Genomic DNA, 57671 nt, shown 5'->3' on the forward strand with positions numbered 1-57671 from the left:
AAACTGCCACTGTCAACGCAGGCAGGCTGGTCCGTGCCCCGGGAGCCGGAAGCCCGGAGGTTGGTGTGATCGCAATCGGAAGCAGGGCGGACCTACTGGTCGCCGAAGGCGATCCGCGGAGCGATCTCGAGGCGCTACGGCGTCCTGCGCAGGTGATCGCCAACGGGCGACTGGTCGACCTGGACTGGGCGGACAAGACCATCGGCGAGCTCGCCGGAATGTTGGAATAACGGAGGAATCACAATGATCATCGACATGCACATGCACATTGACAATGTGCCTTCACTCGGTTGGGAAATGTCGGCAGAACAATGTATCCAGGCGATGGACGATGCCGGCGTGGATAAGGCGGCGGTCATGACCATCACCGACCTGCCAGGCCTCAATTCCCGGTCGTTGGAACTCATCGCCGAGGCCTGTAACAGCTACCCGGGCCGTCTGTACGGTTTCATTCGGTTGAATCCCGCATATCTGGAGGAGTCGAAAACCTTGCTCACGCAAGCGGTCACCAAACTGGGGTTCCGCGGCCTCAAACTTCATCCGGTCTCCAGCAATCAGCATCCAGGCGGAGCGGCGACGATCGAGCTGATCCGACTCGCCGGTAAACTCGGAATCCCGACACTGTTCCATTGCGGGGACGAGCCGATGACGACGCCGCTCTCGATTGCACCTGCCGCGGCGGCGTGCCCGGAGTCGCGCATTATTCTCGGGCACATGGGCGGCTACTTCCACGTCGAGGAGGCGATCGAGGTTGCCGAACGGTATCCGAACATCATCCTGGAGACGTCGGCGATGCCCTACCCGGAGAAAATCCGCGCTGCTGTGGAGCGGATCGGAGCAGGGCGGGTGATCTTCGGTAGCGATGGTCCGGTGAGCTCGCCGTCGCTTGAGGTGCAGAAAGTCACACTCGCCGACCTCGGGGCCGAAGCGACCAGACTAGTGCTGGGCGGCAATGCCGCGAAATTGTTGGCGGTGGCAGCATGATGATCGATGCCCTGGTCTTTCTGGGGAAGTCCCGCTTCGGCTATCAACTCGATGCGGCACAAGCCGTGGACGCCATTGAGCGCAACGGTGCCTCGGCCGCGATCGTCGCGCCGATGCATCCACGCGGGTGCGATTTTGCTGCGGTCAACGACGAGGTGGCTAAAGCCGCGCAGGATTCGGATGGCAGGCTGGTCGCGCTCGCGCGCGTCGACCCATGGGACGGAAAGCTCGCGGTCTCCGAATTGAGGCGTGCGGTCGCCGAGCGCGGTGCGCGTGGGGTGTTCCTGCACCCGGCGGAGGAGCACTTCAGGATCAACGACTCTCGCGTACGTCCCATCGTTGAGTGCGCCGCGGAATTGGGAGTCCCCGTCATGGTCGCGACCGGCTACTACCTCTATTCCGAGCCTGTGCAGATTACGCAGGTCGCTCAGTGGTGCCCCGAGAATCCTCTCGTGCTCACGAACGGCGGGCAGTTCAACATCTCCGGTATGGCGCAGTTCGACGCCGAGCTCGCTCTGCGGAATGACAACGTTTTCGTGCAGACGACTGGCATGTACCGTGAGGACTTTCTGGAGCGCGTTGTTGCTACATTCGGCGCCGAACGTCTGATGTTCGCCACCGCAGCGCCGCAGTTCAACATGGCGTACGAGCGAAAGAGGGTCGAAATGGCGCACTTCAGCGGCGCGGAACGCGGTCTCATTTTTGGCGGCAATGCCAAACGCCTCTTCGGACCGATCGGAGGTATTTGATGTCGAAGCGGGGAGTTCTTACAGGTCGCACTGCGCTTGTCACGGGAGCTGCGAGCGGGATCGGTGCGGCCATCGCGGAGGCATACGCCGAAGCAGGCTCGCGGTTGTGCCTCGTCGACCGGGCACCAGGGGACGCGATCGCTGAGGTACGGGAACGTTGCGCATCGTTCGGAAACGAGGTCGTTGTTCTCCAGGCTGACGTCGCCGACGAGGGCGACGTCGATCTCATGTTTCGCGACGCGCGTGACGAGCTCGGAGTGATCGACGTGCTCGTGAACAACGCGGGAATCCTGACCGAAGCCCCCATCGCGGAGATGTCGACGGAACTCTTCGACGAGATGATCTCGATCAACCTCCGGAGCGTGTTCCTGTGCTCGCGAGCCGCGCTGCCCTCGATGCTTGAGCTCGGATTCGGTCGGGTGATCAATATCGCGTCGCAAGTTGGTCAAAGAGGGGGAGCTCGATTGGCTCACTATGCCGCCGCCAAAGCCGGCGTCATCGGGTTCACCCGCTCACTCGCCCGCGAGGTCGGAGGGACCGGAATTACCGCCAACTGCATCGCGCCGGGCCCGATCAAGACTCCGCTCGGCGGTCAACTCTCCGAGGAGTGGACGATGTCACTCATGGCCGGGCTTCCGCTGAAGCGAATCGGTGAACCCTTCGAGGTGGCCCCGACTGCGGTGCTGCTCGCCAGCGATCCGGGCGGCAACCTGTACACCGGGCAGAGTCTGGGACCAAACAGCGGGGACGTGATGCTGTGAGCCAGCGGGCAGTGTCTCGTGACGGGAGCGGCGAGCGGCATCGCTGCGCTATCGCGCTCGGCGCGGCCGCATCCGGATGGAGCGTCGCCGTGGGGACTTTCGACGGTGACGGCGGTTTCAGCCGGTCATCGCGCTGAAGGCAGAACTGTTGATATCTGTTCATGCGGATCAGCACTCGCTACGCGCCATATCGATGACAACGAAATCTGATGACCGTGGCTGACCATCCCCTTACTAATGACATCGCCGGGGACACAGCATGCTGATACAGGCGGCTCTAGTCGCAGCCGCTGGACTCTTGGCCGGGGCGGCCAACGCCATAGCAGGAGGGGGGACCCTAATCACCTTTCCAGTCCTTCTGGCAGCCGGCCTTCCACCCATAACCGCCAATATCACTTCATCGATCGGTTTGGTTCCTGGATACGCCGGGGGCGCGGTTGCGTACAGACGTGAACTCGGACTTCAAAAGAATCGACTCAAATTCTTGGCGTTACCGACGGTAATCGGAGGGATACTTGGTGCCCTCCTGCTGCTAACAACTCCGTCAGCTACCTTCCAGGCTGTAGTTCCCTACTTGATACTCATGTCATGTGTGCTCCTGTCAATACAGCCTCAGCTGGCTGTGCTGGTCAAGAAAGCACGAGCTCAATCAGGAAAGCGAGAAAGCGAACTCGGACCGGCTGTCTATCTTGCGGTATTTGTCGCATCGATTTATGGGTCCTTTTTTGGAGCCGGCCTGGGCATTCTGCTGCTTGCAGTGCTTGGCATCTATATCAGTGACCATCTCCAGCACCTGAATGGACTCAAGAGTCTACTATCACTAATAGTAGTGATAGTGGGGGTAATCATCTACCTCGTCTCCGGGCAGGCACGCCTGGACCTGGTCGTAATTCTCCTGGTCACGTCCTACGTTGGAGGGACGATTGGAGGGGCACTCGCCCGTCGGATCCCGCAAACCGCCCTACGTTGGATCATCTGTGCGCTTGGAATCATCGTCGCCCTTGTAATGCTGACACGCCGGTAGGAAAAACTTGGCGGAGATCACAGGCTAGGAATTCGCATGAGCGGCCCGAATGGATCCAAGGCGAGCCCGGAGGCCAGGGAGAAGCCGTGGCGGCGCTACGACCAATGATCATTCGGGCTCGGCACCTTGATCACGTTGGGTCAAAACCGATACCCCCGGTCACGCCCAGTCGAACTGCCGCGCAGCGGGCACCCGCTATGGCTGAGTCCGGCCTGTACACCGGAACATGCGGGGGCGTTGTGGTCTGGTCGGGAAGCAGGGGGCGCCGGTCCGTCAGCCGGTTCGGCTGACGGTGAGTTTAAAGTCGTATCTGTCGGCGCGATAGAAGCTTTTGGCGTACTCTGCGATCCGTCCTTTCTCGTCGAAGCCCCTCCGGACGACAACAAGTGCGGCTGACCCGGGCGGTACATTCAACAGATCGGCGATCTGGCCCTTGAGGATCTGGGCGCTGATCTGTTGCTCAGCGCGGTCGATGCGCAAGTTGTAGCTGGCAGCGAAGACGCCATACAGGGGGCGCTCGAGATCCTGGTGCAGGAGGCCTGGGTACATGTGTGCGGGGAGCCAGATCTCCTCAAAGCACATGGGGAACCCGTCGGCGAGTCGAAGACGCTCGAGGTGGAGGATGGCGCTTCCGGATTCCAATTCGAGTTTGGCGGCGATTTCGGGCGCGGCCGGTACCTGTTCCACCTGCAGCAGTCGGGTTCCGGGCCGCTGACCCCTTGCAAGCATGTCCTCCGTGAACGAGGTCAGACGGTTGTCCTTCGAGATGCGTTGGGAGGCGACAAAGGTCCCGCGGCCGCGGACCGCGTAGATGCGCCCATCGTTCGCCAGACTCTTGAGCGCCTGACGCACGGTGGAACGGCTGACCTGATAGCGCTCGGCCAGCTCGCGCTCTTGGGGCAGCGGAGCATCAGGCTCGAGCCCCGACATGTTCTGGAGGATCTCCTCACGTACCCACTCGTGCTTGACCCGCATCGGCATCGTCATGGTCGCATACTCCCTTCCTGCTGACGCCCGGCACCGGCAACGACCGGCGGTCCAAGCTTCGAGCGGATTCATCTTCTCAGAATCCATTGACCTACTGAAAAAGCTACTGTTACGATAACACGCAGGTCCAGACCTAGGACTATTTGGTACGAACCAATTGTGCCGCTGATGAGGAGAAGTTAATGACTCGAAAATCACTCCCACGCCACGCCACTGTCGCATCCATTGCCATAGTCGCTGTGGGCATCGCATTGTCCGGATGTGGAGCCTCAGGCTCTTCATCCACCAACGCCAACGGCGTAACCAACCTGAAGATGATCATGGAGCCGGGACCCGAGGCAGACTCGATGTCAAAGCTGGTCGACGCTTTCAACTCCGGGCAGGGCGCCAAGGACAAGATCCACGTAGAGATCGACCAGCTCAGCCGCACAGACACCTTCGCAAAGGAAGCGGCCCTGATGTCCACCCAGTCCTCGGACTACGACATCTACCGCACCACGAGCTACCTGATTGCTCAGCACGCGCCCTATCTGGAACCGCTGACACTGAACGGGGACAATTACTTCAAGGCCCCCCTTGAGTCGCTGCAGGTTGGCGGGAAGCAATACGGGATCCCGCTGGATCCGAGCGTGCACCTTCTTTACTACCGGACCGACCTGATCGACCAGATGCTCAAAGACGCGTCGACATACGAGAAGGTCAGCCAAGACGTGCTCGGCAAGAAGCTCGAGCCGAAGAGCCCGGATCAGTGGACATGGGATGACTACATCGCCTCCGCGGCCTACTTCACGAAGAAGTACAACCCGAACTCGCCCACGGCTTATGGTACGCAGCTGCAGGCCAAGAACCTGCTTTACAACGCGATGGTGTGGGACGACGTCCTCTGGGGCTTGGGCGGGAACTGGCTGAACTCTGCCGGCCAGCCGGACCTGACCAGTACTGCGGCTCAGAATGCGGTCAATGTCTACCGGACCGTGTACACCAAGGGACTTACCGCGGCCGATTCCGACCAGGCTGAATTCCCCGAGACCGAGGCAGCGCTCGGCAGCGGGAACGCCGCGTTCGCCGTCCAGTGGAATGCCGGCTATGACCAGCTCAACGATGCTTCCAAGTCGCCAAAGACCGCGGGAAAGATCGGCATCGCCCCGGTTCCGGGCGGCAAGACCCATGTTCACGCGCTGTCCCTGGGCGTCAATAAGTACGGAAAGCACACGTCCCAGGCGGAAGAGTTCATCAAGTACCTTGACGACCCGGCAACCATGGGCAGCTATGTCGGGGACGGTGGCATCGCCTCCATGCCCAAGGCGCTCTCGACCAAGTCCGATCCGAACACCACCGCACTGAACAAGGCACTCTCAGGCGGGAGCTTCTCGGAGCCTGCACTGCCCAAGGCATTCGACGTCTACACCGCTCTCGCCAACGACCTCTCTGCCGCGTGGGTCGGCCAGGGAGATGTCTCCTCGGCGTTGCAGAAGGCCAACGCGGATCTGGCCAAGCTGGCAGGGAAGTAGATTCGACGATGACGGCTCCTTCTTCCTTGAGCGCCCGCCCGACCATCGAGGGGAGGAAGGGGAGCCGTCGTCGGCGCCCCGCAAACCGGGGTCCGGCGCGGTGGATCCTGAGCGCTCCGCTGCTGGTCTTCCTCGCTGTGCTCGTTGCCTTCCCGATTGTCTACGGGGTCCAGTCCGCCCTGACATCCAAGACGCTGTTGGACCCGACGCCGACATGGGTCGGGCTAGGAAACTTCGGCGCGGTCCTCACCGACGCCGGATTCTGGCACTCCGCACTGTTCACCCTTCTCTACACAGTGGTCGTGACCGGCTTCGAGCTGGCCTTCGGCTTCGGCCTTGCACTGCTGTTCGACAAGGATTTCCCGGGCAAGAAATTCCTGCTCAGCGCGGTCATCCTCCCGATCATGATCGCCCCCGCCTTGATGGGCATCATGTTCCGGCTTCTACTGAACTCCAACATCGGCCTTTTGCCCGGTTTCCTGCATTCGATCGGGGTCGACGTGCCGCTCCTTGGGGCCGGTACGGTGGTACCAATGCTCATGGGCTTGGACGTCCTGCAGTGGACTCCATTCACCTTCCTTCTGTTCCACGCCGCGCTCCAGTCAGTCCCGGGGGAGCTGCACGAGGCTGCACAGCTGGACCGGGCAAACTACCCCAGGTTCGTGATCTCCATCCTTCTTCCCTTCATGGTCCCTACCATCTTCATCGCCGGGTTTCTCCGGGCCATCGACGCCTTCAGGACCTTTGACACCATCAATGTTCTGACCTCCGGCGGCCCTGGCGACAACACTACGACGTTGAGCATTTACATCTACAAGATCCTCTCTGCCGGAAACTTCGGAACCGCTTCCGCCGCCGCCCTGATCGTCGCGTTGATCATGCTTCCGCTGGTGCCTGTCGTGGTCCGGCGCATTACCCGAGGAGCCGTCTCATGAGCCACCCACCTGCCACACCGAAGCGCCGGAACCAGAATGTGTGGTGGCGCAGCGTTGTCATCGGGCTGATCGCTCTCGTGATCAATCTGCCCTTGATCAACGCCCTGATCACGTCATTGAAGACCGACGCTGCCATCGGCCTGTCGCCGTTCTCCTTCGACGGCGGCCTCACTCTGGAGCACTTCACGACGATCCTCGGCGGCTCCGGCTACAACTTCCTTGGGTTCCTGGCCAACTCGGCCCAGATCTCCCTCGGATCGGTGGCCTTGATCATGGTGATTGCGGTGCCCGCGAGCTACGCCATCGTGCGGCTCGGGTTCGGGGGGTCCTGGCTTCTGCAGATCATCACCAGCCTGCGCCTGGTCCCGGCAATGTTCTTCGCCATCCCGTTCTTCCTGATCTTCTCGTCTCTTGGGGCCTACGACACAATCGTCGGCCTGGTCCTTGCGAACGCCTTCATCAACCTCCCTTTGGCATTGCTCATCATCTGCGGCACGCTCAGGGAGCTCCCTGTGGAGATCGAAGAGGCATCCACGATCGACGGTGCGGGTCCCTTCCGAAGCCTGTTCTCGATCGTGCTGCCCCTGCTCGCGCCCGGACTGGTTGCCGTAGGCATCCTGGTGTTCGTCTTCTCCTGGTCTGACTACCTCTTCGCCGTCATTCTCTCGGCCTCGAACGCGGTGCCGGTCACGGTGGGGGCGGCCTTTTTCGTCACCAGCGCCGGGATCGCCTGGGGTAACCTCGCCGCGGTGACGGTCGTGTCCGTGATCATCCCTCTGAGCTTCGCGTTCTTTGCCCAGCGCTACCTGGTGCGAGGTCTCTCGGCCGGGGCCATCAAATAGAAGAGAAGGCAGTGACACCACCGGCTACAGATCATCCAGGACAGCGCAACGGGCCAAACCGGAGAACGATGGCTTTCGACCTCGGGCAAGGAGGGGTCCGCGTGCGGGTGCGCTCAGGTTCAGCACTGGAATGTGAACTCACCGCCCCCGGGTACCGTCCCGGCCAGCCCCTGCACCGGTTCCTGCTCGACCTCGCCGACCAAGCAGCCCGGAGATCCGGCAACTCCCGCTTCGACATCATCGTCGGCGGCCTGACCGGCCTGCACGGGCGTTCGCCCGATCCTTCCCCGTCCGTGCGGCTTCTGGGGGAGCGGTTTGGCACGCAACGGCTGGTCCTGGCCGACGACGCCCTCACCTCCTACCTCGGCGCCCGGGGCGACAAGGAAGGGGCCATCGCCGCCGTCGGTACCGGACTCGTGGCCCTCGGCTTCGGCCCCGAGCGCCGAACAGCCCGAGTCGACGGCGCCGGGGCAATGATCGGAGACGACGGCGCTGGCTGGTGGATCGGCCGCCAAGGGCTCATCGCTGCCTTCAGCGCAGCAGACGGGCGGCGCCCCAGCTCACAAGCCCTGCTCGACGCCGCCATCGAGCAGTTCGGTCCGATCGAGAACCTTCCAGGCGTCGTCGCAGCTGCCGAGTCCCCCATTGCCCTTGTCGCCGGTTTCGCCCCTGCGGTAGCAGAGGCCGCGCGCTTAGGCGATCCCGCCGCACAAGGGATCTGGAACCAAGCCGCGGAGCACATCGCAAGAGCCGTCTCAGCGGCCGCAACACGGGCAGGCCTCGGGCCAAACTGCGAGTACACGCTGCTCGGAGGAATCACGGCCGCAATCGACCTGCTCGAGCCAACGCTTACGCGGCGGTTGCGGGAGGACTTCCCCGAATGCAGCCGCACCTCCCCGGCAGGCACATCCCTGGACGGCGCCGAACAGCTCGCCGAACTCGACTCCCTCGACTCCCTGTTCCCCCTCGCCAGCGAGGCAAGGACACCATGAAAGGAAACCACTTGGACAACGCACACGGACTCCGCGGAGGAGTCATCATCTCCTGCCAAGCCCCCGAAGGCAGCCCCCTCCGCGACCCCCATGTCATGGCCCGCATGGCGCAGGCCGCCGAGAAAGCAGGTGCCGTTGCCATCCGCGCCGAAGGCGCACTCGACATCGCCGCCATCAAGGCCGCCTGCGCACTGCCCATCATCGGCATCCGCAAACACCACTACCCCGACAGCGACGTCTACATCACCGCAACCACCCACGATGTGGACATCGTCGCCGACGCCGGAGCGCAAATTGTAGCGCTCGATGGTACCGGCCGCCCCCGACCCGGCGGCCAGACCCTCGCCGAAGTCATCGCACACGCAAAGCAACGAGGCCTCATTGTCATGGCAGACCTCAGCGACCCGGCTCAAGGGCCGGCGGCCATCGCCTCCGGCGCCGACTTTCTCGCCACCACACTCGTGCCAGAGACCCGCCAAGACGTCCGGGCTCACGGCCCCAACCTGACAGCGCTGGAAATTCTCGCCAAAGCCCATCCCGACCGCCTCGTCATCGGAGAAGGACGCTACGCGACCCCCACCGACGTCGCTGCAGGATTACGAACGGGGGCTGGCGCAATCGTCGTCGGCAGGGCTGCCACTGACACCTACGCCCTCGCCGGCGACCTCGTACGCGCCGCCCAAGCCACCCACGTCCCGAACTGACCTCACTCTAGGAGCTGGCCCACGATGGAGATCATCATCCTCCCCAACGCCGACGCGGTTGCCCGCACGGCCGCCGACATCATCCAAGCCCGCCTCGAAAAGGGCCGCACCGTTCTAGGACTCGCCACAGGATCGACACCCCTCGCCACTTATGAAGAACTGATCCGTCGCCATCGCGACGCCGGCCTCTCGTTCGCCGATGCAGAAGCGTTCACCCTCGACGAGTATCTGGGTCTCCCGCCCAACCACCCCGAGTCATACCGCTCGGTGATACGGCGCGAGTTCACAGACAACGTGGACTTCCACGACACGGCTGTCCACAGCATCGACGGCCAAGCGAGGGACCCCGAGGCCGAAGCCGCCCGCTTCGACACGGCGATCCAGGCTGCGGGCGGCGTCGACATCCAAATCCTGGGCATCGGAACGGACGGCCACATCGGATTCAACGAGCCAATGTCCTCGCTCGCCTCGCGAACCCGGATTAAGACCCTGACCAAGCAGACGCGCCTGGACAACGCGCGCTTTTTCCCGAGCCTCGACGACGTCCCCTACCACGTCCTAACCCAAGGGCTCGCGACAATCTGCGAGGCCCGTCATCTCCTGCTCATCGGCCTTGGCCAAGCGAAGGCCCGCGCCGTCGCCGCAGCCGCCGAGGGCCCCGTCACGGCCGCGTGCCCGGCATCGGCGCTCCAACTCCACCCCCACGCGACCGTCCTCGTCGACACGTCTGCGGCCTCACAGCTCGAGCACACGGACTATTACCAGTACGCCCACGCAAATAAACCTGCCTGGCAGGCCTATTGAGCGACTGAAGCGCAGAACTGAGAATAGGGGCAACCAAGATTGGGCGCTCTCCCAACTCGACAGGTTAGTCGTTGAATAAAGTGGACTGGAAATTACGCACAGCTCTTCCTGCCAGAAGGATGATTGCCGAGGGCATCATCTACCCTTCGGGGCCGGGGTCCCCGGCGGTGATGTCCTTTACCCCGGGCTGGCCAGGCAGGGGAAGCGGGGCCTTGGGCCGAAGCCTGCCACCGGTGAAATCTGGGCTCACACGATGGCTGCTGATCCGGCCCGACGCAGGGAGACCTCCTCCGTTACTGATCCGTCGTGTGGACGGTTGTTCTCGGTGGGTCGTGCTGACCTGTGCCTGATTAGTCGCCGCCGCGCACGAGCGTCGACAGGGTATCCGCATGACTGCGGACCATGGCCGCGACCGCCTGGGTATTTTCAAGGGACGGGTCGGCCTTGAGTCCCGTGACACTCACCGCGGCGTAGGGCTTTCCTGCGGCATCGAGGACGGGAGCTGCGATGCAGGTGATGCCGTCGGCGTCCTCCTCGTCATCCACGGCGTAGCCTCGTTCACGTGTAATTGCCAATTCCTCCACGAACTGGTCGATGTCTGTGATTGTTCGTCTCGTATGTTTCGGCATACCGAGGCGGCTGACGATCTGCCTTGCCTCCGAGTCGCTGAGCATAGACATCAGCGCCTTCCCGACGGCGGAGCAGTGAGGCCACTCGCGCTCACCGAGTCGCAGATCGAGACGGATAGCACCCGGGGCGTACACGCATGCGACGACGAGTCCCCAATCGCCGTCGAGGACGGCAGCCCGAGAGGTCAGACCAGTCGCCTTCATGAGCGACGACAGGACAGGCGTGCTCACGTCAGCGACCGTCGATTGCCGAGTCGCGCTCTGTCCCAGCCGAAAGAGGCCGAGTCCGAGCCGATACATCCGGGAGGCTCCCTCACCGCGGTCGGAAATCAAGCCGTACGCAAGGAGAGTCTGCAACGTCGAATAGACGCTCCCCTTCGACATGCCGACGGTCTGCGCGAGTCTTGTGACTGTGCTGTCTTCGCCGGTTGGGTCTTTTTCAATCGCCTTGAGAAGTTCAATAGATCTAGCAACGCTACGCACGGCGTAGCGGGGGTCGAGACCATCCACTTGCCCTCCTTCGCGCTCTCAGCGGCGCAGTACAACATCTCGCAAATTCTTGTTCAGTCTAGGTGAACAATACCATGGCGCTCATTGCTCAAAACATTCCGACCTGCGGTTGGTCTCGCGCATCCAAAAAAGCTCCGTCACCGACCGGTCAGGGCTCGTCTTCTCTTGAATAATCGTCCTCAAACAGCGCTTATCAAAATGAAACATGCCTGAAATTTTAGGAAGTCTGGTTGACATCTACCACTACTGCCGCGACGATGAGACGCAGAATTACAGAATCGCGTTCAGTAGTACCGAACAACTTCAATGAAGTGCTGAAGGCACAATCCGGCGCACGATGTGTGCTCGGACAGCCATCGGCAGATCGTCAACCGTCAATTCAACGTTTGGAGTGGGTATGAAATCGTCAAAGCGCATTGCACATCTGGTCGCTGCCGCGGCCATCATTGCGAGCTTATCTGCATGCGGCACGGCGGGAGGTGCGGCCGAGGCGCCGTCGGCTAGTGCTACGTTGCCGGCCGGCACGGTCGTGCGAGTCGGTGCCGCTGCCGGGCCGCCCTTCATGATCCTGGACAGCAGCACTGGAGAGTGGACGTCATTCTCGGCCGACCTGGCAAGGAAGTTCGGTGAATACGCCAAGGTCAAGATCGAATTCGTGCCCACCTCCTTCACGACGATGATCGCCGGCCTGCAATCGGACAAATACGACATGGTGCAGCCCATCAACGCTACGGACGCCCGCAAACAAGCTGTCGACTTCTCCGACGGGGTGAGCGCAGCGGGAGCGATGTTCTTCGTCCCGGCAGACTCCAAGTACAAGCAGGTGGCGGACATGAACAATTCGTCGGTGACCATCGCCACGATCACCGGTTCGGCGGAGGAAGCGGCGACGAAGAAGCTCCTGCCAAACGCGACTCTTCGATCGCTGCCAAACGCTTCCGTTGCCACTCTGGCGACAGAGGTGACCTCAGGTCGGGCAAATGTCATGGTGGATTCCAGCTACCTGGCACCAGCCATCAAGAACGAGTTCTCCCTTTCGTCAATTCCGAACTACGGCTCCGCACCGGATGGTATCGATCCGGTGCAGATCGGGTTCGCCGTGCGGAAAGGCGACACGACTCTTCTCAACCTACTCAACAGGTTCATAGCAGCCGAGAAGGCGAACGGTGACCTTACAAACCTGACGAAATCGACACTGACGGTCGCGAATTCGCTGAAGGGTTGATCACGTGATGTACGCGAGTTTCAGTACAGGGAGCGCCGCATGTTGATGACTCAAGTCGGGATGCTGGCCTCATACACATGGGACTGGGCTACTGTCCTGAGCCCACAGTCCCTCGAAATCATGGGGCGGGGTCTTCTCTACACGTTGTTGGTGTCCGTACTCGCACTCGTGTTCGGCAACGTCATCGGGCTTGTTGTCGCATCGGTGCGCATGTCGAATCAGAAGCTGCTATCTGGCCTCGCGTACACCTATATCGAGTTCTTCAGAACGACGCCTGCGCTCGTTCAACTGATCTGGGTCTTCTATGTCGTGCCGATACTTTTCAACATCTCGTTCGGACCGATCGTGGCCGGCGTGATTACCCTGTCGCTGAATGCGGGCGCGTTCCTCGCCGAGATCTTCCGCGGAGGAATCCAATCGGTGCCGAGCGGGCAACGCGACGCCTCATTCGTTCTCGGGCTCTCTCGTCCGACGACGTTCTGGAGCATCGTCTTTCCGCAGGCTGTTCGTTCGATGCTCCCAGCAACAGGAAACGTGTTCGTCAGCCTCGTCAAGGACTCGTCCCTGCTGTCGGTCATCGCTGTTCCTGAACTCACCTATCAAGCGCAGCAGTTGGCGACCTCGACGTTTCGGCCGCTTGAGGTATACACGCTGCTTGCGGTGACCTACTTCATCGTCGCTTTCCCCCTCACACGCGGCATAGGCAGGCTAGAAAAGCAATTGAGAAAGTCGAGTGTTCGATGAGCGGGACGGAAGCGAGAACAGTGATCAACGAATCCGACGCAATCGAGCTGCGACAGGTCACCATGGCGTACGGCAGTCGAACGGTGCTTCAGGACACCACCCTCGAGGTGGCCACAGGAAGTGTCGTCGTACTGATCGGCGCGAGCGGGAGCGGAAAAAGCACCCTGTTGCGCTGCGTTGCGGGCCTCGAACAGATTCAACACGGCGAGATCCTGGTCGAAGGAACAGTGACCCAACGTGGAGGCAGCGGGAAACGTGAAAAGCGCGCGCTTACTCGGTTATCGGCCCACCTTCGCCAAGAAGTGGGAATGGTGTTTCAGCACTTCAACCTGTTTCCTCACATGACGGCACTTCAGAACGTGGTCTTCCCTCAGGTCAAGGCGAAGAACCTCAGCCGGTCCGAAGCCACCGAGAAAGCGAAAGCGCTGCTGAAGACCGTTGGTCTCGGCGACCACGAGAGCGCGTACCCGGCGAACCTGTCCGGTGGACAGCAACAGCGGGTCGCTATTGCACGCGCACTTGCGCTCAATCCACGGATCATGCTTTTCGACGAGGCGACCTCGGCTCTAGACCCCGAGCTAGTCGGTGAGGTGCTGACGGTCATGCGCTCGCTCGCGAAGGAGGGCATGACCATGCTCGTGGTAACTCACGAAATGGGATTCGCTCGAGAAGTCGCCGATCGAGTGATCTTCATGGACGGCGGACGCATCCTGGAAGAGGGCGCGCCGGACGTGATCTTCAACAATCCGACCCAGACTCGCACCAGGGAGTTCTTGGCGCGGCTGCTGGATCACTGAAGCTCAGGTCACTGCAGATTGGACACGAAGATGACGAGCAATACCAGCAGATTCCCCCCGAAGGCCTACCCGTTCGAACCGGCCAGCGCGGGCGACGAACTCCGCCTGAAAGCGTTCTCTACCCCTGTCGCGACGATCACGGGGGGCCTCATGGCGCACAATATCCGTGCGATGGCACAGTGGTGCGCCACCCGGGGCCTCGCCATGTCGCCACACGGCAAGACCACGATGGCGCCAAGCATCTGGAACCAGCAGCTAGCTGCCGGGGCGTGGGCGATCACTGTGGCCAACCCGGCCCAACTCCGTGTAGCGCGGCAAGCCGGGATCCGCCGAGTGATTGTGGCGAACGAGATCATCGATCCCGCTGCGCTGCGCTGGGTGTATGCGCAGCGTACAGCAGACCCGGATTGGCGGGTCATTTGCTGGGTGGACTCAGTGGCGGGAGTGGATGCGATGTCTGCGCAGCACGACGGAAGCGCCCCGCCGATCGATGTCTGCATCGAAGTCGGATCTGTTGGCGGCCGAGGCGGCGTCCGCTCACAGGCCCGGGCCCGCGACGTTGCCGAGGCGGTCATCGCCACACCAGCTGCGCGGCTCGTGGGCGTAGCCGGCTACGAAGGGGTGATCGCTCACGGGGCCGACTCGCACGAACTCGCTGAGGTAAGCCGTTACCTTCGCGAGTTGGTGGAGATCCACCACAGTCTCGTTGACCTTTACGAGAGCACTGAGGTTGTGATCTCCGCCGGCGGAAGTGCCTATTTCGACCGCGTGGCTGCCGAGCTTGCGCCGGAAGCCCTCACCCGCGGAGGGTCCACGACTGTGGTCGTGCTGCGACCGGGGGTATATGTCGTGCACGACGACGGGATATATAAGGAGATCGCACCGCAAACCAGAGGCGAGGGTCCGGACCTCGTCGCCGCCATGCACGTCTGGGGGCGCGTGCTCAGCAGGCCGCAGCCCGATCTGGCCCTACTCGATGTAGGCAGGCGAGACATCTCGTTCGATGAGGGGATGCCCGTTCCTCAGCGCGTGCAGCACGACGGAATTTGGCGACCCGACAGCGCGCTCGTCGGAGCGCACATCTTCGATCTCAACGACCAGCACGCGTATCTGCGGATCGCCCCAGACAGCCCGATCGTCATCGGCGACGTGGTGCGACTTGGGCTATCGCACCCCTGCACCACGTTCGACAAATGGTCGACCATCCCAGTCATCGACGACCCCGACGTCCCGAACCCTCGAGTGACGGAATTCATCGAAACGTGCTTCTGAGCCAGCCCGGCACAGCAGCGATAAGCAACGAGAAACAAGGAGAACGAGTGAGAACTGAAGTCCTTACCAGTGACGCCGCGACGCCGAGTGGAGTATATTCCCAGGGCATCGTGGCCGGGGAATTCCTCTTCGTATCAGGACAAGGCCCCTTCGACTCAACCGGTGCGCTCGTCGGCACAACGTTCGAAGAGCAAGCCACGGCAACCCTCGCGAACATCAGCGCCATCGCGCAAGCCGCTGGTGGTCGAATCGAAGACGCCGTGAAGATCGGCGCCTATCTACGCGACCAGCGAGACTTTCCCATCTGGGATGACGTTTGCTCCCGAACCTTCGCTCGACCGTTTCCCGCTCGCACCACTACCGAATGCAACCTGATCGGATTCGACATCGAGATCGATGCCGTCATCTGGCTGCCTACTTCTAAGGCCGAAGGAATGGATCGATGAGCTCACTCTCGGGCGTACTGCCGGTTATCTCCACACCCTTCACCGAAGCTCTCGAGCTCGATAGGAACGGGCTCAATCGGGAGATCGACTGGCTGCTTGACAACGGCGCCGACGGAGTTGTGGTGGCTATGGTCTCTGAACTGCCGAGGCTGACGCATCGGGAGCGGCTGGAGCTTGGCGAGGCGGTGGTCGGGCGAGTTTCTGGCGGCAAACACACTGTGCTGTCGGTCGGTGCCGAATCTACAGATCAGGCTGTGCGCTACACCCAGCACGCCGTGCGGAGTGGCGCGAGCGCTGTTATGGCGAATCCTCCGCTGACGGTCTCCGCGGGAACCGATCAATTGCGGAACTATTACAAGTCCATCATCGAAGCAGCTGACCAGCTGCCGACCGTGATCCAGGATGCGAGCGGCTACCTCGGGACGCCTATCAGTCTCGACCTGCTGGCCGAACTCTTGGCGGAATACGGGCCCGAACGCGTCATGTTCAAGCCCGAGGCGCAGCCCCTCGGGCCCCGCCTGTCGAAACTTCTCGAGATCACGGGCGGCGAGGCAAGAGTGTTCGAGGGCAGCGGCGGAGTCGCCCTGTTGGAGAGCTTCCGACGCGGAATCGTCGGCACAATGCCTGGCCCCGACCTGATCTGGGCGATCTCGGCATTGTGGCGGGCGCTGAACGTTGGAGATTTCGCGAGGGCCTACGAACTGAACGCCGCGGTGGTGCCCCTGCTGGCGTCGCTGAGCAGCCTAGACTCCTACGTGGCTGTCGAGAAGTACCTTCTGGTCAAGCAGGGGATCATCGATCACGAGTACCGCAGACAACCCGCAGACTTCGACTTCGACGGAATTGCGCAGGTGGAGATGGATCAACTGTTTGATCGTTTGGCCGCTGTTGCAGGTGGTCCGAGAACTCTGGCGAAGCGATGAACGCGATCGTGTTGAGAAGTGGCCTCATCGTCGACGGGACCGGAGGCCAGGAATTCGTCGGCGATGTGGTCGTTCGAGGCGATAGCATCGAAGCGATCGAACCGCCCGGATACCAGGCCTCAGCTGAGGACGAGGAGATCGATTGCCGGGGGCTGGCGGTCATGCCCGGATTCATCGACGCCCATAGTCACGCGGACGGCTCGGTCTTTGACAACCGCGTAGCGTTGGCCCTGCTTCGGGAAGGCGTGACCACGGTGATCGCCGGGCAAGATGGGGTCTCGTACGCTCCAGGCGACGGAACATATGCGTCCGACTATTTCGGCGCATTGAACGGTCCGCACCCCAGTTACCGCGGCTCGACGGTGTCCGACTTGCTCGCGACCTACGACGGTACCTCTGCTGTCAACGTCGGATACCTTGTGCCACACGGCACTGTACGGCACCAGATCATGGGCATGGAGGATCGCCGGGCTACACCGGCCGAACTCGCGATGATGGTCGAGCTGGTGGCCGAGGCGCTTGACGACGGTGCGCTCGGGCTCTCGACCGGCCTCGACTACGTTCCGGGACTGTTCGCGGATGCGACGGAACTGGCTCAATTGACCGTTCCGGTCAAGGTGGCCAACGCGCTGTACGTGACGCACATGCGGGGCGGCTACGAGAAAAATGCGCACGTCGGCATGGATGAAATCCGCGAGATCATCGCAGTGAGCAACGCAAGTGTGCATGTGTCGCACTTTCATGGACCCCAGGATGTGGTCGTGCCGCTTGTCGACCAAGCAATACGAGACGGGATCGATCTGAGCTTCGACAGCTACCCGTACCTGCGAGGTAGTTCCCTGCTGGCCATGCCGATCCTGCCCGCCGATGTGATGGGCAGGGGTAAGGAGGATGTCATCTCGGTGCTGTCAGACCCGGTCAAGCGCCAGGAGATCGCCGAAGCGCAGCGCGAGGCCATCTCGACGAGGGCGGACATGGGCCCACTCTGGGCGGAGCAAACCCTGTTGTCCTACATTGGCAGTCCTGAGATGGCGTGGGCAGAGGGTATGACTGTTCAAGCGGCCGCGGCCCGCGTTGCTCAGGACCCCATGGAGTTCTGCCTTGAACTCTTGGCGTTGTCTCAGCTGGCGGTTGTCGCGATCTTCGAATTCCCGAATGAACGGCCCGTTGAACAGCTGGCGGCGGTCATGCGCCATGACTCACACATGGTCGGCTCGGACGGAATCTACATGGGATCGCGTCCGCATCCGAGGGGCTGGGGGGCATTCGCCAAGACGCTTGCCACTTTTACCCGCGAACGCGGTGACTTCACGTGGGCAGCCGCTAGTCAGCACCTTTCCGCCAACGCTGCCGCCCGGCACGGAATCGGCGACCGAGGACAACTGAAACCCGGATACAAGGCCGATATCGCCCTCGTCAACCCCGCCAAGGTTCAGGACATGGCGGACTACGACGATCCGACCGCTCCCGCAGTCGGCATCGACACTGTTCTGGTAAACGGTGTATGCGTGCTGCGCGATGGTCAGCTGACCGGCGCGCAGGCCGGGCGAGGGATCAGGCGATCCGCGCCGGTGCGGCCCATTCTCTCCGATGTTGGCGAACAAGTAGAAAGCGGCTCCTGATGTTGGTGACGGAATGGCCCCGGTCGATGGAGGCATGGACGCGAACGAAGCGGTCACTCGCCGGTGGGGTTTCGACGGGTTTGCGAGCCCAGGCTCGGCCTCATCCGATCTTCTTCAGCGGCGGCGCCGGCGCGCGCTTGACCGACCTCGACGGAAACAGCTATCTGGACTATGTGCTCGGCTGGGGACCGGACATCATCGGCCACGGCCACCCAGCATTGGTCAAGGCGGTGCAGGAACAGGTCGCACATGGGGCGACCTACGGATCTGGGCACGAGTTCGAGTATCTCGCTGCCGAGGCGGTGCTCGAAGCGTATCCGTGCTTCGACAGGCTCGTCTGGTCCAACTCCGGCTCCGAGGCGGCCCAGATCGCCCTGCGCGTCGCTCGCGGTGCCACCGGGCGACAGAAATTCGTCAAGTTCGCCGGACACTATCACGGATGGACGGATCCGGTTCTGGTCGGCTACAGAAATCGATGTCCGGGGAGGCCCAACGGGGTGGAATCGTTGGGACAGTCGGAAAATGCCAGCCGTGATGCGGTTGTCCTCGAATGGGGCGACCTCGAGGGCTTGCAGGCAGCCCTCGACGGATCGGACATCGCAGCGGTCCTTCTGGAACCGGTGCTATGCAATTCCGGGGTGATCGAGCCACCCGACGGCTTTCTCGAGGGTGCGCGCAGGATTTGCACGGAAACGGGAACCGTCCTTATCTTCGACGAGGTGATCACCGGTTTCCGCGTCGCGTTTGGCGGGGCGGTCGCAAAATACGGCGTCGTGCCCGATCTCGCGGTCCTCGGCAAGGCGATTGCGGGTGGATTGCCGCTGTCCGCTGTGGTCGGCAAGTCCGAGCTGCTCGACCTGACCCAGGGCGGCGTTGTCCATGCAGGCACTTACAACGGAAATCCGATTGTCCTGACCGCCGCCGTGGCAACGCTCAACGTTCTGAAACAGGAGGGAACGTACGAGCGGTTCGAGGTCCTCGGCCAACGCTTGGCATCAGGCCTTCGAAACCAACTTGAGCGCCACGGCGTCGCTGGAGCGACCAATCAGGTTGGCCCGGTTGTGCAGTGTGCTCTCGGCGTAACGGCCATTCGGACATTCTCGGAATTCATGGCGGCCGACATCGGGAACTACGATCTGCTTCTCGTCGAGCTTTTGCGTCGCGGCGTGTTCGCGCTTCCGGGCGGACGCTGGTATCTGTCGACGGAACACACCGAGTTCGACATCGACGCGACGGTGCAGATCTTCGGCGAGGCCGTCGCCGCGATCGAGTGGCAGACTTGAACTGCGTACCCGGCTGTTGGTGACACCCGCACGGCTCCGTCGAGCAGTACATGAAGACGAAGTCCGGACGATGCCCCCACACGGGTGGCACATCCAGCGCCGCCGTATGAGGGGTCATGGCGCGAGAACAGCGGTCTCCACCTATCCACCCAAGAAGTCACTGGCGGGTGCACCTTGGTGCGGCGCTTCCAACCCAGATGGGAAATCAGCGCCGAAGGGATCGGCTTCTTCCAGGCATGGAAGGTCCCAGTGACGCGCTACTAATACCGCGGAGCCCGAATCCCCACGCCATGGACCAATGGCGTGATCATGCTCAGGAATGGGCACGTGCGGTTCGGAGGGCGGACAGCAGTAACCCACCAGTCGAAAATGACTGACAGGGCGCTGGCGTCCGACCCTACGCCTACGTCAGAACGTGGTCCGGGTTGGTCTACGTGGCGTTCTCGATCGATGTCTTTTTCGGGCCCTCGCGGGCTGGCACGGCTCCACGATCAAGACACGGATATGGTCCTGACGACCTTGATGACGGCGCTCTGGCGTCGGGGCAGGCCCGAACGCCGTCCCGGAGAAGGTCCATCACAGTGACGCCGGTTGCCAGTACACCTCACGCAGTTCGCGAGTGGAGAGGGCTACCATGAACTGGGTCCGCTGTCATAAATTCCCTTGGTTAGTAGGTAGCTCGTCCGCCACTGATGTCGTAGACCGCTCCGGTGGAAAAGCTGACTTTGTCCGAGGCAAGCCAGGCGACCAGTTCTGCGACTTCCTCAGGGCGGCCGACCCTTTTCATCGGTATGAGGCCCGTGATGTGCGCGAGGACTTCCGGGGAGGTGTCGTCGTTCATGGGCGTTTCTATGACGGCCGGGGTGACGACGTTGGCCAATATTCCGCTTGTTGCCAGTTCCTTGCCCAGGGATTTGGTCAGGGCGATGACAGCTGCCTTGGATGCGGAGTAGGCCGAAAGGTTCGGGTTGCCGTCCTTGCCGGCCATGCTGGCAAAGTTGACGATCCTGCCCCATCCCTTCGCCCGCATTCCAGGGACGAATGCCCGGCACAGGTTGAACGTTCCGGTGACGTTGACAGCGAACACTTTCCGCCATTCCTGGTCAGAGACTTCCCAGAGGGGCTTGTTCGGGCCGACGATGCCGGCACAGTTGATGAGGATGTCCGCGCTGCCGACCTGGACGGCCGCCGCTGCGACGGCTTCCGGATCCGCGACATCCACGACGATGTCCGCACTGTCTGCCACATCAAGGGTGATGACTCGGACGCCCTCGGCGGTCAGGCGTTCAGCGGCGGCGGCGCCGAGTCCGCTGCACCCGCCGGTAATCACTGCTGTTCTTGACTTCATTTGACTTTCTCGCTTTCGTAGCTGAGCACGATCTGTACTCGAACTTGGTCCATCGCCGCCATGATGGCGACGGTTTCACCTGGCGGCAAGACGTCGCCCTTTGTGACGCCTGCCCGGATCAGCCGTTCGACTTCGCCGGCCTGGTACTGCATTCCCCTGCTCTGGACCGGCTGCTCGAACCGCTCGATGATGTTTCCGTCGACGTCGTATCGGGTGAAGGGTGAGGGCGTGTACCAGGCAGGACCGATGTCGATCCTGCCTGCTGTGCCGATGATGGATGCCCGGTTTGGTCCGGACGTGTCGAGCGCGCAGTGGAGCAGTGCCTGTTTGTCCGTTTTGTACTCGAAGATGATGGCTGTCTGCCGGCCCACCCCGGTGGTAGTCATGCTGGCGGTTGCATGGACGGTGACAGGGGCCCCGAAGAGGATAGATTCCGAGATCCAGCAGTGCCCCTCCGCCCAGGGCGGGGTTGTTGAGGCGGTGGGCAGGATCCTTGGGCAGGTTCTGGTTATGGTCAGCGATCACGGTACGGACGTCGCCGGGGGCTCCTGATCTGATCACCTCGCGGATCCTGACCATGTGGGGGAGATAGCGGGTCCACATTGCCTCCACGGCAACGAGTCCCTTGGACTCTGCGAGCTCTGCAACCTCGCGTGCCTGCGCTGCGTTCATGGCGAACGGTTTCTCAGCAAGGACGTGTTTACCCGCGTTTAGGGCAAGCAGAGCGTGGGCGTAGTGGAAAGTGTGTGGCGTGGAAATGTAGATAACGTCGACGTCCGGATCCGCAACGAGCTGCTCATAGCTCCCGTGGGCTGCCGGGAGGTCGAACTGTGCGGCGAAGGTCCGCGCTGATTCCATGTTCCGAGAGCCGACGGCCTGAACGGTGAACCCGTTCTCAAGCAGGTCCTTGGTTTGCACGCCGGCGATGAATCCTGTGCCCAGGATTCCCCAGCGGGCGGCGGGTGGGGCTGGCCCGGCGTCCATGATGGAGTTGGTCGGCATTTATCTGGTTCCCTTCGGCGTGGCCGTCACAAGGGTGGACGGCCGGGTTGCGTGTTCGAGTACTTCCAACAGGTGGCTGTATTGATGGCCGGTGGCCCGGGTGAGCCCGATTTCGCAGGTCCGGTTGGTCGAGGCGTAGGCGTCAAAGCTTCTGGTGGCGATTGCTTGTGCTTCGCGGGAGGTGGCGGATGCGGTCAGTTCCGGGTGGAGCATGCCTCTGTCGCCGGCGAAGGCACAGCACCCCCAGTCCTCGGGAATGACCACGTCACCGGCGATCCTGGATGCGATGCGTGACAGTGCGTCATTGGTCCCGAGCTGGGTTGAGGAGCATGTCGGGTGCAGTGCCAGTGACGTCAGGGGAGTGGTGACCGAAAGGTTCTGGAGGACGTGCCGGTCTACAAACGCAACAGCGTCCACGATCAGCAGGCCCGGGAAGTCAGTCTTTGCGGAGTCCGTGAGCTTTTGAAGTCCTTCGGTGCAGGATGCTGCGTCGCAAACGATGGGAAGCTCACCGTGCCCGCTGGCCTCCCACAACGCCGGCAGGATGCGTTGGCGCATGACGGACAGGCCGCTGGTGAGGCCTTTGGACTTCCATGGCGTGCCGCAGCACATGCTCGCGATTCCCTCGGGCACCGTGATTTCGATGCCGGCGCGGTCGCAGAGTTTCAGGAACGCTGTGCTGACGCCGGGTGCGTTTTCTGCCGGGCCGAACATGGTGCCAATGCAGGCCGGAAAGTAGACAGCGAGGGGGGCCGCTGCTGACTTCGTCTCGCGGACTGTGCCACCTGCCGGGAGGTCTTTCTCCCAGAGCGGTACGGTCTCGTGGCTGAGCACTCTGCGTGCTGCGCGTGCGGCACCAGTGACCAGTGCCGGGGGAAGTTTCTTGGCCGCGCTCAGGGTAATTCCGCCGAGTTTGGCGGCGGCGTCCCAGTGTTTGGCTGCCTGTGTCCAGCCAGCTTGCTCCATGCCGGTCCGCTGTTCGGCGCGGAGCCTGCGGACCAGGTCGCCGGTGTCGATCAGGACCGGGCACGCCGTCTGACACATGCCGTCCACCGCGCAGGTGTCGATGCCGTCGTACTGGTACTCGGATTCGAGTTCCTTGAGGAGGGCAGTGTCCCCAGAGGTTTTGGCGTCGGCGATTTCCCGGCGCAGAACGATCCGCTGCCGCGGCGTGACAGTGAGGTCCTTGCTGGGGCAGACCGGCTCGCAGTAGCCGCATTCGACGCAGCGGTCGACCTCTTTTTCGACGGTGGGGGTGACTTTAAGGTCTGAAATGTGTGAGGCTGCGTCCTCGTTGAGCAGGACTCCGGGGTTGAGGAGCCCGGTGGGGTCGCACAGTTTCTTAATCTGTTGCATGACATCGTAGAGTTCGGCGCCATACTGGCGCTGAACGAAGGGGGCCATGATCCGTCCGGTTCCGTGCTCGGCTTTCAGTGTGCCGTCGTGGCTGAGGACCAGGTCAACCATCTCCTCGGTAAAGGCAACGTAGCGGTCCACCCCGTCCTTTACGCCGAAGCGTTCGTTGAGGAGGAAGTGGATGTTCCCGTCCTTCGCGTGGCCGAAGATGACGCTGTCCTCGTAGCCGTGCGTGTCAAAGAGTCCGACGAGCTGCTCGCAGGTGTCCAGCAGTGCCGGGACGGGCACGGCGATGTCTTCTAGGAGCGCGGTGGTGCCTGATGGGCGGTTGCCGGCCACGGCTGCGTAGAGCCCTTTGCGGATATGCCAAAGGGCAGCCCGGTCACCGGGGTCCTGGCTCAGGGCTGCGGGGGTCGTCAGCGGAAGCCGATCGAGCAGCGTCCGGCTTCCCTCGACGAGTTCAGTGAGGATCTCTGCGGAATCGGCCTGGTGTTCGACGAGGAAGGCAGCGTGCCGGTCTACACGCAGCGCACGCAGGAGCTCGACGGCTTGGGGGTCGCGTTGTGCGACGCGGAGCGAGGTGGCATCCAGCAGTTCTACAGTGGCGAAGCCGGAGGCGACGAGGCCAGGCAGGGCGCCGGTGGCTCTGGCGAGGGTGTCGAAGACCAGGAGAGCGGTTGAGTGCCGGGACAGGGCCGGAACGGTGCGGAAGGTTGCCTCGGCGATGAACGCGAGTGTGCCTTCGCTTCCCACGATGAGATGGGCGAGGATGTCGACGGCCGTGTCATGGTCGACGAAAGAGTTGAGGCCGTATCCCATCGTGTTCTTGATCGAATACAGTTTCGCGATGGTCCGCATCGAGGCCGGGTTGCCCCGGACGCGGTCGCGAAGCCTGAGGAGCCCGGTGTGCAGGTCCGGTTCGAGGTGACGGAGCCGGGCGTCGGCGTCTTTCTCCGCGGTGTTGATGACTGTGCCGCTGGGCAGGACGATGACGGCTGATTCGAGGGTCCGGTAGGTGTTGAACTCTGTGCCGCAGGCCATGCCGCTGGAGTTGTTGGCGATGACCCCACCGATGGTGCATGCTGCTTCGCTGGCGGGGTCGGGGCCGAGTTTTCGCCCGTACTGGGCGAGGCGGGCGTTGACCTGGCTCACTGAGGCGCCGGGCTGGACGCGGACGCGCAGTCCGCCGTCGAGCACTTCTATGTCCTTGAAGTTTCGGCGGCTGTCCACAAGGACGCCGACAGTGGCGGACTGGCCGCTTAGGCTGGTTCCGCCTGACCTGAAGGTCAGGTGCGTTCCCTGTTCGCTGCTGGCACGCAGCAGCCTCGAGATGTCCGCGATCCCATCGGGGGTGACGACGGCTTGGGGGGTCAGGAGATAGTGCGACGCGTCGTGCGCGTAAGCCAGCCTGTCGGTCGCCCGAGAGCGCAGCTGGCGAGGGGCTGCTGCTTCAAGGGCTGCCAGAAGGTGCGGGTCTACGGATGGCAGGCGTGCCGGGCGAGGCGTGTCAGTGTGATTCACGTGAGACCTCAGGAACGCTGAATCCGCGCAGGAAGTCCAGGTCCGCCCCGGTGTCCGCCTGCATGACGTGGTCGACATAGAGCTTTTCCCAGCTGCGCGTCGGGGCGGGGAAGCCGGCCATCGCGGCCTGGTTAGGCCGGCGTTGGCCGAGTTCGTCCTGGGGGACGTCGATGGACCGGGCCCGGTTCGGCGCATCCAGGATCATGTAGTCGCCGGCGATCGCGATGTGGGGCCGTCCGTCGAACGCGCTGGCCGGGAGTCCGCGTCGCATCCACGCCCGATGGATGTAGGCGTTCCGGTCGGATCCCTCGTACCACTGGGGGCTGCGCTGATCGGCCACACTCTTCTTCTTTCGTTTTATGGAATACCTGTCTAAGATATGGAACATCATGAACAGTATTCCTCAAAATGACAAGCCAGAACAGGGAGCCGACGAACGCCTTGTTGGCTCGGACCGGGTTTTGGCCGTGCTTGTTGAGCTGGCGCGTCATCCGGAAGGCAGCAGCCTCGATGAACTGGCGAAAACTCTTAACAGTGCAAAACCGACAGTCCATCGGGCCCTCGCCTCGCTGCGACGGGCCGGACTCGCCAGCCAGGACGGGCGCGGACACTACTCACTGGGGGACGAGTTCCTGCGGATGGCCTTTGCCCACCACGAAGCCCGGCCGGACCACCTCAGGGTTCAGCCGATCCTGGAACAGCTGTCTGAGAGGTACGGGGAAACCTCGCACTACGCCGTCCTGGACGGTCACGACGTCGTCTACCGGGGCAAGGTGGATCCATCCGTCGGTGCCATGAAGCTCACCTCCACCATCGGGGGGCGCAACCCGGCGCACGCCACAGGAGTCGGGAAAATGCTGCTGGCCCTGCAGCTCCCCGACCTGGAATCAGTACGCACGTGGATCGGAGCCCGCCGTCTCGATCGGCGGACCGAACACACCGCCACCACGGCGGAGGAACTCCACGCGGCCTTGTCACTGGCCCGGGAACGCGGCTACAGCATCGATGACGAGGAAAACGAACCGGGCGTCAATTGTCTGGCGCTGCCGGTCTACCTCTCCTCCCCCAGTGTCCCGACAGGGGCGATCAGCATCAGCGCCCTCGCCTACCGGACACCTCTGCAGACACTCATCGATGACCTCCCGACCATCCGGAAGATCATCGCCGGCCACAGCGAGGACACCGCCTCATGACAACCTTCCTAGCCACCGTAGCCTCGGATGAACGCCACGTCCTCGCCGAAGGTCCCGCCTGGGACGACTCCACCGGACAGGTCCTCCGCGGTCACCCCCGGCAGCCCTGGTATGGCTCAGGGATCACCGCGGCATCCGGCCACTGACACTTCACACATCCACCATCCCCTAGACAGCACAGGAGAACACGCATGTATCTCATGAGACTCGGCGAGGCCGGCTCGGAAAAGCCCGTTGTCCGCATCGATGACACCCACTACGTCGACGTATCCGACGTTGTTCCCGACTTCAACGAGGCCTTCTTCGGCAGCGACGGCATGGCCGGGCTCGCGGAGCTCGTCGCCGAACGGGCAGCCGCCGGCAACGTGACGGCGTTTGATGGCGAGCGGATCGGCTCCCCGATCGCGCGTCCGCACCAGATCCTGTGCATCGGCCTGAATTACAGCGACCACGCGGCCGAAACGGGCCAGGCCGTGCCGGAGGAACCCATCCTCTTCACCAAGTCACCCAACACCCTGATCGGCCCGAACGACGACGTCCGCATCCCCCGCGGATCAACCAAACCCGACTGGGAAGTCGAACTCGGCATCGTGATCGGCAAGCGCACCAGCTACCTCGACAGCATCGAGGACGCCCGCGACGCCATCGCCGGCTTCGTGGTCGTCAACGACGTCAGCGAACGCGCCTTCCAGATCGAGCGCGGCGGCCAATGGTCCAAAGGCAAATCCGCCGAGACCTTCAACCCCGCCGGCCCCTGGCTGGTCACCCCCGACGAGATCGACGACGTCCTGAACCTGGGCATGTGGCTGGACGTCAACGGCGTTCGCCGCCAGGACGGCTCCACCTCCACCATGATTTTCGACCCCTACTTCATCGTCCACTACCTCAGCCAGTTCCTCGTCCTGGAACCGGGCGACCTGATCAACACCGGCACCCCGCCCGGGGTCGGCATGGGATTCAAACCCCAGATCTGGCTGCAGCCCGGCGACGTCATGGAACTCGGCATCGACGGCCTCGGCACCCAGCGCCAGCCCGTGCTGGCACCCCGGTAACACCGATGCGAACTTTCGTATTGACCGGTCCTGGAACGCATATGTGGCCTCGAACGGACCGCCGCAACCCCTTTGGCTGATTTTGACTGGCCTTGTCGTAACTGTTCACTCACGAATGGGATTGGACGCCTCCTTGGACAGAGTGGTGGATATCTATCGGCCCATACCCATGAACGAAGGAGCTGGCATCTCGGTAAGGCGGCTCGCCCCTGGCCGCTACGAGGCTCGGCTGAACGGTGAAGTTCCATCGGGCACGGCAAGGGAAAACTGGGGCGCATCCTTCGATGATCGAAGATGGCGCCGGGGTCTCCTGCGAGTCGACCGTCAGTATGGTGCCGGGCGCGTGCCCCATTGCCGGCCAAGCTACGTGCTGGTTGCCGAAGGCAGTTGCGAACCTCGCGTCGGGACGAAACAGGTCGAAAGACTCCCTCACAAGATGTGAAGTCGAGGCCTACCTGTCACTTGCGCCAAGGCACCGAGTCACTGTCCTGGATCACGAAACCGGGGAAGTGTGGCGCGTGCGGGTTGACGTGCCTTTTCCATAGCACGGGCTTGTCTGGGTTTTCACGGATTTAGGTGAGCGGAAGCCGCTCGATATTGGTCGGCACGCCGTCTGGCGATCGGATGCGCGTCAAGCCTGTGGACAAGACTTACCGTTCGCACTGTAATTGTCAGTCGAGACGTGGGAGCCGACAGGTTGGCTGAGAGAAATCTTGCGGATTCTTTCTCATTCGACCTGTCAGTTCCGTAAGTGGTCTACGGGCTCGCGGCCCAGGTGGGGAAGGCCTTGGGCGAGCCACTCTGTCCCGCGACGGTATAGTCTCCGGAGGGCGTTTTCGATTTGTTCGACGCTGGCGCCGTTGCGTTGGGCGTGGCGGGTGGCGTTATTCTCGATGCCGGTCGATCTTTCGGTGCCGTCGAGGATCGCGCCAATGGCTGCGTCCGAGAGAAGGCCGCGAAGGGCGCCGATGCTCCCGCCGGTCCGGTCCCAGAGGTAGAGGGATTCCTCAGCAAGGGACTCCGGGACGTGAGCGGCGAGCGGCAGGAGCTCTTCGACCCCGAGCACCAGGTCGGTCCATGACTCACGGTCCGCTTTCGTCCAGCGGTGGAGTAGGGGTCATCTCGTGCAGGATCATGCGGGCTTTGATCTGCCGCCCCATCTCGCCCGCGAAAAGGTCCGTTGTCGGAAGATTGATTCCGGCGCAAAGGAAAGTCGCGTCCAGACGGTCCGCGAACTGTTTAGGGTGCTTGCGGCCTCGGCTCCGGCCTGCCTGTTCGTTTTGAGGTTGTGCACCTCGTCGACGATGACCAACGTAGTCTGCAGGGACCGCATGACCGTGACCAGCTGTTCGGTGAGTGTCGGTGCGGTGGCACGGATGGGAGCCGGGATCCCCAGCCACGAGGCGAATGCCTGCATGAGCATTTTCGGTGTCGTGGCGGGTGGGACGACGGAGTAGACCACCGGCGCGAATTCCCGGTCGTCCTGGCGTCCGAGTCGCTTGGGCTCTGACTTTTCGTGGCGTTTGACAAGAAGCAGAGCCGCTGTCGATTTTCCCATGCCCGCGGCGGCCGAGAAGGCAAGGCCCCGCCTTGCTGTCGCCGTGCTGGCCGCGTTGCGGGCTATGGCGATTCGGGCTTGCCGGGAGCGGGCCTGCGCATCCGAGGTTTCCAGGACGGTGTCTGCCGCGAGCCATGTGAACCGGGCGCGGTCACTGGCGGACCTCGCCTCAGCGTATGGCGCCTGCACCACTGGCAGTGTCAGCCTTGGGGCTCTTCGGGTAAGTGCCCAACGAACTCGCGCCAGGCCGTCAGGCTGTCCGGGGTGGCGATGTCTCAGGTCTCCAGAAGATCGATTCGTCGTCCGTGGCGGCGCCGCGGAAACTCGGCGATGACTTGGTCCGGTGGCGTAGCGTCGGGTTCGGTGATCGGGTCCGGCCCGGGCTCCGGTTCCGGATGGCCGACGGGTTGTGTATGTGCGTTGTGTGGCTTGGCGCTCGGCGCGTCTCGTTGGGGCGGTCAGGATCCGATTGATCTCGGCAAGGAGATCCCTGCCGGCAATCGTCTCGCCTCGCCTGTATGGCCTTCTTCGCGGCGGCGAGGACGTCGCGGGAACAAGGGTCCCACAAGGTGCGTGGACAGGGTCCACTTCGCCTCGATGCACTGACCCTTCTTGTGGTCACGGACGTAGATCGACTGGAGTCTGTAAGGGCCATACCGAACTTCCCAGCGTCCGTCGGCCAGGGAGGGGAGCCCGGAAGGGACTCCTCGGTAAAGCCCTGCAGGCTCTTCGGAATTACGGCATGGAAATTTCGGTGACAAGGACACTGGTTGATTGTCCTTAGCCCACAGGCAGCAGGTGGTGGAGGGTTGCTGTTACCGCAAGCCTCCACCACTGCCGGGGCGCTACACGGGGTCGCATCCGCTTCTCCGCGCTTTCATCGAAAACTCTTTTTGCTTAGCTGTTTGATTAACGTCAGTCAGGCCGTTGGGGACCGAGGTATGCGTCCTACAGCATGCCTCACTTCACGCCGTCCAGGGTCGTCTCGATTGGTGTTTCGACGAGCGAGTGCGTTCCGGGAGCGAGCTCGGCGGCCTCGACGAGCGAGAGCTTCCGTGTTTCGGGAGCCCACTTGATGCAGACCGCAGCGCCCAGCAGCGTCAGTACAGCGGCGCCCAGCATCGTCACGCCGATTCCGTACTGCGTCTGCACGATGGGTACGAGGAACGTGCCAACCGTCGTGAAGGCATTGACAAGAGCGAACGCCAGGCCGATGGCCGTGCCGCGGATCTCGGTGGGGAACATCTCCACCGGGTACACGGCCTGCAGAATCTGCGTCCCACCGAGGAACACCGCGTACATCGCGAACAATGCGAAGATGATTCCGCCCGGGGCATCCGGGAAGATTCCCAGCACGAGCAGGGGAATCCCGGACCACACGAAGCTATGGATGATCAATTTGCGCCGGCCCATTCGGTTGACCACCATGACAGCGATCACAGTGCCGATGAGGAACAGCACGGTAATGAACGCCGAGCCGATGACGTCCATGCCGTCGCCGAAGTGCAGTGCGGTAAGGATCGCAGGACCGAATCCGTAGATGGCGAAGAGGGGGACGACGGAGCACGTCCACCAGACGAACGTGAAGATCACACGGCCCATGTATCCCGTGCGAATCACGGTGCGGATGCTGGCCGTTCCGTCTTCGTCCTGGGGCAGTTCAGCCAGGGTGACCTCGGGACCGAACACTTTGTGCATGATTGCCGCTGCCTCGGCGACGCGTCCCTGGCTCATCAGCCACCGTGGCGATTCTGGTGTGCCACGTCGAAGCAGCATGAAAGCAATTCCAGGCACGGCTGCGCTGGCGACCATCCAGCGCCAGGCGTCGTTGCCCACGCTGTTCAGCATTAGGGCCCCGACGACGTAGGCGATTGCCGCACCGACGAACCACATCACACAGAAGATCCCCAGTAGACGTCCCCGATGTTTACGCGGGATGAATTCGCCGACCAGCGATTGCGCGACTGGCCAGTCAGCGCCGACTGCAACGCCTATGAGCAACCGGGCGACGATCAGTGCTACGAGGTTCGTGGCCCAGAACGACGCGATGGAACATACGATTGTCATGCCGAGCACCCACGAGTAGAGCGTCTGGCGGCCGAACTTATCGGCGAGGTAGCCGCCGAAGTAGGCGCCGGGCAAGCCGCCGACTAGGGCCGATCCCACCACGAGCCCTTGCTGCAACGGGTCGAGGTTCAACTGCGGCGCGATCTGAACCATCGCAACGCCGGTTATCGAGAGGACGTACCCCTGCATGAAGGCTCCGCCTGATGCATAGCCGGCGAGCCGTTTATGGAAACCCGTAAGCGGTGCATCATCGAGGGAAGTCGATGTCATTGGTTTTTTCCTTCCATTTCAATTTTCGGCGTCGTTGCCGGGCTGGGGGGATTCGATGGGGGGAAGACTCGGTGCGGGAAGCTCACTTGTTGCCCGTGAACACGCCCAGCGGCATGGTCATGGCGACGTTCCAGACACCCGAGTCCACGATCTCGATGATGCGCAGGTCGCCGGTCGCGCTGCAGAGAACGTAGGCGTCTTCGCGGGTGAGGCCGTGCGTGTCGACGAGCCACTCGATCATCGCCCGGGTAGCGGTCTTCGCGCCGCTCATGAGGTCGGAGTCGATGCCCATCGTCGCGTAGTAGCCCTTTTCGTCCTTCTTCGAGACGGCCCCCGCTGGTACACGAAAGGACGGGACGACGACCTTATTCTTATGCAGCGTGAATTTGAGCGACGCCTTCATGGGACATTCGATTGCGGTCACGCAGACCTCGCCATCACCCTGGGCTGCGTGCGGGTCGCCGCATGAGAACATTCCTCCCTCGACGAAGATGGGCAGCCACAGAGTGGTTCCCGCAGTGAGGTGTCGGTTGTCCATGTTTCCACCGCCCCCGTGCGGCGGAAATGGCACCTGCCGGCCCGGGGTCCCTGGGTGAGTTCCCATCGTGCCCAAGAAGGGCGTGAGAGGAACTTCGATCCCCGGCGCGAAGTTGATGTTGGGGCGAGATGTGAGGTCGAAGGTCTTAACGTAGCCTTCGGGAAACTCCTCGGGAAGCAAACCCAGGCCCGGCAGGAATGCAGACCATCCCCAGTCGCCAGCTTGGAGGTCAAGGATCTCAACTTCGAGCATGTCTCCGGGTGCGGCGCCCGCGACATAGACCGGGCCGCACAGGTTGTAAATCGAGTCGAAGTCGAACTTAGCTTCGTCGAAGCTTGCACCAGGCCAGACTTGGCCTTCGCCGGCTACCTGGATATCGAAATGCACGATGTCGCCGGAGTCGATTGTCAGGACTGGTTCCAGGTCGGCATCCCACTCATGGTGGATCTTCGTGGGTTCTGCGGTGTGTTCTCGTATGGCCAATGCTCTCGTCCTTCGGATGAATGTATTCGGGTCGTCGTCGCCTTGCCGAGATACGTGAAGTAGGTTGCTGCGGTTCGTCAGCGCCTCACTGATAGATCACTGTGATACACAGTTGTGCATCAGTGAAATATTAGCCCTAACGTGCGCTGTGTCACTACCTAAAAAGCAAATGCGATTTAGATCACACCTCTCAGGATTCAATCTGTTGCGCTAGATGCACTCTGCTGCGAATAGCGCAACAATTAAGGCGCATCCCTTCCATGCGCGAACTCATCGGCTGGTCATTCACATGGCTGAATGCCGGTAATACCCGGTGCCCGCCTTTCCCCCTTTGGGGTCCAACAGCAGGATCTTGGCGCGCGGCTTGCGGCGTCGCGCGGATGCCGTGTGCCAGGCGCTGCCGCCCGATATCCACCTGTGGGAGCCGCTTCGACGCAGCGAGGTCATTTTCTGAAGGTGGGACATGGAGAGCACCAGCCTCGTTTGGGCGGTGGGGCCTCGACCCTCGGCGACGCTTTCCCGGTTCCCAGCTTGAAGGGCCAGTAGATGGTCTCGCGGAGGGACTCGAGGTCGTCGGCGAACTTCACAGCACCGCTGCGGTCCTGCCGCGCCGGGTGATCGTGACGATCTCGTAGGTCGAGTCGACCTCCTCGGCCATGCCCGAGCGCTTTCCGTACTCGCCGTCGTGAGGCCGGTCGACTGAACGCGGGCTCGGCCGCAAGGACCATCGGCCAATGCAAGGACTGGGCGATCGAACAGTCCAGCCGGTTGAGCGCGTGGCGCACTGAGTGATCGATCTTGGTGACGCAGATCGGACTTCCGACGGTGTTATTGCATACCGATCGCCGGAGCCTTTCGTCAATCAAGGCCAAGTAAAAATTTAGCTGCCCAGTGTACTCGGACTGCGACTGGCCAGCCCTGACCTTCTTTACTGCCTCCCGTCGAAACTTAGTGACATAGCTAGTTCGTCAATCTTCCGACGTCGTTTGGCTTGGACGGAGCCGTCACTGATGTCATTATCGGTTGGATCTCCGCACTTCGGAGGAGTCGATCAGACATTCGAATACCCCAAGGTCAAAGGCCCGGCAATAGCCCGCTTCGTTTCGAAAGGCTTGTTGTCACCGAAGTTTGTCACAGGCCCAGAAAGACGGCTGGAAGTTTCAGCCCGCTGCGCCCGGCCCTCCGGTAAGGCATGTAATCGTAGCGGTCCTTGCTGGCTCGTAGGTCACGAGCTCAATTTCCTTGGTTTGTTATCTAGTCGGATACGACGTGCAAACTGATATTGGAGTGGCCTTGGAATATGGCGAGTTGCTCGCGGGTGATGGCTGAGTCGGTGATAAGGGTCCACGGACGATCGATCGCCGCCCACCAGTGTGCCGACGTGGCACCCAATTTGCTGGCGTCGGTGAGCACATAAATCTCGTCGGCTGCTGAGATCATTGCGCGTTTGAGCGAAGCCTGCTGATCAGTGGTTTCGCTGAGACCACGCAGGGGATCCACCCCATCGGCCCCCAGGAATGCCGCGTCCGCGGTGAGACAACTCAATGCCGCTTCCGCGAGGGGGCCGACAGTTCCGGAGCTGACGTGACGCAGGGATCCTCCCAGCAACACGAGGTCGACACCCTCCGCGTGCTCGAGTATCCGGGCGCACGTCATCCCATTTGTGATGATGGTCAGTTCCTGCCGGGTTGTCAGGTTTTCCGCGAGAGCGCCGACGGTCGTGCCGGCATCGAGCAGATTGACGGAGCCCGGAGCGATGAGCGAAGCGGCGAACCGCCCGATCATGCGCTTCGCATCGCGGGCAATGTGCTCGCGCTCCTGGAGGCTCTGCTCGCGTGGAGAGTAGCCTGCGGTGACGGCGCCTCCATAGGTGCGATGGATTCGACCGCTGGTGGTGAGGCGCTCGAGATCCCGCCGGATCGTCGAAAGCGATACACCGAATTCTTCGGCGAGCTCTTCGACCGTGGCCGGACGGACCTCGAGTATTGCTGCTATCGATGTTCGTCGCCCGTTAGCATTCATGGTTCGACTATTTCACCTCGGCGCGCTCTCCAGCGAGTTCGACGGCGGCACGCATGGCTTCGAGCATGGACGCGTGATCCGCAATATTCTTGCCCGCAATGTCGAAGGCCGCGCCGTGGTCGACGGATGTGCGGACTACGGGCAGACCCACCGTGATGTTGACACCGTTCTCGAGCCCAAGGACTTTGACAGGTCCGTGGCCCTGGTCGTGGTACATGGCCACGACCAGGTCATAGTCTCCCCGCCCGGCCTTAAAGAACAGAGTGTCCGCGGGAAGAGGTCCTTCCACAGGGATGCCTTCCGCCAGAGCTTGTTCAATTCCCGGCGTGATTTTTTGAGCCTCTTCATCGTTGCCGAAGAGGCCGTTCTCGCCCGCGTGGGGGTTGATGGCGGCGACCGCTATGCGCGGATTCTCGACGCCTGAGCGAACGAGGAGGTCGTGACCGCGGCGGATCGTGCGATAGACGATTGCTCCGTCGATCCGGGCGATTGCGTCGACGAGGCCGACGTGGGTGGTTACGTGTATCACGCGCATCTTGGGCGTGGTCAGCATCATGGACACTTCGGGTGTACCGGTGAGTTCCGCGAGAAGCTCTGTGTGGCCTGGATAATTGTGTCCGCCTGCGTGTAGTGCGGCCTTGTTCAGCGGCGCAGTGCAAATCGCATCAATGTCGCTTTTCAGGGCCAGCTCCACCGCCTTTTCGAGGTAGAGGTAGGCCGCATGTCCGGCTTCCGGCGAAAGAATGCCCCAAGGCAGCTCGGGGTCGAGACCGGGAATGTCGAAGCAGTCGATGATGTCAGGGGAGAACAAGGCTTCGTCGGCGGACTCGATGCGGCGCGTCCGTAGGGGGCTGTCGACGACTTTCATGGCCATTTCAAGACGCCCTAGATCTCCGATCACAAAGACGCGTGCTCCGGAGTGCAGTACTGGGTCGAGCATGGCTTTTGCGATGATTTCCGGTCCAATTCCTACGGGGTCTCCCATGGTGATGGCTACAATCGGACGATTCAAGGTTGCTTTCCTTCTGCTGTTGTGATTGGTCGATGTTCGATGGATGTGACGACGGACGTGAGTGCGTCGACGTCGCCGAACGCGCCGGATTTGGTTATGAACGGCTGTATATGGCCGGGCATCTCGGCGTCAACGATCCCTGGCAGGATTTCTCCTCGGATGTTCAGGACGGCCACGCCGAGGTGGTTTAGCACTGCCATGGCTGTCTCTCCGCCGGACACGACGATTGAGGATGCATGGGCTGCAGCCGCGGCGGCCGTCGCGCCGAGAGCGGCGGCTACGGTCTTCGCTCGCTTCTTGTCCAGGACGGCTGCGTGATCTGGAGTGAGCACAGCTTGTCCCTGATGGAGAGCCTCGATCAGTGTGGCTATCGTTGCACCGACGTCGATTGTTCCAGGGGCGCCTCCCTCGTCCAGTCTGCTGGTGTGGTCGAGATGGATATGCTTGAACCCGGCTCTGACGAGCTCATCTAGTTGTGCCCGGCTCGCGGGCGCGTAGCTTCCGATGACGACGAGGGAGTTGCCTCCGGCCCGATGGCCTCCCGTGACTGTGGGGATCGGCCGCGCTGGGGTCTCCGGAACGTCGCATTCGAGTGAGGCGGCGAGCGGCGCCGAGATGCCTCCGGAGCCGACGAGGAGTGCCTGGTCGCCAAGAGATTTGGCGGCCGCGACGATGGCGGCCAAGTCGGAATCGTTCCAGGCATCGACGATGGCGGTGTCGATATGCGATGCGAGGATCTGTTGGAAGCGAACGGCGAGAGACGTAGGGTCAGTCCAGTCGTCAGCCGAGACAAGCGCGTGGCTTAGTCCGGCCCCGGACAGCACATCTGCTACGCGACCTTGGCCGCCGAGCGGACGGCCCGCCACATGCACGATTCCGTTGAGGGTCGTGCGTCCGGTTCGGGGAAACGCGGGAGCTACGATTGCGAGCACGGGGCGATCGGGCCGACGCAACGCTTCGAGGGAAGCCGCGATTTCGATTCCGACGTTGCCTCGCAGCAGCGAGTCGACTTTCTTGAAGACGCGGACGCCATTCTGGCCGGCACGTGAGACGAGCTCAACCACCGTTTTCCTCGCACTGAGGCCGTCGATGTAACGGCTTTCAGTATTAATCGCAAGGACGTCTGCGGGCGGCCAAGTGACTGCGGGACGAACTAACACAGCAGTTTTTCGGTTCCCTGAGAACGGTACTGCGGCGTCAGCCGCCCCGGTGAGGTCATCGGCGACGATAAGAAGCTCCATTATGCGGCGATCTGTATGGGAGCAGCCTGAGCGCTCGTGTTGATTAGCTGGGTTTGGACAGCAACCAATAGAAACATCCAGCTTGGGATCTTCTCGGGTGTCGCCTTGATGGATACGGCCATATGTCAACCTTAAAATCGTCGATTTCGCGTCGATTACATGTATCGTACGTCGCGGAAAATGCACTAAACGCGCATCTTTATGCTTGTATGGCGCATACGTCACTGTCAATTGTGTGGATAGTGAATGAAACAAGCATTAGTGGGGCCTTGGCCGTTCTGGGAAGCCAATCGGCTCCCGTTGGGAAGCCCCGGGCTCGGTGACCGCCTGAGGACGAGGTTGGAGCCAACTCCCTGGCGCTGAGCACCTCCGGTCAGAACGAGGCTAACCCGCTCGACTGGTACAGGAGCGAGCCCTGGGATCCAAGTAGGCCCGATTGGTTCGAGGCAGTCCCGGCGGGACTTCGGACAATATGCGGGCCCCGAGACGGCTCCGGCGAAAGGGTGACGTGATCTATCTCGGCGACACTGAGTGTGACATTCCCAGCGCGACCGCCGCGCGGGCTGCATCGGCGTCGAGTTGCCAGCGGTTCTTCGCGGGAGAGTGGCTCCGTACGGGTTCAGGTCACCAATCCTGGAATTCCCTGGTCAAGCCGAAGGGCACAGAATCGCTGAGGGTGACCGTGAAAGAGTCGTGTCCATGGCGTGAGACGAGTATTCCACAGCGTCGTTCTCGCATTGCTATTGCCCGGGCAGCACTCACTGCTTCATCGAGCTCACGGTCCATGCTGGCACGGTCCGTCGCGGTGATCGTTAGTGTGTCAGGACTGATGGTGATCATGTGTTTCTCCTTAGGTTCTATACCCCGCTGGCAGCTGCTCCCGGATCACGACATCGGCCTGCCGAGACGGGGCGTACCGGCAGGCCGAAGCGGTTCTTGGTGATCTGTGCCCCCCAGGAACGGGCTGTGAGCTCTCCGCTTACTTGCTCTCAGGCCGCGGTGGAGCGAGGTCGATCGCTTGGCGCAATGCCTCGAGCAGCGATTTGTGATCTGCTATGTTTTCACCTGCGATGTCGAAAGCCGTCCCGTGGTCAACTGACGTCCGAACTACGGGGAGGCCGACGGTGATGTTAACGCCGTTCTCTAGGCCAAGAACTTTCACAGGACCATGACCCTGGTCATGGTACATCGCCACAACAAGGTCAAAGTCCCCCCTGCCAGCCCGGAAGAACACCGTATCGGCTGGCAGCGGACCGAAGGCATCGATTCCTTCCGCCTGGGCCTGCTTGATGCCCGGCTCAATCTTGATTGCTTCTTCGCCGTTGCCGAACAAGCCGTTTTCACCGGCGTGGGGGTTGATGGCGCAGACAGCGATTTGAGGGTTCTTGATGCCTGAACGGATCAGGAGGTCATAGCCGCGTTTGATAGTCCTGTAGACGAGTGGACCGTCTATTCGCGCTACCGCATCCAGAAGGCCAAGATGGGTCGTGACATGAATGACTCTCATCTTGGGGGCCGTCAGCATCATAGAGACTTCATCGGTGCCGGTTAATTGTGCCAGCAATTCGGTGTGCCCGGGGAATTTGTGTCCTCCGGCGTGTAGCGCGGCCTTGTTCAAGGGCGCAGTACAGATGGCATCGATCTCTTTGTGCATGGACAGTTCTACGGCCTTCTCCAAGAACAGGTAGGCCGCGTGCCCGGCGTCGGCCGAGAGTTCTCCCCAGGGTAAGTCAGGCCGGACACTGGGCACATCCAGACAGTCAATGGTTCCAGCCTCAAACCGCGCCTGAGACGGCTCGCTGATGCTCTTGACCTTAAGCGCACTTCCAACGAGGTCCATCGCCAGTTCCAGTCGACCCCTGTCACCAATGACAAATGTGCGCGCCCGATCTTGGATCGAAGGATCTGCCATAGCCTTGGCGATGATCTCGGGGCCGATGCCGGCTGGATCTCCCATCGTGATGGCTACAATTGGTCGTCCCATTATCTGTCTCCTCTAGTCAATGACCCGGGTGGTTCTACTGTTGCAAGACGCTGGTGATTTTGGTCCGCCACCGATGGCTCCCACTTTGGTAATGATCTGCCGATCCAGCACAGCAATGCGATGGGGCACTACGACGGGCCGCGTCAGGTAGAGAATTCATAACCCCTGCCGCCAGTCCGGCTGAGCCAACCAGAAGACTTTGGAACTCCTCGGACAATTGGGAAGAACCCTGGTTGATTCTCTGCAGTAGCTTTGTGTCTGGGGTTCCAGATGTGTTCATTCGCGTCTGCAAGGTGATTATTGTGCGATGGGGGCGGCGATGGCGTCGTCGAAGCCGTCGGCATGTGCCGACTCTTCTTGTCCAATGGGGTGTCGCGGCAAGGTCAGCGCGACGACGACTCCTGCCAAGAGGAATATGCCGGCCACGACGAAGGCACTGTTATAACTGTGTGTCGTGTCAACGATGTAACCGGTCACGATCGGTGCTACCGCTCCGAAGATGTTGCCCCCGATCATGGCTATGCTGTTCGCCCTTCCTGCCAGATGGCGCGTCCTGAGAAGATCACCCAGCAACGCCAGGTTCATGGAAACCGTTGTCGAAATGCACGTCATCGAGATGCTGATCAGGAGCAGGATTACGGTGACGTCGGAGAAAAGGGGCGTCAGTAGAACGACTGAACTCGCCAAGAGACATGCGGCGACGATATAGCGGCGCCGGGCCGTGGATTGTGCACGTCTTTTCAGCAGGCGATCAAAGACGATACCGAGTCCGATTCCGGCGAGGACCGCGACGATGTACGGTACGGCCGTAAACAGCCCGGACTTCATGATCGACAAATGATGGACTTGCTCCAAATAGCCCGGGAGCCAAGTTAGAAACAGGTACTGTGTGTAGACGGCTGCTGACTGGACGAGCGCCACGCCCCACATGCTTCGGTATCGCAGGAGGCTCAGGACGCCGCCCTTGGGTTTGCCCTCCTGTGCTTGTTCGCCTGGTACTTTCCGCTCCTCCAGAATCATTGCCCGCTCTGATTCCGACAGCCACTTGGCCTTGGATGGATCACGGAACCAGATCAGCCATGCGCCCAGCCAAATGAATCCGAGGGCGCCCATGATGACGAACATTGTCTGCCAGCCAAAGGACGTAATGAGCGCTGCTGCCAAGATCGCTCCCAGGGCCGGTCCCGCATAGGCACCTGAGTTGTATATCGAGACAGCGCCTCCACGCTCGCTTGCGGGCGCCCATTCGCGCAAGACTCTTCCGGCGGCCGGATATGTTGACGATTCCCCGACTCCCATAAGCAGCCGCGCTCCAATGAGGCCGCCGAAGCCGCGGACGATCCCAACGAGCATCGTGGCCAGTGACCAGACGACAATGCTGACTGCATTAACTACACGCGGGCCGAACCGGTCGGTGAGGATGCCGCTGGGAATCAGGAAAAGCAGGTACGACCATAGGAACGCCGAAAGCATGAGCCCTACTTGCGTCGACGAGAGACTAAGCTCCTTTTGGATAGGTCCTACGGCGACGGAGAGCGCGGTCCGATCCATGTAGTTGATCATGACCAGGAGGAAAAGCAGGAGATAGATCCACCAACGGCGGCGTGCGAATTTCATTTCCAAAACCTCGTTGTTTTTGAGTATTTAGTGAGGGCTGCCGGAAAGCAGGTCGATGGTTGTGGTCCCGGCGCCGTTGGGCTGCCAGACCTTTATTCCGGCTTCGAGCTGGGAATGCGGGATGGGTTCCCCATCCTTGAGGCTCAGTAATCGGTCATGCCCGGGCACCAGAATCGAAGAAGGATCATCGAGAAGCATCCTGCGGACGGTTTCTATGCTTTCCCGACTCAGGGCTGGATCAAGCGTCATGTCGGCGACCCCTGACATCAGTTCAGTTTCATTCTTGACGGCGTCGCCCGCGAAGATTGCGCGGCCGCCCTGAACGTCCGCGTGATAGGCAAAGTGCCCGGGTGTGTGTCCAGGAGTCGCCAACGCAAAGAACCCAGGCAACGGTTCTGCGCCGTCGTCAATCCGTTCCACGCGATCCGACTGGCTAAGGAAATCAACGTGGAACTCCGGCAATTCCCACGTCCCTACGGGTTGGTCGGCGGCCCATTCCAAATCCGGTCGTGGCACGATGATGCGTGCGTTCGGGAAAAGTGGAAAATTACATGCATGGTCCCAATGGCAGTGCGTGAGGGCGACTGCTGTCACATCTTCGCGCCGGATGTCTTGCTTCGCGAGAGCGTCCATGAGCGGGACACGGTATCCGTAGCCCCCTGTGTCCACAAGTATGGTCTCGCCTTGCCCCCTCAGCATTGCGACGGTGCTCCATCCCAGTCCACCGTGGCACGTACTTCTGCCGGGGAAACCCTGGATCAAGATAGTCAAGTCATACACAATGCGCCTCCTTGCGATACATGTATTGAGAGATGCGCCAGCCAGGCGCCTCGCGGCCAAGTGCTTCTGGGGCGCCTTGCCGCACGTCATTGACACTGGCGCCTGTTTGCACTGACGGGGTCGGGTCGATGCATATAGCTTGGCATGGTTGCGCGTTTAGCGCAACCATTCTGCACATTCTGCGCAGCCTGAAAAGTGGGCTGCGGGTGAGAGGCTTCGAATGGGTTGACGTTTGTTGGGGCCCGGTGGGCGGCCTGCGCCGACCCGCGTACTGAAGGCGAGTGCTCGGCCAAATTCGGGATTTGCCCTTGGCCTCAGATGGGCCCCGCGCCTGTCTCGGGCCGTTCCATCGTTGAAACATCCGCCGGATCTCGCTTCACATGATTGAGGGAAATCAGAGATGCGTGAACCGCGCAGCCTCGCCGCAAAGTGGCCCGTCGGCCACTGCGGCTCTTGGCTGAGGTCGATGGGTGGTGGCATCGGGATATTCCGGCTGATTGGGTGTTGGTCCCGCGATGCCTCGGTTACTTAAAGCAGGGCGTTCTTCGGCGTGTTTTGCCCGAGAGGGGTCGTTGGACTGGCAGTGAGATCTTTGGCCACCAGTACGTCGATTCCTTCCGCTTCAAATGCCATCAGTTCGTCCGGCGCGACGCTCTGATCAGTTATCAGCGTCCAAGGTTTGCCCAAGCGGCTCCAGAAGTGGAAAGGCCGGTGGCCAATCTTTGCGGCGTGCGCGACAACATATACACGTTCCGCACGCCGTGCCATGAGTTCCTTGAGCCTTGTCTGAGTGAGTTCGGCCTCACATACGCCATCTGTTGCGCTGACTCCGTCAGCGCCGAGAAATACCCGGTCGAACGTCATGCGTTCCAGAGCCGCCTCTGTTAGGGGGCCCACAAACGCTTGACTGAGTGTACGCAGCCTTCCGCCGAGGCAATCCAACTCAATGTCTTTGCTATCACTTAGCTCCGCTATGACTGAAAGGCTCGTTGTGGCGACGTGAAGCCGACTGGTCGCCTTAAGCTCGTGGGCAAGCAATGCGATGGTCGATCCAGCGTCGAGTAAAATCGACTCTCCTGGCTGAACTAGCTGGGCGGCGGTCCGTGCAATGGCCAATTTGGCGTCGAATGCTTCGCCTGCGCGCTGCTTTAGCGTTAATTCAGGATGGGCCGCTGGCGCCATGGCGCCGCCGTATGTTCTGGCGAGGAGTCCTTCAGCAGTGAGACGCGCGAGGTCGCGACGGATAGTTGATGCCGTCACGTTGAAGTGGGAGGCGAGTTCCTCCACACTCGTCAGGCCGACAGTTGTGGCGCGCTTGACGATCTCATCGCGGCGAATGTGGGAGTTCATGGCCAAAAATCGACGCCTTTCGCTATTGTTCCGGCCGATGCACATCCCGTACACAGCTTTCGATGATGATCAGATGCTACCCGGGCAGTATCGCTCGTCGCTTCCATTGGTCACTGCGCTGCTCCATGTTTTCCTCAGCGAAGTCACAACCAAATTTCGTATGGGATGCAGGAGCTACCTATATTATGGACAGCTCTTCGCGAGAAGGTAGGCGACAATCCCGTGAATGACGGCATTCCGCAGTCTAGGGTGGGACATCGAGAGGACAGGCAGAGTGACTGGATCACGCAACAGCACGCGCAGCCGGGAGGATGGGCGGGCGGATCCGCCGGGCGGTCTCATCGTTGGTGCGTATGCCACGTCTCCATACCGCAACGACTGGCATCCAGGGTTCGAGAGTCGGCTTTTTGGCTTGCTCTCGGCCATGCCCGGACTGCGGGGGCTTGAAATTCCATGGTTCGGGTCGCTGCACCAATTCGACGATAACTGGTTGCTGAGGCATCTTCGGCCTCATTGGGATTTGGTTTTGAACGATATAGGTTCCGGTCTCCGGGGGGTGGCCGCGGATTCGACGTACGGACTTGCCTCCCGCGACAGGCTCGGCCGGATGTCAGCGTTGAAAATGGCAGCCCGACTCCGCGACGATGTAGATAGCCTGAATCAATCGGCAGGGCGCCAGGCTGTCATCGCCGTCGAGTTTCATAGCCCGCCCCCACAGATGAGTAGCAGTGCGGCCTTGGCGGAGTCACTAGCCCAGATACAAAGTTGGGATTGGGGGGAAACCAGCCTGCTTATCGAGCATTGCGATGCCCTTGTATCAGGGCATCCACCTGCCGTCGGCTATCTCTCCCTGACGGACGAGTTGTCGGCCGTTATTTCCTCGGGGACAGACTTTGGAATCTCAATCAATTGGGGCCGTTCCGCCATCGAGTTACGCGATCCGGACCGTGTCCTTGAGCATGTCGCTGAGGCCCGGTCAGCAGGGCTCCTCCGATCGATGGTGTTTTCGGGGGCTGCGTCACAGGAGACGGAATTCGGTCCGTCCTGGGTCGATGCGCATTTGCCTCCGGTGGCATCAGATACCAACAAGTTCGGCGAACCTGCGTCCCTACTGACCCCGGGCCGAATGAAATCCGTTCTCGATACATCAGGCCAGCTTGACTGGATTGGCCTTAAGGTAGCCGCCCGACCCGTGAACTTACCGTTGGCCGGACGGATCCAGCTGCTTTCAGATTCAATTCGGCTGATCAACGAGGCCAGGGTATCCGCATCTGAGTAACTTCGAGCCCGCGTTATGAGAGAAAAGGCGTCACCCGCCTCCTCGCCGGGAGCCGGCGAAGAATTTCCCAGCGACTCCAATCCCAACCATCACCAAGAGGTCAGCCCGTGCCCCCACGCCAATCTTCCGAATCTTCCAGAGTCAAAGTCGCCGTCAGCGACGCCTATCCTTCCATGCGCGCGTCCATTCTCGAAGGCCAGATCCCCCCCGGAACGCGGATTAACATCGACGCCGTTTCCCGAAGCCTAGGCGTGTCCCAAACGCCAGTTCGTGAGGCGCTTCAGCGGCTTGAAGGGGACAACCTTGTGGTGTACAGCCCCGGCCGCGGATACAGTACAACGCCCCTACTGGATCTGGCCGAGCTGCGCTCCCTTTTTGAGTTCCGGCTTCTGGTAGAACCCTGGGCCGCGCGCTCGGCGGCGGTGGATCGGCTCGCGAATCCCGCTGGGGCGCTTGAGAACGAGCTGGCGGCGTTCCGCAGCGCCATGCAGGGCACGGGCGACCGGCGCCAGGAGCTCGTGGCGCACGACGCTCGCTTTCACGACACGATCCTGGCCGCGTCGGGCAACAATGTCGTACGCCACGCCTTTGCACAGACGCACTGCCACCTGCACACCTTCCGGCTTTACCCTGCTGACGTCGACGGCGCGATCACCGTCGCTGAGCACTCGGCCATCCGGGAGGCCATTGAGGCCTGCGAGCCAGAGCAGGCCGAAGCGGCGATGGCCGAACATATCAGGAATTCATTCGGGCGGTTTGCGCAGGCTTTCTCGGGTAGTTCAGCGTTGCCGCCACTGGAGGACGGCGGCCCCTCAGGGCGACACATTGTGAAGTGAAACGAAGCCCCGGCCTGGCACCGGGGCTTTTTGCTGGGCTGACCCCTTGATATGGATGCCATTTCCTATATGATTATTGAAATTCATATAGGAAATGGCCATCCTGTCGTTCACTGAGAGAAGAGACTCATGCCCTCCATCATTTCCATCACCACCCAGGACGTCCGGTTTCCCACGTCCTTGGAACTCGATGGCTCAGACGCGGTCAACGTTGACCCGGACTACTCCGCCGCTTACGTTGTCATCCGCACGGACGCGGGCGACGAAGGGCACGGCATGGTGTTCACCTGCGGGCGCGGAAACGACATCGTTACCCACGCCATCGACGCCTACTCCCGCCTGCTGCTGGGCCGCGATATTGACGAGTTGATCTACGATCTGGGCAACGCGTCCAAGCGCCTCATCCACGATTCGCAGTTCCGCTGGCTTGGCCCGGAAAAGGGCGTCACGCAAATGGCGGCTGGCGCGTTGGTCAGCGCCCTTTGGGACATCCGTGCCCGCCGTGAAAACAAGCCTCTATGGCTGCTCCTCAGCGAAATGCCCGCCGAGGAGATCGTCGACGTCGTCGATTTCACGCATATCCGCGACGCTCTGAACCCGCAGCAGGCTCTGGACATCCTTCGCGCTGGCGAAGAAGGCAAGCCTGCCCGCATTGCTTCACTCATGACCGACGGCTACTCGGCCTACACCACTTCGCCTGGCTGGCTCGGCTACAGCGATGAGAAGCTGGTGCGGCTGAGTAAGGAAGCAGCTGCGGACGGCTTCTCGATGATTAAACTCAAAGTGGCCGGGGACATAAACGACGACCGCCGTCGCATGGCCCTCGCCCGGGAAGCAGTGGGAAACCTTCCTATCGCCATTGACGCCAACCAGCGCTGGGAGGTGTCCGAAGCCATCGATTGGGTGAAACAGTTGGCCGAATACGAGCCGTACTGGATCGAGGAGCCCACCAGCACCGACGACATCCTGGGCCACGCGGAAATCCGCCGGGGAGTTTGGCCGGTTCGTGTCGCCACCGGAGAAGCCGTGGCTAGCCGAATAGTCTTCAAGCAGCTCATGCAGGCAGGCGCCATCGATGTCCTCCAGCTTGACTCCACCCGCGTGGGTGGGGTGAATGAAAACATCGCGAACCTCCTGCTCGCGGCCCGTTTCGACGTGCCGGTGTGCCCGCATGCCGGCGGTGTGGGGCTGTGTGAACTGGTCCAGCACTTCTCCTTCTTTGACTATGCCGCCATCACCGGCACGCAGGAAGGCCGCATGATCGAATACGTGGACCACCTGCACGAGCACTTCGCCGAGCCGGTTCGCATCCTCAACGGCCGGTACGCCGCGCCCCGTCGCCCGGGGACGGGTGCCGAGATGCTGAGTACATCCCGGACGACGTGGGAATTCCCCACCGGGGCCGGCTGGCTAGCTGTGGGCAACCGAGCGGCCGTCACGAGTGCGTCCCAGGTTCCCGCAGGCGGTTTCCGATGAACACCACTATCGATGACCTCAACGCCAGGGTGGAGGCCGCCCACGGCGCCTTCGAAAAGGGCCGTTCAGCGGATCCGCAGGTCCGTGCTTCGTGGCTGGAGGCCGTGTCAACCGGGCTGGAAAATGGCGCCAGCGCCCTCGTGGAGATCGCCAGCCGGGAAACACATCTCAGCGCACCGCGCCTAGAAAGCGAATTGAAGCGCACCATCTTCCAGCTAAGGCTCTTTGCCGAAGAAATTCGGCAGGGTGAACACTTCGACGCCACGATCGACCACGCAGACGCCCGCTGGGGCACGGGACCGCGGCCGGACCTCCGCCGGGTCAACGTCCCACTCGGCGTTGTAGCGGTCTTCGGCGCCTCCAACTTCCCGTTTGCCTTCAGCGTCATGGGTGGCGACAGCGCCTCGGCTTTGGCCGCCGGCTGCGCCGTCGTGCACAAAGCGCATGACGGCCACCGGCAACTCGCCGCGCGCACGGCGGAAACGGTGATCGCCGCACTTGACGGCGCCGGCGCACCCCCCGGCCTGTTCTCGCTGGTGAGCGGCCGCCCCGCGGCGGAGGCGCTGGTAGACCATCCGCTGGTCAAGGCCATCGGGTTCACAGGCTCGACGGCGGGCGGCAGGGCATTGTTCGACCGCGCCGCCGCGCGGCCCGAGCCCATCCCATTCTTTGGCGAGCTGGGCGGGATAAACGCCGTCTTCGTCACGGGAGGAGCCTGGGAGTCCCGGCGCAGCGAGATCCTCAACGGTTACGTCAGCTCGTTCACTTTGGGCATGGGGCAGTTCTGCACCAAACCGGGACTGCTGTTCGTCCCGGCTGGCCGCCGGGATGAGGTCCGCAGCCTGTTGAGGGATGCCTTGGCCGGATTCTTACCTGCCGAACTCCTGAATGAGCGGCTGCATCACGGCTTCCGTGAGGCAGCAGAACAGCTTCGGGACACCGCCGGTGTTGACGTCTTGGTGGAAGGCGATTTTGCGGCGACGCCGGCGCCCACCGTGCTTCAAACCACCTCCGCTGCTGTGCGCCTTGATCCGTCGATCCTCCGGCAGGAAATGTTCGGGCCAGCCAGCGTAGTTGTGGAATACGGCGACGAGTCCGAACTTGCGGCCCTCGCAGGATTGCTCGAGGGGCAGCTCACTACCACGCTGCAGGCTGAGCCGGATGACGACGTCGTCGAGCTCGTCGCCCGGCTGACTGACATTAGCGGACGCGTGCTGTGGAACGGCTGGCCCACAGGAGTCACGGTCAGCTACGCCCAGCACCACGGCGGACCATACCCCGCCACGACGTCGGCCACCACGTCAGTTGGAACGGCAGCCATCCGCCGTTTCCTTCGGCCTGTGGCCTACCAGTCCTTCCCCGAGGCCCGACTGCCCGAGCCACTGCGGGATGCCAACCCTTGGAACGTGCCGCAACGGGTGGACGGTCGGTGGCGCGCCAGGGGACAAGTTGTTGACTCACCGTTGATTGAAGGTCCGCGATGAACTCCCGCCATGCCGCAGCATCGGTTCTGCCCGACGACGCCGGAGACGCGCTACTGATCGGCCGGATCTGGGACTGCGTAACCGCAGGTCCTCGTGTGGTGGCGGTCCACGGGGAGGACGTGTTCGACCTCCAGCGCCTGGCCGCAACTGTCTCCGAACTGTTGGAGCGCGCGGACCCGGCCGCCGATGTCCGCTCGGCAATTGCCGATGGGTCGCTGATCGAACCGCGGTGGAAGACTGCCGACGTCGTCGACGCGTCCCTCCGGCAGGAAACCGGCCGCCCCTGTCTTCTGGCTCCGGTTGACCTCCAGGTCATCAAGGCTTGTGGTGTGACTTTTGTGGACAGCATGATCGAACGAATCATCGAGGAACGCTGCGGCGGAGAGGCCGGCCGGGCCTCGGCGATGCGCGAGCTCGTGGGCGAGGCTCTCGGCGGCAGCATCACCGCGGTGCGGCCCGGGTCTGTACAGGCCGCCGAGGCCAAGCGTGTTCTGATCGCCGAAGGTCTATGGTCCCAGTATCTGGAAGTCGGAATCGGGCCGGACCCAGAAGTCTTCACTAAGGCGCCGGTACTCTCCTCCGTGGGTCTTGGTGCCGGGGTGGGGATTCCGTCCTTTTCCTCGTGGAACAATCCTGAGCCGGAACTCGTGCTCATCGTCAATTCGCGTGGAAAGGTTGTGGGCGCAACCCTGGGCAACGACGTGAACCTTCGCGACGTTGAGGGCCGCAGTGCTCTCCTCTTGGGTAAGGCAAAGGACAACAATGCCTCCAGCGCGCTGGGACCGTTCATTCGGCTGTTCGACGACGGCTTCACCCTGGACACGCTACGGCAGGAAGAGATCCTGCTGCGGGTGGAAAGTCCGGACGGCTACGCAATGGAGGGCCGGAACTCCGTGGCTAGGATCAGCAGGTCATTCGAGGAACTTGTGGCGGCCACCTTCGGCCAGCACCACCAGTACCCTGATGGTTTCGCCCTGTTCACCGGTACCTTGTTCGCACCCACCCAAGACAGGGACACTCCCGGGCAGGGATTCACCCACAAGATGGGTGACGTAGTCACGATCAAGAGCCGCCACCTTGGCTCGCTCGTCAACCATGTGGCCGCGGCCGAAGAACTGCCCGAATGGACATTCGGGGTCCGACAGCTGTTCAATTACCTGAGGTCTCAGGAACCCGCGACGGCAGCCCGTAGCTGACGAGGTCCCACTAGCTAAGCCACACGGTCTGATGACGGACGGCACGGTGATCAGGCTGGGCCGGCCAGTGCTCCATAGCAGTTGCGAGCCAGCGGGTTCGGCGAGACCGCGTCTACGTGTTCTTCGTTCTGGCCCAGTTCCAGGAGCGGCTGCGCTGTCGGCGGGTCGGGGGGTGTCCCTATGTTTTATGTCAAGCGCTGGGACAGTTTTTTGTGAAAGGGGATGTGACCGTTTTCGGGGGCAGAGATAAGCGGCCGTCGGCGCGTGGCCGGCGGCTGATGTGCTGGTCTTGTCAGGCCGTTTTGGTCTCGGGTGCTTCGTAAAGCGCTCCGTCGCGCAGCATCGCGAACAGGACGTCGCAGCGGCGTCTGGCGAGGGCGATCAGGGCTTGGTTGTGCCGTTTGCCCTCGGCCCGTTTGCGGTCGTAGTACTCCCGGGAGACGGGGTCTTTGAGGGAAGCGAACGCAGAGAGGAAGAACGCCCGTTTGAGGATCTTGTTGCCCTTCTTCGAGGAGTGGTCTCCGCGGATCGAGGTTCCGGAGCGCCACGTCACTGGCGCAAGGCCGGAGTAGGAGCCCAGGTGCCCGGCGGTCTTGAATTCCTTGCCGACAACCTCGGTAATGATCCGGGCTGCCGTCCTGACGCCGACCGCCGGTAGGGACGTCAGGAGCTGATGAAGAGGGTGGGCCTCCACGAGTTTCTCTACTTGTGCGAGGATTTCTGTTCTGGAGGCGCGTAACTGGACTAGCTGCGCCGCCAGCTGGGGCAGGACGATGCCGGCGGCACCGGTGCCGGCGACGACCACGGTTTGCTGGCCCAGCGAGGTGAAGATTTCTTCTGTCCAGCGCTTTCCGGCCCGCGGCGCTGACTTGGCCATGAACGCGGCGACCCGGCTCTGGCCGGCCCTGCGCAGGGCCTCCGGCGTCGGGTATTTCCGGAGCAGTTCGGCCATCACGGGGTGGTCCAGGTGCGGGCCGATGGCCCGTTCCAGGGCGGGGTGGATCTGGGTGAGGAGCCCGCGGATCCGGTTCGAGGCTGCGGTGGCCTGCTTGGCCAGGTCGTCGTCGAAACCGCAGAGCATCGACAGTTCCGCGGCCTGTTCATCTGCGACGGCGATCGAGCGCAGCGTGTGCGGCATGGTCCGGGCGGCCTCAGCGATGATGTAAGCGTCTCGGGCATCAGTCTTGGCCTCGCCGGGATGCAGGTCAGCGATGCGGCGCATGGCCAGGCCCGGCAGGTAGCCGACCAGGATACCGGCGCCCTGTGCCACGGCGACGGGGAGGGCACCGATGGTGGCTGGCTGGTCCACGACCAGCAGCAGCGTCCCGTGCTTGGCGAGGCTGTCGATGATCGCCCGCAGTTTCGCCTCGTCCTGGGGCAGGGCTTTGTCGAGCAGTTTCTTCCCGTTCCTGTCCAAGGCCACCGCGTGGTGGTTGGTCTTGCCGACGTCGACGCCGATGAAGACATCGACGGATTCGTGGTCCTTGATCACGCATAACCTCCAGCATTCCGGTCCGATCCAACAGTGCTGGCATGTCCTGCGGCCCCAGAGCTCGGCATCCACGTTACGGCCGGCCTCCCGCGGCAAAATCTGCGGCTGGTCTGGTCCCCATTAGCGATCCCCTGGCGCCTATCGGACCCCGGTGACAACACCCCCCGGATCATGGTCGACTGGGGGAAAAGATCATGCCGGGACCGACAGGCCAGCACCCCCGATTCTTGCTCGTTAGGGGCTATAAGAAAGGTAACGGGGATAGCGCCTGCGGCCCGGTGCTCAACGCGCTGCAACACCCGAGGAGACTGCCTCCCTCGTGGCCGAGCACCCTCGGGACCTGGAAGCCGCGCTGCGCCACGTCGCAGGCCGGTTGATCACCAAGACCGAGGTCACCCCGGATGGCCGCTGCCAGCTGCATGTGGGGAACGTCGACGCCGTCCCGAACCGGGCGGGTGTGATCGACCGACGGCTCCGTGGTGAGGTGCACCAGACCAGCAGGCTGGTGCTTACGGAAGCGGTCCGGGCAATGGGGTTGATGGCTGGCTTATCGGCCGGACTTCAGCCTTGGCCTAAGCCCTTCGCCCGGCTGACCCCGGCAAGATCCTCACCGACAGGCCCTCCCCCTGGCCACGGGCGGGGACTGTTTGACTGACGTGGACCGGCTCCGCACCCAGGGGGAAGCTTACGGCCCGGTAGCCTCGGATCCTACGGTCAGCCGGCTGGTCAAGGTGCTCGCCACGGCGCACCCGGTCAGGGCGCTGGCCGCGATCAACAAGGGCCGCGCCGAAGCCCGCGCCTAGGACTGGAACGCTGCGGGGACGCATCGCCTCTTCACGACGCCAGCCTTTCGAACCCGGTCGTGATTGACATCGATGCCATGCTTCTGACCGCCCACTCGGGGAAGGAACACGCCCGCCGACCTGGAAGCAGGGCTTCGGGTTCCACCCGCTGGCCGCGTTCATCGACCATGGCGCCGACGGCACCGGTGAACCCCCGCAGTGATCCTGCGTCCGAACAACGCCAGTTCCAACACCGACGCCGCCAGCGGCACGCAGGGGTTTCTGCGCTGGCTCCTGGGTGGCCGACTCACCGGCAGGCTGGAGCTCTGCGTCTGGCCTAAAGGGCTGCAGGTGATCGTGCGCAAGGAGCTCCCGCACGCCGGGGCGCGCCGCATGGACACAGATGCTCGCCTTCGCCGCAACGAAGGCGCGGCGTTGAGAACCCAAAAGGCTGCGCGAGGGTCCTGGAGATCGCAGGCAAAATCAGCCGCCTCAAGGGCTCGGCCATTACCCCGCGATAGCCGGCGACTGGGCCAGGAAACGCCATCTACGCCGATCTCTGATCTCGAACGAGGCATCCGAGTTGGTCAAGCAGTGGGAGATCGCCGGCTACGGACGAGGACATCGACCTCTGCCACCGACACCAGCAAAATCTCGTCTCCAAGGAACGCGTCGGAGTTACTGACCTGACCAGACAAAACAATGACGGCGAGCCCAACGAAGCTTTCGTACATGATTACCATGAATCCTATTGTTCATCTGTTTGTAGCCGGAGATTTGGCAATCCTTCACGAATGTTCACCGTTGCCCCGGCAATGTGCTGAACATGACAGATGACAGACAAATTTTTAGTACAGCATTTTCCCGCCGCGGTTTCCTGACGGCCGCCGGTGCCACGGGAGCCGGCGCCGCGCTGGCATCACTGGCCTCCGCCGCACCCGCGACCGCGGCCACCGCAGCCAAGGCCTCGGAGTTGCCGACCGCGGTTGGCAACCCGCTGACTACCCCGGCCGTGAACGGGCTGCACCTGCAGTTCGGTGCGGACGCCTCGAGCGAAGTTGTGGTCTCCTGGCACACACTGCAGCCGGTCAGCCACGCCCGGGCCATGCTCGGTGAACCCGACGGAACCTACGGCAAGAGCCAGGATGCAGTGCAGACCAGTTACACCGATGCCAAGTCCGGCCAGGTCGTCTACGCCTACCACGCCAAGCTCACGGGCCTGACCTCGTCCCATGACTACATCTACGCCGCCATCCACGACGGTGCGCAACCCGAGTTCGGTTCTTTCCGCACTGGCCCGCGCGGCCGTGAAGCCTTCACCTTCACCAGCTTCGGCGACCAGGGCACCCCGACACTGGGCAAGAAGTACGTCCCCCCGGCCGGGGTTACGATCGCCAACCCGCCGTGGGTCAACGACAACCTCGGCGCCCCCGCCGCCGGTGACATGCCCGCCGGAATCGAACGCGTCCAGCCCCTGTTCCACCTCTTCAACGGGGACCTCTGCTACGCCAACCTTTCCGAAAACCGGGTGCGCACCTGGACCGACTTCTGGGACAACAACTCCCGCAGCGCCCGGCACCGGCCCTGGATGCCCGCCGCCGGAAACCACGAGAACGAACTCGGCAATGGACCGATCGGCTACGCCGCGTACCAGACCTACTTCTCCGTCCCGCCCCAGCCCGGCCAGACCGATACGACACGCGGCCTCTGGTACTCCTTCACCGTCGGTTCCGTGCGCGTGATCAGTCTGGCCAACGACGACGTCGCCATCCAGGACGGCGGAAGCAGCTACGTTCACGGCTATTCACATGGCGCGCAGAAGGCGTGGCTGGAAAAGCAGCTGATCGCTGCCCGCTCCGACAAAAACATCGACTGGATCGTCATCTGCATGCACCAAGTCGTTATCAGCACCGCCAGCGCACTCAACGGCGCCGACCTGGGCGTCCGGCAGGAATGGGTGCCGTTGTTCGACAAATACGGTGTCGACCTGGTCGTCTGCGGCCACGAACACCACTACGAGCGCTCACACCCGATCCGCGGCCAGCAGCCCAACGCGACCCTGACGCCCGTCCCGGCCGACACACGCACCGATGTCATCGACACCACCAAGGGTACCGTGCACATGGTTCTGGGCGGCGGCGGCACCTCGGTGACCTCCAACCAGATGTTCTACAACCCGCCCGCCTGCCGCGTCATCACCAGCGTCGGCCCGCTCAACCCCACTACCAACAAACGACCACCGGTCTACACGAAGGAAGACGCACCTTGGTCGGCCGTGCGCGACGCCGCCAACTCCTACGGATTCGCCGCCTTCACCGTCGACCCAGGAACCCAGCCCGGCGGAATGACCAAACTGCAGGTCACCTACTACAACGTTCTCGGACCACAAGGACAACTCTCCGCCTTCGAATCCTTCACCCTGCAACGACCCCGCACCGACACCCACCAAGGTGTCGGCACCGGAAACGACAAAGGCCAATAAGGCTAAAACCATGTCCGCCGCTCCTGCTGCAAACTGGCGCAGCGGGAGCGGGCCGGCCAAGGAGACCGGTCCCTTACTCCTTACCCCTTGGTCCCGATCAGCATTCTGGGCGGGCCTGACACCGGCCAGTCGCGCCGGATACCCATCGAAAAGATTGAAGAACACATGCGATACCTCGCTCATCGATTGACGTGGAAGCCACTCGCGGCCGCCGCCGGCGCCGCGGTCCTTGCCAGCTCCGCCCTCACTGCCGGCCTTCTCGGTTTCGGCGCCGGCCCGGCCTCTGCCGGCGACGACCACAACGGCGGCACCGCAACGCCGATCAAGCACGTTGTGGTGATCTTCGGCGAGAACGTCTCGTTCGACCACTACTTTGCCACCTACCCCAAGGCTGCCAACACGCCCGGTGAAACCCAGCAGGGAACCGGGCTCCCGGCAACGCAGTTCACCGCTGCCAAGAACACGCCGACGAATATTGCCACACTGGCTCACGACGGCCTATTGGGACCGAACAACCCGAACTCAATCAAGCCGCAGCGCCTGACACCGGCACAGGCCGTCACCTGCGACCAGAACCACACCTACACCGCCGAGCAGTTGGCCTACAACGGTGGCCTGATGAACAAGTTCGTTGAGAACACCAGCAAGGACGTGTGTGCAGCGAACCAATTTGGCGCGCCGGGCCTGACCATGGACTACTACGACGGGAACACCGTCACCGGTATGTGGAATTACGCCCAGAACTACGCCATGAGCGACTCTTCCTTCAGCACCGGCTTTGGCCCGTCAACCCCTGGCGCGTTGAACCTGGTTTCGGGCCAGACTCACGATATCCAGGAATTCACTGCCGCGGGTGCGCCCGTCGTTCCGACAGCCAGCACCACCACCGTACGCGTCCCAAACGGGAGTGGCGTCGGAACAGTGATCAACGACCCGGACCCGGTCTACGACGACTGCTCCAACAGCAGCCATAAGACCACGAACAACGTTGCTGGCGCGCAAGGTAAGAACATCGGCGATCTGCTCAACGCCAAGGGTGTTAGTTGGGGATGGTTCGAGGGCGGTTTCACCCCGACCGCCCCGGCGGCTGGAGCCACGCCGGCTTCCTGCCTGAGCACGCACACCAACGTCACGGGCGCCTCCATCGTTGACTACTCCCCGCACCATGAGCCGTTCCAGTACTTTGCCTCCACTGCCAACCCGCACCACTTGCCGCCGGCCTCGGTCGCAGAAATCGGTCACAACGGCCAGGCCAACCACCAGTACGACGTGACCGCGTTCGATCAGGTCGTCAACTCGAACAACATGCCCGCCGTGTCGTTCCTGAAGGCTCCCCAGTACCAGGATGGCCACCCCGGAAGCTCCGACCCGATCGACGAGCAGGCCTTCGTCGCTAAGCAGGTCAATGCCATCCAGAACTCCAAGAACTGGGACAGCACCGCCGTCATCCTCGCCTACGACGACTCCGACGGATGGTACGACCACGTAGCGGCAGCCGTGAAGAACTCCTCCAATTCCCCCGATGATGCCGCGTTCTGCCTGAACGCGTACAACAAGGGCGTACCCATGGCGGGCGGCTACGCGGACCGTTGCGGCCCGGGCCCGCGCCAGCCGCTGATCGTGGTTTCCCCGTTCGCGAAGACGAACTTTGTTGACCACACCCAGACGGACCAGACATCCATCCTGCGTTTGATCGAGGACAACTGGAGCACCGGCCAGATCGGTAATTCCTCCCTCGACGCCCATGCGGCCTCGCTGACCAACATGTTCGACTTCAAACACCCCAACACGGACAAGGTCATCCTGAACCCGACGACCGGGGCCGTCATCCCAGGGAAGGACGCCAACGGCAACCATAACGGAAACGGCGAGAACGGTAACGGAATCGGCAACCAGATCAACAACTGGTGGAACGGCTTGAACTGGAACTGATCCTCGATTCTGCGCTCTAGCCGCAGCGACACAGGAGGAACCGGCTCGCTTGGTGTTGCGGCGGATCTGCTGCAGTGCAATGACATCGAATTCGGAAAGGACCTCGGCGATGCACACCACAGAATGCTGGCGCGTGTAGGGATGTCCTGACGCTTGGCGGGATGGGATGGGCACTAGCCTTACGCAGCTTTTCACACGATTGGGCTCAATCATGGGCCGAACTGCGTACCCCTGCGGGTTCGCAGCAGCTAGCACTTCTTTGTTAGGGGAAATACGGCATGGGCAAGAAAAGACGTTTGCGTAAGGGCGTGGCCATTCCGGCTGCCGCCGTTGCGCTGGTATTGGCTGGCGGCGGCGCGTATGCGGCCGGCAACACTGACTGGGGTCAGCGCCTGATCGGGCGCCAGGCCAACGGGTCGGTACTGACCGCGAGTAACCAGTTGGTCACCCCGGCCGGGTCCGGGGTGGAGCAGACCGGTAGGCCGATGGCTTTGGCGGTGAGCCCGGACGGGCACACTTCGGTCAATGAAACCTATGACGGGAAAGGCACTTTCACCGTCACCGACTTGGTGGGGCATAAGGTCCTGCAGCAGTACACGCCGCCCGCCGGTACCGGCAGCGGACAGGCCGGGTACGGCGGGTTGCTTTACTCGCCGGATGGTAAGAGCCTGTGGGCCGGGCAGAAATCAAACCTGCTGCGTTTCACGGTTTCCGCGGACGGGACGCTGTCCAGCCCGGTGGTCGTCGCATTGCCGGCCGTGAGCGGCAAGCAGCCGTTGCCGGCCAGTCTTGCCTTCGCCCCGGGCGGGCAGCAGATCCTGGTCACCCTGAACGGAACCAACACCATGGCTGTCATGGACGCGGGCACCGGGGCCTTGGTCCGTCAGGTTGCGGTCGGCAACGCGCCGCGGGACGTCGTGGTGGCCGGTGCGCACGCGTTCGTTGCCAACCAGGGCGGGCGCACCGCGGTGCCTGGGGATAAAACCAACCTCTCCTACGGTACGGACATTGTCACCAACACCGATAACGGTTCTCCGTCTACCGGTACCGTCTCGGAGGTCGACCCGGCGACCGGAACCGTGGTGCGCAGTTACGACGTGGGTCTGGCCCCCTCAGCCTTGATGGTCCAGGGCACAGACGTGTTCGTAGCGAACTCCAACTCCGACACCGTCTCGGTGCTCGATACCAAGACCGGTAAAGTCGCCCAGACCATCAACGTCAACCCGTTGCCGGGTGCGCCGACCGGCAGCGAACCGAACTCGTTGACGATGCTGGATCCGACCCATCTGGCCGTGAGCCTAGGAACCGCGAACGCAGTCGCCGTCTACGACTACAGCAACGCCCAGACACCAGCAGGCTTTCAGGGCCTGATCCCCACCGGCTGGTACCCCGGCACCGTGGTGCTCGACAAAGCCCTGGGCCAGATCGTCGTGGCCGCGCAGAAGGGTGTCGGGTCCCTCGGCGCCCAGGCCACCAACAGCCAGGGCGCGGGCACCGCGACCGTCACCGGGCACAGCGTATATTCGGACATCGGGCTCGTCAGCACCGTCCCGGTCCCCAAAACCAACGACATGCCCAACTACACCAAGCAGGTCTGGTCGAACAACCAATGGACCGCCTGGCAGGACCAGCAAAAGGCCAAGGGCGATCAGGGCAAAGCGAAGCCGGCGGCGATTCCGCAGCGTGCCGGTGACCCCTCCACCATCAAGCACGTGTTCATGATCGTTAAGGAAAACCGCACGTACGACCAAGTCCTGGGCGATGAAACCCGCGGCAACGGCGCACCCTCCCTGGCCCAGTTCGGCGGGGCGACCACCCCGAATTTCCATGCCTTGGTCCAGCAAGGACCGTTGCTGGATAACACCTACTCCTCGGGCACTATGTCCGCCGACGGCCACCAGTGGCTGACCCAGGCCAACGTCGATGAGTATCTGAACCAGTCGATCAGCAACTACACCCGGAGCTACCCTTACAACGGCGGGGACGCGATGGCCTACGGCTCCACCGGGTTCCTCTGGGACAACGCGGCCGCGCACGGCGTCAGCGCCAAGGACTGGGGCGAGTACACGAACAAGTGGACCAGCGCCACCGGTGCCAACGACCCCAACAGCTGGGCCCAGTGGTACCAGAACACCCTTGCCCAGGAAGCCGGCAAACCAGCGACCATCCCGCAGGACGCATTCCACGCCTCCACCGACGTGCCCTCGCTGACGAAGATCCTGCAGCCGCAGTTCCCGGGCTTCCAGCTGCAGATCCCGGACCAGTACCGGGCCGACCTGTTCCTCAAGGACTTGAAAAGCGCTGAACAAAACAACAACCTGCCGCAGCTGAACATCATGACCATCATGAACGATCACACCGCCGGCACCTCGCCCGGTTCCCCCACACCCTCGGCCATGGTCGCCGACAACGACCTTGCCGTGGGACGGATCATCGACGGCATTTCGCACAGCAAGTTCGGTCAGGACTCCGTCGTGTTCGTCGTCGAAGATGACAGCCAGAACGGTGTCGACCATGTCGATGGACACCGCGCCCCGGTCCTGATCTGGTCCCCGTACGCCCGCCGTAACGCGG

At 62.3% G+C, this 57671-nt stretch carries 51 protein-coding genes and 1 pseudogene (2 of these 52 only partly in view); 32 read left to right on the top strand and 20 right to left on the bottom strand.

All coding sequences use genetic code 11. The features are described from left to right. The 5 genes from AC4CS3_RS08110 to AC4CS3_RS08130 form a co-directional block, all read left to right on the top strand. A protein-coding gene (locus AC4CS3_RS08110) for a metal-dependent hydrolase family protein (RefSeq protein ID WP_490782973.1) crosses the window boundary here: on the top strand, nucleotides 1-230 show its end. The gene continues 1015 nt to the left of window position 1, outside the view; 230 of the gene's 1245 nt are visible here — the last part of the coding sequence; its start codon lies off the left edge, out of view; it ends in the stop codon at nucleotides 228-230. 13 nt (nucleotides 231-243) lie between these two features. Next, nucleotides 244-984, top strand: coding sequence for an amidohydrolase family protein (locus AC4CS3_RS08115; protein WP_490782974.1), 741 nt, complete (start codon nucleotides 244-246; stop codon nucleotides 982-984). Further along, nucleotides 981-1733, top strand: a complete 753-nt coding sequence (locus AC4CS3_RS08120; RefSeq protein ID WP_490782975.1) for an amidohydrolase family protein — start codon at nucleotides 981-983, stop codon at nucleotides 1731-1733. Before AC4CS3_RS08115 ends, AC4CS3_RS08120 begins: the two co-directional genes overlap by 4 nt. Beyond that, complete coding sequence (locus tag AC4CS3_RS08125; RefSeq protein WP_490782976.1) at nucleotides 1733-2494, top strand: SDR family oxidoreductase; 762 nt, start codon at nucleotides 1733-1735, stop codon at nucleotides 2492-2494. Before AC4CS3_RS08120 ends, AC4CS3_RS08125 begins: the two co-directional genes overlap by 1 nt. Before the next feature lie 259 nt (nucleotides 2495-2753). Then, nucleotides 2754-3518 (top strand): sulfite exporter TauE/SafE family protein, encoded by a 765-nt coding sequence (locus AC4CS3_RS08130; protein ID WP_490782977.1) that lies wholly within the window; start codon nucleotides 2754-2756, stop codon nucleotides 3516-3518. Between the two features lie 273 nt (nucleotides 3519-3791). Here the strand turns inward: AC4CS3_RS08130 and AC4CS3_RS08135 are convergent, their stop codons facing one another. Beyond that, the gene (locus AC4CS3_RS08135) at nucleotides 3792-4505 is read right to left on the bottom strand and encodes a GntR family transcriptional regulator (RefSeq protein WP_490782978.1); all 714 of its coding nucleotides are present in this window, start codon (nucleotides 4503-4505) and stop codon (nucleotides 3792-3794) included. A gap of 182 nt (nucleotides 4506-4687) precedes the next feature. On the opposite strand from AC4CS3_RS08135, the gene AC4CS3_RS08140 reads away from it, so the two are divergent. The 6 genes from AC4CS3_RS08140 to nagB all read left to right on the top strand — a co-directional run bounded on the left by AC4CS3_RS08140 (nucleotide 4688) and on the right by nagB (nucleotide 10293). Beyond that, nucleotides 4688-6016 (top strand): ABC transporter substrate-binding protein, encoded by a 1329-nt coding sequence (locus AC4CS3_RS08140; protein ID WP_490782979.1) that lies wholly within the window; start codon nucleotides 4688-4690, stop codon nucleotides 6014-6016. Nucleotides 6017-6024: 8 nt separating this feature from the next. Continuing rightward, a complete protein-coding gene (locus AC4CS3_RS08145; RefSeq protein ID WP_490782980.1) occupies nucleotides 6025-6951 on the top strand; it encodes a carbohydrate ABC transporter permease in 927 nt (308 codons plus the stop codon). Then, a complete protein-coding gene (locus AC4CS3_RS08150) occupies nucleotides 6948-7793 on the top strand; it encodes a carbohydrate ABC transporter permease (protein WP_490782981.1) in 846 nt (281 codons plus the stop codon). The genes AC4CS3_RS08145 and AC4CS3_RS08150 overlap by 4 nt, the downstream gene beginning before the upstream one ends. 101 nt (nucleotides 7794-7894) lie before the next feature. Next, complete coding sequence (locus tag AC4CS3_RS08155; RefSeq protein WP_490782982.1) at nucleotides 7895-8785, top strand: N-acetylglucosamine kinase; 891 nt, start codon at nucleotides 7895-7897, stop codon at nucleotides 8783-8785. 11 nt (nucleotides 8786-8796) lie between these two features. Next, nucleotides 8797-9489: an N-acetylmannosamine-6-phosphate 2-epimerase gene (locus tag AC4CS3_RS08160; protein ID WP_490782983.1), complete on the top strand. Its 693-nt coding sequence runs from the start codon at nucleotides 8797-8799 to the stop codon at nucleotides 9487-9489. Between the two features lie 24 nt (nucleotides 9490-9513). Beyond that, the gene (gene nagB, locus AC4CS3_RS08165; protein ID WP_490782984.1) at nucleotides 9514-10293 is read left to right on the top strand and encodes a glucosamine-6-phosphate deaminase; all 780 of its coding nucleotides are present in this window, start codon (nucleotides 9514-9516) and stop codon (nucleotides 10291-10293) included. Between the two features lie 350 nt (nucleotides 10294-10643). Here nagB and AC4CS3_RS08170 read toward each other — a convergent pair whose 3' ends face one another. Further along, the gene (locus AC4CS3_RS08170) at nucleotides 10644-11432 is read right to left on the bottom strand and encodes an IclR family transcriptional regulator (protein ID WP_490782985.1); all 789 of its coding nucleotides are present in this window, start codon (nucleotides 11430-11432) and stop codon (nucleotides 10644-10646) included. 397 nt (nucleotides 11433-11829) lie between these two features. On the opposite strand from AC4CS3_RS08170, the gene AC4CS3_RS08175 reads away from it, so the two are divergent. Genes AC4CS3_RS08175 through AC4CS3_RS08210 form a run of 8 tightly spaced genes read left to right on the top strand, consistent with a single transcriptional unit; the run spans nucleotide 11830 to nucleotide 19744 of the window. Further along, the gene (locus AC4CS3_RS08175; RefSeq protein WP_490782986.1) at nucleotides 11830-12657 is read left to right on the top strand and encodes a substrate-binding periplasmic protein; all 828 of its coding nucleotides are present in this window, start codon (nucleotides 11830-11832) and stop codon (nucleotides 12655-12657) included. Nucleotides 12658-12696: 39 nt separating this feature from the next. Beyond that, nucleotides 12697-13401, top strand: coding sequence for an amino acid ABC transporter permease (locus AC4CS3_RS08180; protein ID WP_490782987.1), 705 nt, complete (start codon nucleotides 12697-12699; stop codon nucleotides 13399-13401). Nucleotides 13402-13421: 20 nt separating this feature from the next. After that, nucleotides 13422-14198, top strand: a complete 777-nt coding sequence (locus AC4CS3_RS08185) for an amino acid ABC transporter ATP-binding protein (protein WP_490782988.1) — start codon at nucleotides 13422-13424, stop codon at nucleotides 14196-14198. 30 nt (nucleotides 14199-14228) lie between these two features. Continuing rightward, nucleotides 14229-15470, top strand: a complete 1242-nt coding sequence (locus AC4CS3_RS08190; RefSeq protein ID WP_490782989.1) for an alanine racemase — start codon at nucleotides 14229-14231, stop codon at nucleotides 15468-15470. 47 nt (nucleotides 15471-15517) lie between these two features. Beyond that, complete coding sequence (locus tag AC4CS3_RS08195) at nucleotides 15518-15916, top strand: RidA family protein (protein WP_490782990.1); 399 nt, start codon at nucleotides 15518-15520, stop codon at nucleotides 15914-15916. Continuing rightward, complete coding sequence (locus AC4CS3_RS08200) at nucleotides 15913-16839, top strand: dihydrodipicolinate synthase family protein (RefSeq protein ID WP_490782991.1); 927 nt, start codon at nucleotides 15913-15915, stop codon at nucleotides 16837-16839. Before AC4CS3_RS08195 ends, AC4CS3_RS08200 begins: the two co-directional genes overlap by 4 nt. Next, nucleotides 16836-18461: an N-acyl-D-amino-acid deacylase family protein gene (locus AC4CS3_RS08205; protein ID WP_490782992.1), complete on the top strand. Its 1626-nt coding sequence runs from the start codon at nucleotides 16836-16838 to the stop codon at nucleotides 18459-18461. Before AC4CS3_RS08200 ends, AC4CS3_RS08205 begins: the two co-directional genes overlap by 4 nt. 5 nt (nucleotides 18462-18466) lie before the next feature. Then, on the top strand, nucleotides 18467-19744 hold the full coding sequence (locus AC4CS3_RS08210; RefSeq protein ID WP_490783056.1) for an aspartate aminotransferase family protein: 1278 nt from the start codon (nucleotides 18467-18469) through the stop codon (nucleotides 19742-19744). Nucleotides 19745-20411: 667 nt separating this feature from the next. Here the strand turns inward: AC4CS3_RS08210 and AC4CS3_RS08215 are convergent. From AC4CS3_RS08215 to AC4CS3_RS08230, 4 genes and pseudogenes are all read right to left on the bottom strand, one after another. Then, a complete protein-coding gene (locus AC4CS3_RS08215) occupies nucleotides 20412-21092 on the bottom strand; it encodes an SDR family NAD(P)-dependent oxidoreductase (RefSeq protein WP_490782993.1) in 681 nt (226 codons plus the stop codon). Then, nucleotides 21089-22094: pseudogene (locus AC4CS3_RS08220) on the bottom strand (Gfo/Idh/MocA family protein). The gene AC4CS3_RS08215 and the pseudogene AC4CS3_RS08220 overlap by 4 nt, the downstream one beginning before the upstream one ends. Continuing rightward, nucleotides 22095-24971, bottom strand: a complete 2877-nt coding sequence (locus tag AC4CS3_RS08225) for an FAD-binding and (Fe-S)-binding domain-containing protein (RefSeq protein ID WP_490782994.1) — start codon at nucleotides 24969-24971, stop codon at nucleotides 22095-22097. It abuts the pseudogene before it with no gap. Beyond that, nucleotides 24958-25311 (bottom strand): hypothetical protein, encoded by a 354-nt coding sequence (locus AC4CS3_RS08230; RefSeq protein ID WP_490782995.1) that lies wholly within the window; start codon nucleotides 25309-25311, stop codon nucleotides 24958-24960. The genes AC4CS3_RS08225 and AC4CS3_RS08230 overlap by 14 nt, the downstream gene beginning before the upstream one ends. 49 nt (nucleotides 25312-25360) lie before the next feature. Between AC4CS3_RS08230 and AC4CS3_RS08235 the strand changes: the two genes are divergently transcribed. Genes AC4CS3_RS08235 through AC4CS3_RS08245 form a run of 3 tightly spaced genes read left to right on the top strand, consistent with a single transcriptional unit; the run spans nucleotide 25361 to nucleotide 27216 of the window. Next, the gene (locus AC4CS3_RS08235; RefSeq protein ID WP_490782996.1) at nucleotides 25361-26164 is read left to right on the top strand and encodes an IclR family transcriptional regulator; all 804 of its coding nucleotides are present in this window, start codon (nucleotides 25361-25363) and stop codon (nucleotides 26162-26164) included. After that, complete coding sequence (locus AC4CS3_RS08240; protein ID WP_490782997.1) at nucleotides 26161-26310, top strand: hypothetical protein; 150 nt, start codon at nucleotides 26161-26163, stop codon at nucleotides 26308-26310. The genes AC4CS3_RS08235 and AC4CS3_RS08240 overlap by 4 nt, the downstream gene beginning before the upstream one ends. Nucleotides 26311-26355: 45 nt before the next feature. After that, nucleotides 26356-27216: a fumarylacetoacetate hydrolase family protein gene (locus AC4CS3_RS08245; protein ID WP_490782998.1), complete on the top strand. Its 861-nt coding sequence runs from the start codon at nucleotides 26356-26358 to the stop codon at nucleotides 27214-27216. Nucleotides 27217-27955: 739 nt separating this feature from the next. Here the strand turns inward: AC4CS3_RS08245 and AC4CS3_RS08250 are convergent. The 13 genes from AC4CS3_RS08250 to AC4CS3_RS08310 form a co-directional block, all read right to left on the bottom strand. Continuing rightward, the gene (locus AC4CS3_RS08250; protein ID WP_490782999.1) at nucleotides 27956-28282 is read right to left on the bottom strand and encodes a hypothetical protein; all 327 of its coding nucleotides are present in this window, start codon (nucleotides 28280-28282) and stop codon (nucleotides 27956-27958) included. Between the two features lie 66 nt (nucleotides 28283-28348). Beyond that, entirely contained in the window at nucleotides 28349-28966 is a 618-nt protein-coding gene (locus AC4CS3_RS08255) for an ATP-binding protein (RefSeq protein WP_490783000.1), read from the bottom strand. A 768-nt stretch (nucleotides 28967-29734) separates the two neighbouring features. After that, on the bottom strand, nucleotides 29735-31111 hold the full coding sequence (locus AC4CS3_RS08260; RefSeq protein WP_490783001.1) for an MFS transporter: 1377 nt from the start codon (nucleotides 31109-31111) through the stop codon (nucleotides 29735-29737). A gap of 82 nt (nucleotides 31112-31193) precedes the next feature. Next, nucleotides 31194-32132 (bottom strand): acetamidase/formamidase family protein, encoded by a 939-nt coding sequence (locus AC4CS3_RS08265; RefSeq protein ID WP_490783002.1) that lies wholly within the window; start codon nucleotides 32130-32132, stop codon nucleotides 31194-31196. Nucleotides 32133-32417: 285 nt separating this feature from the next. Next, nucleotides 32418-32597 carry a hypothetical protein gene (locus AC4CS3_RS08270; protein WP_490783003.1) on the bottom strand — a complete coding sequence of 60 codons (180 nt, stop codon included), beginning with the start codon at nucleotides 32595-32597 and terminating at the stop codon, nucleotides 32418-32420. Between the two features lie 789 nt (nucleotides 32598-33386). After that, nucleotides 33387-34154: a DeoR/GlpR family DNA-binding transcription regulator gene (locus tag AC4CS3_RS08275; RefSeq protein WP_490783004.1), complete on the bottom strand. Its 768-nt coding sequence runs from the start codon at nucleotides 34152-34154 to the stop codon at nucleotides 33387-33389. Between the two features lie 7 nt (nucleotides 34155-34161). Beyond that, the gene (gene pdxA, locus AC4CS3_RS08280) at nucleotides 34162-35166 is read right to left on the bottom strand and encodes a 4-hydroxythreonine-4-phosphate dehydrogenase PdxA (RefSeq protein ID WP_490783005.1); all 1005 of its coding nucleotides are present in this window, start codon (nucleotides 35164-35166) and stop codon (nucleotides 34162-34164) included. Then, nucleotides 35163-36407, bottom strand: coding sequence for a four-carbon acid sugar kinase family protein (locus AC4CS3_RS08285; protein ID WP_490783006.1), 1245 nt, complete (start codon nucleotides 36405-36407; stop codon nucleotides 35163-35165). The genes pdxA (AC4CS3_RS08280) and AC4CS3_RS08285 overlap by 4 nt, the downstream gene beginning before the upstream one ends. A gap of 624 nt (nucleotides 36408-37031) precedes the next feature. Continuing rightward, complete coding sequence (locus tag AC4CS3_RS08290) at nucleotides 37032-37247, bottom strand: hypothetical protein (RefSeq protein ID WP_490783007.1); 216 nt, start codon at nucleotides 37245-37247, stop codon at nucleotides 37032-37034. Nucleotides 37248-37386: 139 nt separating this feature from the next. Next, nucleotides 37387-38364, bottom strand: a complete 978-nt coding sequence (pdxA, locus tag AC4CS3_RS08295) for a 4-hydroxythreonine-4-phosphate dehydrogenase PdxA (RefSeq protein WP_490783008.1) — start codon at nucleotides 38362-38364, stop codon at nucleotides 37387-37389. Nucleotides 38365-38688: 324 nt separating this feature from the next. After that, the gene (locus tag AC4CS3_RS08300; protein WP_490783009.1) at nucleotides 38689-40008 is read right to left on the bottom strand and encodes an MFS transporter; all 1320 of its coding nucleotides are present in this window, start codon (nucleotides 40006-40008) and stop codon (nucleotides 38689-38691) included. Between the two features lie 27 nt (nucleotides 40009-40035). Further along, nucleotides 40036-40707, bottom strand: coding sequence for an MBL fold metallo-hydrolase (locus tag AC4CS3_RS08305; protein ID WP_490783010.1), 672 nt, complete (start codon nucleotides 40705-40707; stop codon nucleotides 40036-40038). A gap of 609 nt (nucleotides 40708-41316) precedes the next feature. After that, a complete protein-coding gene (locus tag AC4CS3_RS08310) occupies nucleotides 41317-42138 on the bottom strand; it encodes a DeoR/GlpR family DNA-binding transcription regulator (RefSeq protein ID WP_490783011.1) in 822 nt (273 codons plus the stop codon). A gap of 274 nt (nucleotides 42139-42412) precedes the next feature. Between AC4CS3_RS08310 and AC4CS3_RS08315 the strand changes: the two genes are divergently transcribed. From AC4CS3_RS08315 to AC4CS3_RS08335, 5 genes are all read left to right on the top strand, one after another. Further along, nucleotides 42413-43417, top strand: a complete 1005-nt coding sequence (locus AC4CS3_RS08315; RefSeq protein ID WP_490783012.1) for a DUF4862 family protein — start codon at nucleotides 42413-42415, stop codon at nucleotides 43415-43417. Between the two features lie 107 nt (nucleotides 43418-43524). Further along, nucleotides 43525-44253 carry a GntR family transcriptional regulator gene (locus AC4CS3_RS08320; protein ID WP_490783013.1) on the top strand — a complete coding sequence of 243 codons (729 nt, stop codon included), beginning with the start codon at nucleotides 43525-43527 and terminating at the stop codon, nucleotides 44251-44253. Nucleotides 44254-44382: 129 nt separating this feature from the next. Continuing rightward, nucleotides 44383-45729 (top strand): enolase C-terminal domain-like protein, encoded by a 1347-nt coding sequence (locus tag AC4CS3_RS08325; RefSeq protein ID WP_490783014.1) that lies wholly within the window; start codon nucleotides 44383-44385, stop codon nucleotides 45727-45729. Further along, on the top strand, nucleotides 45726-47213 hold the full coding sequence (locus tag AC4CS3_RS08330) for an aldehyde dehydrogenase (NADP(+)) (protein WP_490783015.1): 1488 nt from the start codon (nucleotides 45726-45728) through the stop codon (nucleotides 47211-47213). The genes AC4CS3_RS08325 and AC4CS3_RS08330 overlap by 4 nt, the downstream gene beginning before the upstream one ends. Beyond that, nucleotides 47210-48409 (top strand): fumarylacetoacetate hydrolase family protein, encoded by a 1200-nt coding sequence (locus AC4CS3_RS08335; RefSeq protein ID WP_490783016.1) that lies wholly within the window; start codon nucleotides 47210-47212, stop codon nucleotides 48407-48409. The genes AC4CS3_RS08330 and AC4CS3_RS08335 overlap by 4 nt, the downstream gene beginning before the upstream one ends. 292 nt (nucleotides 48410-48701) lie before the next feature. On the opposite strand, the gene AC4CS3_RS08340 is transcribed toward AC4CS3_RS08335, so the two are convergent. Continuing rightward, nucleotides 48702-49901 (bottom strand): IS110 family RNA-guided transposase, encoded by a 1200-nt coding sequence (locus tag AC4CS3_RS08340; protein WP_490783017.1) that lies wholly within the window; start codon nucleotides 49899-49901, stop codon nucleotides 48702-48704. Between the two features lie 319 nt (nucleotides 49902-50220). Here AC4CS3_RS08340 and AC4CS3_RS08345 point away from each other — a divergent pair, with 319 nt between their 5' ends. The 5 genes from AC4CS3_RS08345 to AC4CS3_RS08365 form a co-directional block, all read left to right on the top strand. Further along, complete coding sequence (locus AC4CS3_RS08345) at nucleotides 50221-50556, top strand: hypothetical protein (RefSeq protein ID WP_490783018.1); 336 nt, start codon at nucleotides 50221-50223, stop codon at nucleotides 50554-50556. Beyond that, nucleotides 50549-50704 (top strand): hypothetical protein, encoded by a 156-nt coding sequence (locus AC4CS3_RS08350; RefSeq protein ID WP_490783019.1) that lies wholly within the window; start codon nucleotides 50549-50551, stop codon nucleotides 50702-50704. Before AC4CS3_RS08345 ends, AC4CS3_RS08350 begins: the two co-directional genes overlap by 8 nt. A gap of 805 nt (nucleotides 50705-51509) precedes the next feature. After that, entirely contained in the window at nucleotides 51510-53165 is a 1656-nt protein-coding gene (locus AC4CS3_RS08355; protein ID WP_490783020.1) for a purple acid phosphatase family protein, read from the top strand. A 186-nt stretch (nucleotides 53166-53351) separates the two neighbouring features. Then, nucleotides 53352-55097, top strand: coding sequence for a phospholipase C (locus AC4CS3_RS08360; protein ID WP_490783021.1), 1746 nt, complete (start codon nucleotides 53352-53354; stop codon nucleotides 55095-55097). A gap of 278 nt (nucleotides 55098-55375) precedes the next feature. Next, nucleotides 55376-57671 carry the 5' portion of an alkaline phosphatase family protein gene (locus tag AC4CS3_RS08365; RefSeq protein WP_490783022.1) on the top strand. The gene runs 410 nt beyond the window's last position, so 2296 of the gene's 2706 nt are visible here — the first part of the coding sequence; the start codon lies at nucleotides 55376-55378; its stop codon lies off the right edge, out of view.

The sequence above is a fragment of the Arthrobacter sp. SE2 genome (assembly GCF_058244265.1).

Bases quoted from the DNA above. Each gene is read 5' to 3' on its own strand.
- AC4CS3_RS08115 (WP_490782974.1), top strand. From the start codon at position 244: ATGATCATCGACATGCACATGCACATTGACAATGTGCCTTCACTCGGT.
- AC4CS3_RS08120 (WP_490782975.1), top strand. From the start codon at position 981: ATGATGATCGATGCCCTGGTCTTTCTGGGGAAGTCCCGCTTCGGCTAT.
- AC4CS3_RS08125 (WP_490782976.1), top strand. From the start codon at position 1,733: ATGTCGAAGCGGGGAGTTCTTACAGGTCGCACTGCGCTTGTCACGGGA.
- AC4CS3_RS08130 (WP_490782977.1), top strand. From the start codon at position 2,754: ATGCTGATACAGGCGGCTCTAGTCGCAGCCGCTGGACTCTTGGCCGGG.
- AC4CS3_RS08135 (WP_490782978.1), bottom strand. From the start codon at position 4,505: ATGACGATGCCGATGCGGGTCAAGCACGAGTGGGTACGTGAGGAGATC.
- AC4CS3_RS08140 (WP_490782979.1), top strand. From the start codon at position 4,688: ATGACTCGAAAATCACTCCCACGCCACGCCACTGTCGCATCCATTGCC.
- AC4CS3_RS08145 (WP_490782980.1), top strand. From the start codon at position 6,025: ATGACGGCTCCTTCTTCCTTGAGCGCCCGCCCGACCATCGAGGGGAGG.
- AC4CS3_RS08150 (WP_490782981.1), top strand. From the start codon at position 6,948: ATGAGCCACCCACCTGCCACACCGAAGCGCCGGAACCAGAATGTGTGG.
- nagB (WP_490782984.1), top strand. From the start codon at position 9,514: ATGGAGATCATCATCCTCCCCAACGCCGACGCGGTTGCCCGCACGGCC.
- AC4CS3_RS08175 (WP_490782986.1), top strand. From the start codon at position 11,830: ATGAAATCGTCAAAGCGCATTGCACATCTGGTCGCTGCCGCGGCCATC.
- AC4CS3_RS08180 (WP_490782987.1), top strand. From the start codon at position 12,697: ATGTTGATGACTCAAGTCGGGATGCTGGCCTCATACACATGGGACTGG.
- AC4CS3_RS08190 (WP_490782989.1), top strand. From the start codon at position 14,229: ATGACGAGCAATACCAGCAGATTCCCCCCGAAGGCCTACCCGTTCGAA.
- AC4CS3_RS08200 (WP_490782991.1), top strand. From the start codon at position 15,913: ATGAGCTCACTCTCGGGCGTACTGCCGGTTATCTCCACACCCTTCACC.
- AC4CS3_RS08205 (WP_490782992.1), top strand. From the start codon at position 16,836: ATGAACGCGATCGTGTTGAGAAGTGGCCTCATCGTCGACGGGACCGGA.
- AC4CS3_RS08215 (WP_490782993.1), bottom strand. From the start codon at position 21,092: ATGAAGTCAAGAACAGCAGTGATTACCGGCGGGTGCAGCGGACTCGGC.
- AC4CS3_RS08235 (WP_490782996.1), top strand. From the start codon at position 25,361: ATGAACAGTATTCCTCAAAATGACAAGCCAGAACAGGGAGCCGACGAA.
- AC4CS3_RS08240 (WP_490782997.1), top strand. From the start codon at position 26,161: ATGACAACCTTCCTAGCCACCGTAGCCTCGGATGAACGCCACGTCCTC.
- AC4CS3_RS08245 (WP_490782998.1), top strand. From the start codon at position 26,356: ATGTATCTCATGAGACTCGGCGAGGCCGGCTCGGAAAAGCCCGTTGTC.
- AC4CS3_RS08260 (WP_490783001.1), bottom strand. From the start codon at position 31,111: ATGACATCGACTTCCCTCGATGATGCACCGCTTACGGGTTTCCATAAA.
- AC4CS3_RS08270 (WP_490783003.1), bottom strand. From the start codon at position 32,597: ATGTCCCACCTTCAGAAAATGACCTCGCTGCGTCGAAGCGGCTCCCAC.
- AC4CS3_RS08275 (WP_490783004.1), bottom strand. From the start codon at position 34,154: ATGAATGCTAACGGGCGACGAACATCGATAGCAGCAATACTCGAGGTC.
- AC4CS3_RS08285 (WP_490783006.1), bottom strand. From the start codon at position 36,407: ATGGAGCTTCTTATCGTCGCCGATGACCTCACCGGGGCGGCTGACGCC.
- AC4CS3_RS08290 (WP_490783007.1), bottom strand. From the start codon at position 37,247: ATGATCACCATCAGTCCTGACACACTAACGATCACCGCGACGGACCGT.
- pdxA (WP_490783008.1), bottom strand. From the start codon at position 38,364: ATGGGAGATCCAGCCGGCATCGGCCCCGAGATCATCGCCAAGGCTATG.
- AC4CS3_RS08300 (WP_490783009.1), bottom strand. From the start codon at position 40,008: ATGAAATTCGCACGCCGCCGTTGGTGGATCTATCTCCTGCTTTTCCTC.
- AC4CS3_RS08305 (WP_490783010.1), bottom strand. From the start codon at position 40,707: ATGCTGAGGGGGCAAGGCGAGACCATACTTGTGGACACAGGGGGCTAC.
- AC4CS3_RS08310 (WP_490783011.1), bottom strand. From the start codon at position 42,138: ATGAACTCCCACATTCGCCGCGATGAGATCGTCAAGCGCGCCACAACT.
- AC4CS3_RS08325 (WP_490783014.1), top strand. From the start codon at position 44,383: ATGCCCTCCATCATTTCCATCACCACCCAGGACGTCCGGTTTCCCACG.
- AC4CS3_RS08330 (WP_490783015.1), top strand. From the start codon at position 45,726: ATGAACACCACTATCGATGACCTCAACGCCAGGGTGGAGGCCGCCCAC.
- AC4CS3_RS08335 (WP_490783016.1), top strand. From the start codon at position 47,210: ATGAACTCCCGCCATGCCGCAGCATCGGTTCTGCCCGACGACGCCGGA.
- AC4CS3_RS08355 (WP_490783020.1), top strand. From the start codon at position 51,510: ATGACAGATGACAGACAAATTTTTAGTACAGCATTTTCCCGCCGCGGT.